We start from the raw sequence: 54,385 nt of genomic DNA on the forward strand, positions 1-54,385 counted from the left end.
TGTGGACGAAGTCAGCCGATGACATCCTCGCCAGCATCAGGCGATTTTGTCTACGAATTTCTGACTCAGGACACTAGCGGGCATCGATATGGCTGGGGGCCGCTTCCCAGCCTGGATGCGTTTTCGTGGCCAGGGCGGCTGCGAAGCCGTGAAGATCGTCTACCGGCGCATCGGCGGCAAGACCCAGTGGCATGCGGATCGCGACTTCTGGATGCACGAACTTGCGCAATCGGAAGCCGGCACCTGTTCTGGTGCACCGCCGACATCGGCTGGATCACCGGGCACAGCTACATTGCCTGTGGCCCGCTCGCGATGGGCGGTACTGGCGTTCTACCTGTCGGCGGCCGGCGTCATCAATGAGGTGTATCAGCGGGCCGTGCTCCCGATCGGGGCAGCGCGCAGCATCCTGCAGGAACGCGTCCCGGAAGCGGTGCCGCACGCAGTGTAGCGCCTCAACCGAAGGAGGCAAGCGGCCTCAGAGCGGCGTCTCCCGCTGGTACCGGTCCTGCTCCCAGTACGGCGGCTGGCCATAGTACTCATGGATGCTGGTGGCCCATTGCGGGTCCGCCATGCTTGGCCAATGGCCCTTGTCGAAGCCGGGCGCGGCCTCCAGTACTTCCTTCTCGATGCCCAGCACAAAGCTCTTGCGCTGGATGTCGAGCGTGAGCGCGGACCAGGGCACGGCGAAGAGCTTTCCGCCCATGCCGAGGAATCCGCCGAAGGACAGCACCGCATAGGCGATGCGCCCGCCGGGTACATCCAGCATGATGTGATCGACCTTGCCAAGTTTGTCGCCGCCGGGGCCGATCACCGGGTTGCCTTCCAGCGTATCGGCAGCCATCAGGAACGGCCCGGGTCCCGGGCTGTTCTCTTCGAATTTGCCGACGATGGTGGCGCGCGGGCCACCGCTGTTGTGGTCGAGTTCATAGGGGTTCATGGGTTGACTCCAGGAAAGTGGAATGCAATAGGCGACAGCCCAAGCAGCAGCCCGCGGCCGGTGGCTCGCGGCGCTGCGTGCGCGGGCTGTTCGTTACAGTTGGTGGACGGACAGATGATTCTCGACCGACTTCACGCCGCGGACACCGTGGGTCACCTCGGCCGCCGTCTGCTTTTGCGTTGCCGACGGGACGCTGCCGGTCAGGCGCACCACGCCCTCGCGGGTGCGCACGTGGACGTGCATCGAGCTCAGTTTCTTTTGCTCGAGCAGGCTGGCCTTCACCTTGGTCGTGATCTCGGTGTCGCTGATGCCCTGGCCAACCGTCTCATGGGTGGGGTTGAGCGACATCGGCGACGGTGCCGTATCGTTCGTCGCGCCATGGCTTAGCGGCGCGTACAGGCTGGCAGCCAGCGTGATGCACGCGGCGCCGGTGGCAAACTTCATGGGATGGATGGATTTCACTTGAGCTACCTCGATTCAGGATCCAATCAGTAGTTGCACGCATGGCACGCGGCTCGCCGGGCGAGCCGGTCCCAGGCAGATGCAACCGCCCGGCATGGCGTCGCGAGGGATTTTTCCCTGTGACGCGGCATTCCGACAAATCGAGATTGACAGCGATTCGCCATGGCGTCGGTACGATGGCGGACACGGAGATGTCTTTATTGGCACTTCGCTTTGCGAGAGCACCTGCCGAACACCTGCCAAACACCTGCCAAACAGGCGCCGCTCAAGCGCGCATGGTCACCAGCATCGCGCAGACAGCCAACGCCATCACCAGCGTGGCGATCCAGCCCAGCACCTTCAGCCTTGTGCTGATGACGAACTCGCCCATGACGTCGGTCCGTGCCGCCATCAGCATTGTCACCACCATGATCGGCACGGAGATCACGCCGTTGATGACGGCGCTCCAGTACAGCGCCTTGATCGGGTCGATCGCGGTAAAGCCCAGCGTGATGCCGATCAGGGTGGAGACGGCGATGATGCCGTAGAAGGCTTTTGCGGTCATCGGCGTGCGCTCCAGGCTGTTCTTCCATTTGAAGGCGCCCGCCATGGCATAGGCTGAGGATCCGCCCAGCACGGGAATCGCCAGCAAGCCGGTGCCGATGATGCCGGCGCTGAACAGCATGAAGGCGAAATCGCCGGCAATGGGGCGCAGCGCGGTGGCTGCCTGTGCCGAGGTCTGGATATCGGTGACGCCATGCAGGTTGAGCGTCACCGCCGTCGTCAGGATGATGAAAAACGCCACCAGGTTCGAGAAGCCCATGCCGATGTAGGTATCGATCTTGATGCGCCGCAAATTGGCTTGCGCCTGCCAGGGCGCATTGATCAGGGGATGGGCCTGGGGGCTGGCGAGCTGATCCTCGACTTCCTGCGATGCCTGCCAGAAGAACAGGTAGGGGCTGATGGTCGTGCCGAACACCGCCACCACGGTCGTGACGTACTCGGGCCTCCAGGACATGTGTGGCATCAGCGCCTTCAACAGCACCTGCGACCACGGGATATGCACGACAAACGCCGTGGCCACGTAGGCCAGCAAGGCAAGCGTGAGCCATTTCAGGAAGCGGACATAGCGCCGGTAGGGAACGAACACCTGCAGCAGCAACGAGGTCACGCCGAATACCACGGCATAAAGCTGGGCGGGACCGCCCACGATCAATCGCAGCGCCTCGCCCATGGCCGAGACATCAGCCGCAATATTGATCGTATTGGCAACCAGCAAGAGGCTGACCACGGCATACAGGAGCCACGCGGGGTAATGCCTGCGGATGTTGGTGGCCAGCCCATGGCCGCTCACCCGCCCGATCCTGGCGCTCACCACCTGGATGCCCACCATCAGCGGGTAGGTGAGCAGCACCGTCCACAACATGTTGAAGCCAAACTGCGCGCCGGCCTGCGAATAGGTGGCGATGCCGCTGGGATCGTCGTCCGCCGCGCCGGTGATCAGGCCCGGCCCGAGCTTGCCGAGCCATGTTTGTTCAGCGTCTTGCGGTGCGGATGCCTCATATTTCACCATGCCTCCAGTTGCTGGCTTGCCGCTAACATAGCAGGTTCCGCAGGTGCGCACGCCACGTTTTGGATACGCGCGCTGACAGCGCGCGCAGGGCGAACCGCACGCCCGTGCCTTTGCCTATACTTAGAGCCGCAGGTCAAGCGCGTCATTCGCCAAGCGTCGTGCGCGTTTCGCACGCCAGTTGCCCGGGGGCATTCATGGAGTACAAGGACTACTACGCGATGCTCGGGGTGGAGCCAACGGCCACGCAGGATGAAATCAAGCGGGCCTACCGCAAGCTGGCGCGCAGGTATCACCCGGACGTGAGCAAGGAGCCGGATGCGGAAGCCCGCTTCAAGGACGTGGCCGAGGCGTACGTGGCGCTGAAAGACGAGGAGAAACGTGCCGCCTACGACGACGTGGGGGCACGGTACAAGAGAGGCCAAGAGTTCACGCCGCCGCCGGGATGGGATAGCGGCTTCGAGTACAGCGGCGGCGAAGCGGATTTCGAGCAAGACCTGGACCGCAGCGATTTTTTCGAGTCGCTCTTCGGCGCCCGGCATGCGCAGTCTCGCGGCGCGCGCGGCGCTGCCCGCATGGCAGGCGGGGATCACCATGCCAAGGTGCAGATCGATCTGCTGGACGTCTACCGGGGCGGGCGCCGCACCATCACGCTGCGAACGCCCCAGGCGGACGCCAGCGGCCACGTGCGATTGCAGGAGCGGCAACTGGACGTCAATATTCCCAAGGGCATCCGCAGTGGACAGCATCTTAGGCTCGCAGGCCAGGGCGGCCCCGGATTTGGAGACGCTCCGGCTGGCGACCTCTATCTCGAAATCGAGATCGCACCGCACCCGTTGTTCCGCGTAGTCGATCGCGACGTCTACCTCGACCTGCCTGTCGCCCCATGGGAAGCCGCCTTGGGCGCCAGCGTCGCCTTACCCACGCCGGATGGCCGCGTGCAACTCAGCGTGCCACCGGGCTCGTCGGCAGGCCGCAAGCTGCGGCTCAAGGGCAAGGGCCTTCCCAGCACGCCGCCCGGCGACCTGTATGCGGTGCTGTCGATCGTTGTGCCGCCCGCGGATTCGGATAAGGCCAAGGACGCGTACCGGGAAATGGCCAAGACCTTTAGCGGCTTTGCCCCGCGCCGTTCACTGGAGGCTTGATGCGATGAGCGATCAAGGCATATCGATGCTGCATGGCGTTCTTGTCGAAGAAGAGATGCAGTTCACGCTGGTGGAGCTGAGCGTGGCCTGTCATGCCGACATTGAACAGGTGGTGGCGCTGGTGGAAGAAGGCGTGCTGACGCCGCGCGGCGAGGATGCGCCGGGCTGGCGTTTTGACGGCGCCACGCTCAAGCGCGCCCGCGCGGCCCTGCGGCTCGAGCGCGACCTGGAGCTTGGGGTGGCGGGCGTCGCCATGGTGCTCGACCTGCTGGACGAGATCGAGACGTTAAGGGCGAAGCTGCGGCGGGCGAACCTGGCTTGATGGATCGCGCCAGCGCTCCACCTCATGCCGGCATCTCCGGCATCTCCGGCGGCCAACGGTGCGTCTCTGCCTGGCAACGTTGGCACCACGCATACAAGGCGTCGTACATCACCATGCCGTGGCGGAGCATTTCGTGGTCGTCCGGGAACACCTGCGACAGACCCAGGGAGATGGCGTATAGCCCTGCCGATTGCGGTGTGAGATCGAGCCGCGATGTGTCGGCGCCCCGCACGATGCTGGCCAGATGCTGCAAGGCGGGATCCGTCAGGCCGTACTTGTCCAGGAAGGCGTCAAAGCTGCAGAGCTCCCCAACATGCGATAGCTCGACGTCGGGGATGTCATAGGGAATGGCACCGGTCTGGCGAGCGGTCTTCAGGACCTCACCGGCAGGCACATAGAGAAATTCCGGCGCATCGTCAATGAACCTGGCGATCAGCCAGGGGCAGGCGATCCGGTCAATCTTCGGTCTTTCGCGGGTAATCCATTGCATGGCTGACTCCTTTGAGGATTGCCGATGTTCGCTGGACCATCGACCACTTAATGCCCGATGTGCAGCAGGGGGTAGGCCATCAGGCCGACCAGTGCGGCACCGGCCACAATGACGGGCTCGGGCAGCTTCTTGAAGCGCCACAACAGCGCTACCGTGGCCAGCGCCAGCAACGCGGTGGGCACGTCCACGATCGAGCGTTTGGCCAGGACGATCACGGCGGCCGTGATGGCGCCCACGGAAAAACGACGGCAGCACAAAGGCGATCCCGACCAGCGTGGCGCCCACGATGCGATAGTGAACATAGCCAAGATAAATGGCGAGCTGCGCCGCCATGGGTCCCGGCGCCAGCTGCGCAAGCGCGATGCCTTGCCAGTAGTCAGCCTCCGTGGTCCACGCGCGCCGTTCGACCAGATCGCGGTGCATGTAGCCCGCCAGCGCAACGGGGCCGCCAAAGCCCAGCGTGCCGAGTCGCAGCATGTAGAGAACCAGCTGCCAGAGCGTATAGCCGGGATGCCGGGATGGAGGAGTGTCCTGCGCATGCATGGATGTTCCTTATCTGTCTCTTCGACTCTGTCTGCAGCCAGGCTTGCCTCAGCCTCGGCGCTTGGTGGTGAAGTGGGCGTAGAGCGAGTCCAGCGCCAGCCCTGTTTCCGCCAGCAGCGCATCATCGTCGGGCAGCCGCTCGCGTGCGCCGGCGAGGATGGCCTCGAAGCCGCTTGCCTCGGGCTGCTGGTCTCCGCCCACGTCCAGCGTGTGCACCATCTTGCCCAGGCGGCGCAGCGCCCGGTCCTCATCCAGGCCGAAACTTGCCATCAGGACCTCGAACGACACGCGTTCGCCAACGTGGGTGAAGGTTGCCCCGTCGAAATCGAATCCCAGCGCATCCGGTGGGCAGTCGGCGGTCTTCTCCAGCCACTGGAAGCGAGCGTGCGGGTCGATGAAGCGCAGGATCAGCCAGGCACTGGCGACCCGGTCCACCCACAGGTGCCGGCGCGTGGCCCACAGGCGCCCTTGGTACTGGGCGCGGTCGCGGCGGGCGATCACGCCGGCAGCGGAATGTGGTTCCCCTGGGGACAGGATCGCGCCGATCGTGCCGGCGAAATCCTTCCATTGCGCCTGAGCACGCAGTGAGGCCTCGTTCGGAAAGAAGTCGATTGCGCGAATGGCCTCCAGGGATCGTTCGTGCCGGCGCAGCAGCCTGGCCAGCTCTGCTTCGCTCAAGGCGGACAGCGTCTTGCGCGCTTCCGATAGCGCGCTCTCCAGCTCGCCGTATTCGCGCGAACGGTCGAACAGGTGCCGATATGCCGCCGGATCATCGGACGCATTGGGCTGGACATCCAGCAACCATGCTTGTCCATCCTGCTGCAATGCCTCGTCAGCCAGCTCGCGCAGTTGCGCCGCCTGTGCAGCGCCGGCGGGAAGCAGGTAGGCGCCATCGCGCAAGGCCGCGCACCCAAGCGATTTCACGGCTCGCCAGATGCGCATGCGGGTGGTGGCGCCGGACGTCGGGATACTCACGATGAGCAAGAGCCACGAGTCGGAAGAAGTGGTCATGTAGGGCATGGTAGGAAGACGTAGCGGCCATTTCAACTATGTAGAGATATCTACAATATGAACATTCTCGGTGCCGGGGCCATACCCCGCCAAGCCGATCAGCCTCGTCGTCGGTAGCGCGCCAGGCGGCTCCGTCGATCTCTTCGCGCGCCATCGGCAAGCATCTGCAGGACGCGTCCAGTCGCAGGAAATGAAGGCGCTCTTCCTCAAGGAAGGAAGGCGCGGAGCCGGCGGTGATGAAGCCGGCTGAGTTCGCCACCTTCATCGCGTCCGAGGTGGACCGCTGGAGGAAGGTCGCCAAGGCTGCGGGCATCCGGCCCGAGTAGGTGCCGGTGCGCATCGCGCCGTCACGCCGTCACGCCGTCACGGTGTCACGGTGTCACGGTGTCACGCCATATCCCGCACCCTGATTCTCACCGCCGGATCCCCCAGCACCACATAGTTGCGCGTATCGTCCCGTGCCACCCAGCGCAGCGCGATGTCGGTGTCCGGGACATCGGCGCCCGCGCTGCGGTCCCGCAGCAGGTCAGCCAGTTCGGTACTCAGCGCGGCCCAGCGGATGTTGAAGCGGTCTGTCGCCTGGCCGACGCGCTCGCCGCGCAGCAGGCTGCCGATCACGTCGCGGAACCCCTGGGTTTGCGCATCGGCGCGCTCGGACTGGAAGCCGTAGGCCCAGGCCCTGTCGATATGCCCGAGCACGGCCAGCGCGCCGCCATGTGGATGCGCCAGCAGCCGCTGCGGCAAGCGCGCGGTAAAGGGCGCCGGCGCGAGCCGGGTGGGGGCGTTGCCGCTGCGGCTGAAGTTGTCGAAGTCCGGGCAGCCCGCGCCATAGCAGGCAAAGCAGAACTGGATGAGGCCATGGCACTGCGCGTCGGCGGGGACATCCTGCGCGGCGAACCAGTGCTCGGGGCTGATCGCGCCATAGCCGGGCCAGTCCTGGCAGACGATGGCGCCCTGGGTGTCGGCAAGGCGCGCGTCGTCCGCGCGAAAACCCATGCCGTGCGAGCCGGTGAAGAGCAGGGCGGGTGGCCCGCCCGGTCCTTTGCCGCGCAATACATCTGTCAGCGCGGCTTTGGTGGCGGCTTCGCCAAGCAGCGCCTTCACGGCAAAGCCCTGGCGCTCGCCCAGGGGCTTGGCCTGCGCGGTGCCCTGGCTGAGCGGGGTGGCCAGCTGCCGCGTGAGCAACTGCGTGGCGCGATCGAACTCATGGCAGGTGGCGAACAATGCGATCCTGCGCTGCGCGGCCACGCTGGCCATCGTCTCATACGCCGTCACGCTGTCCGCGTAGCTGCGAAAGTCCGCCAGCTGCGGAAAATCCAGCCGTCCCACCGCCCAGTACAGGTCCAGCGTGTACTGGAAGGCAAACGGGATCTTGTCCGGCGGCCCTACCAGCACGAGATAGTAGGGCACGCCCAGGGCCGGGTCGACGACGTTGAGCGAGACCCCGTGACGCGCCAGCCAGGTAGCCGCGCTTTCGCCGGGCAGGCAGCCATCGGCGCCCTGGAACACCGTGACCTGTCCAGCCTCGCGGTGCCGCCAGGCGATCAGCGGCGCGAGCGCGTCCAGGTATGGCGCCGGATCCACGTCGGAGGGAAACAGCAGGCCCCAGCCGGCCTCGTCGAGCTTGTCGCCGTCGACATCGCCCAGCACGGCATAGGTCTCGGCTTGCCGGGCTTTTTCCGCGGCGCGCTCCGGCGCGCGGCGCAATCCGTGCTCATGCGCGGAGAATTCGGCGATAGCCTGCGCATCGATGTCGGCTAGCGGGCATCCGGTGTCGGCCTGGATGCCGAGCGGGATGGGCATGGAGTCGTCGGTCATGGTCGGGGCTCCTTGGATTCATTCCCAGGCCAGCGCGGCCTGCCAGATCAGGTGGGCGACTTCCGGCCCGGCGATATCGTTGTGCGCGCCGGCGATGCCGCTGCCGTTGCAGATGTACTCGCTGGCTTCGATGTTCAGCACCTTGCCGGCCGTCATGGCCATCATGGGGTAAGGGCGGTCATAGGGTTGCATGGCTGCGTCCGTGGCACTGTCGATGCCCTGGATGCCGAACGCGCCGATGGCGCCGAAGGTTGGGTAAGTGGGAGATGCCTGCGTGGTGTCGAAAGCCACCTGGCCCGCCACGCCGGCGGCCCAGGGATAAAGCGTGCCGACCGCGCTGTCGTGCCGCGAGCGGGTGATCACCAGCGGCCCGCTGACCTTGCCATCCGGCAGCAGGTTGTGGCAGTAGCCCGCCGTGCCGGGGCGCACGGGAATTTCTGGCGCGTACGCCCAGAGCGACATGGCGCCCTGCACCAGCACGCAGGAGGCCACCGGGCGGCGCAGCGCGGCCGTGCCGCCGGGGCCGCCCAGCGCGGCGGACATGACGACGGCGCCGAAGCTGTGGCCCATCAGGTGGATGCGCGCCGCCGGCAGCGCGTCGCCAATGCGGTTGAGCAGCGGGAAGACGCCGCACTCGCCCACGGTCTGGCCGCGCTTTTTCATGGTCCAGAACGAGAGTTGCCGCAGCGGTGCCAGCAGCCCGCCCAGCACCGAGCCGCCAAACGCGGCGCCCAGCTGGTTGGCTTCGGCGAAGGACGCTGCGGGATCGAAGGGCAGCCGGTCGGCCCCGGCGTCGCCGCCCACGCCCTCGCTGCCCAGCGCGAGTGCCTGGTCGAGTTGCAGGTAGGCCTGGCGCACCGGTTCAGGCAGGCTCACCGCATCCGCCTGGGTGCGCGCGGCTTCGAAGATGGCGGCCAGCGCGGCGCGCACCTGTGGCGTATCGCCCAGGCGCTGCGCATAGGCGTCGATCATGGCTGGCGCGCCCGGCCCGGCCAGCGGGGCAAAGCTGGCGCCGTCGCCCAGTTCTTCGTCGCCCCATGGCTGGCTGGGCCAGTGCACGCCGATATGGGTAACAGCGAAATCCGGGTGCCGGGCGCGCATGGCCTGTTCGTCGCCGACACTGCGCGCGAACGCGCCGATCCAGCGGTCGTACTGGGTGCGCGCCGCGGGCAGGTCGCCCTGCCAGCCGTGGCTCCACAGGAAGACATCGGTGGGCGCGGTGGCTTGCCATTGCGCCAGCAGGCGGTCTGACATCCGTCCACCGATTCCGTCCGGGTCGTCGCTGCGTTCGTTGCCGGCGGCGTCCAGCGCCAGCAGGGCGTAGCTGGCGCTGGTACCTGCGATGGTCTGGAATGGCATGGCGTGTCCCCTTGCTAGGTAGGTTCAGATTCAGTCGATGCGCTCAGCGCGCTTCGCACGCGGTAGGTGACGGCGTATCGCCCTTGAAGAACTCGGCCTTCTGCCTGGGCGTAAAGCCGCCGCCGACGATGGCGCAGGCCGCTTTGCGCCATTGCGCCATGTCCAGGTCCCAGATCGCCGCGATCCCCGTGCCTGCCGCGTACAGCCAGCGCCCGTCGTCGCTCACGGATAGCGCGGCCACCGGCTGCCGCGGGTCGCGATAGAGCGTCTGCGGGATGGGCAGAGGACGATCGGCCTCGGGATCGAGCAGGAACAGGTTGCCGTGGTCGTCCCCGGCGACGACGAACGGCGCATCGGGCGCGGCCAGCGCGGTGATGACGCCTGCGGCATCCTGCTTGAGGATGGTGGCCTTGGCCTGCACCGGCTGGCCCGGCGATGCTGCCGGCGCTGCGGAGCGTTTGGGCAATGCCAGGCGATACACCTTGCCGAGGTAGTTGCCGGCCACCAGCGTGTCGCCGCGCGCGTCAAAGGCCAGGCTGGTGATCTGCCCGCGCGGCAGGCCCGCGAAGCGCAGGGCCATGACGGCCTTTGCCTGCGCGCAATCGGCGCCGGCCGCGGCAACCTGCCACAGGCTGATGCCGTCGTCGTCGGTGACCGCTAGCTCCGCGGTGCCCGGCCGGAAGGTGGCGTAGGCGGCATGGGACAGGGCTTCGGGCAGCGGGATGCGGCAGGCGGCGGCTTCGGGAGCGGCTGCCACGGCCGCCGTGGATGCGGACGGCATCGCGTGCACGTCCGCGCCCTGATCGGGCGCCAGCTGCCATAGCTCTAGCCGCCGGTTCTCCGCAGGTTCGCCTGAGCGGATTGCCAGCAAGCGTGCGTCGTCGCTGATCGTCAGGCGGGTGCTGGCACCGGCCATCACACCCGGCAGGATCGCATTGCCCGTGCCATCGGCCCGCAGCATCCAGACCTGGCCATTGTCATCCGCTGCTACCAGGCGCTGCGCGCGTCGCGCCCAGTCGAGTGCCCGCACCGGTGGCGCCGGCATGGTGATGGGGCGCCGGCTGGCCTCCTTGCCCGGCTCGGCCTGCAGCAATGCCAGCTTGCCGTCTTCGGTCGCGGCCACCAGGGGCGGCGTGATGCCCGTGAGCGCAAGCAGCAGAGGGGGCGTGCCTTCCTGCCGGCGCGAGACGATGCGGGCCATTGGGTGCCGCGGCGCATCGAAGCGCATCTGCAGCAGTTCGCCCTGCTCGGTGGACGCATAAAGCCGCTGGTCGCGGCCGGCCAGGGCCAGCCCGGTGATCTGGCTCGGCAGGTCCAGCAGCTCGGTGCGCGTTGCGCGCGTGTGTTCCGGGTCGAGCCCCCAGTGGATCACGCGGCCATCCCAGCCGCCGGAGAGCAGTTGCCGGTCATCGGTGAACACCAGCCGTACCACGGCGTCGTCGTGCCCCAGCAGCGCTTGTGGCCATAGCTCGCCGTCGGCGGTGCGCCACACGCTGATGCGCCCGCCGCGCGTGCCCGCCACCACCACGCTGCCATCGGGGCTGACGGCGATGCTGTGGTAGCCCGCGAACCAGTCGGTATTGTCCGCGGGCGCCGACAGTTCGTGCGCGGGCGTCTTCAGCACGGATGGCTCCGCCGGGTCCGTCTGCGGGTCCGCCGGCAGGTGCCACAGCCGTGCCTTGCCGTCCCGCCCGGCGGTGGCGAGCTGCCGCCCCTGGTCGAACAGCGCCACGTCGGTCACCCGCAGCGCATGCGCGCGCGCGCTGGCAATCGGGTACCGCCGGGCGTCTGCGCCCGTGGCAAGGTCCCACACGGCAATGCGGCCGCGGTCGTAGCCCGCGACCAGGCGCTGCCCGTCGCTGGATAGCGCGGAGACCGGGCCCCAACCGCCTTCGCTTCTGGCGCCCGCCGGCAGCAGCAGCACCGTGGCGCGCGCCGGCTGGGCGATATTCCAAAGCGCCACGCTGCCGTCCTGCCCGCCCGTGGCCAGCGTGCCGGCGCCAGCCAGTGCAAACACGCGCACGCCTTCGGGATGCTGGTTCCTGAGCGCGGTCTCGTCCAGGCGCACCGTTGGGGAACCGGGCGCAAGCCCGGTGATCTCCATGAGCCAGCGATTGCCGCCGAGCCGGGCGCTCACCCGATAGCCGGCGTTGCCCTGCACCTCCAGCGTTTGCTCATCCGCGCGCGACAGGTAGGCCTCGATATCCCGGGCACGGTTCATGGCGCTGACCAGCGCGCGCCGGAAATCAAAGCCCTCCGGTGGCGCATGGTTGTGCTGGCCGCGCGTGCCCTCCACCGCCGCCAGCAGCGCGGCGTCTGGTGCCGGCCGCGAGCCAAGCAGCGAGAACAAGGCGTTTTGCCGCGCGATGTCCTGCTTGGTGGTGCGCAGTTGCCAGGCCAGGATCGCCACGCCGATCAACACCAGCAGCGCGATGACCCCGAGCGCATAGCCAAAAATGCGCCAGCGCCGCGCGCGCTCCTGTTCCGCGCGATGGCGCTGGTAGGCCGCCAGGAACCGGTTCTCCGCTTCGCTGTGCCGGTCTTCCGCTTCGAGCAAGGTGTCGTCGAGTTCCGCGCTGGAGGTGAGCTTGCCAAATACGCCGGGATTCTCGCCGGACAGCGCCCAGGCGCGCGCCAGTTGCTTCCAGTGCGGCAGGTACTGCGTGCGCCATTGCGCGTTGCTGGCGCGCAGCGGCTCGATCAGCCGGTCATGCGCCAGCTCCAGCCACTGCGCGTCCTGGCGGCTTTGCGCGCGCACCAGGTGGTACTGCTGCAGGATGTCGAGCTCGGCCGCGGTGGGGGAACTGCGCGAGCCGGCATCCAGCGTCGCCTGCGCGCGCATATTGGTGGCGGTGATCAGGCGGCTCTCGATCCAGTCGCGCACCACGCGTTGCCGGATCAGCGTGCCGGTGGCCGCGTCCAGGGCCATGTTGCAATAAGAAGCCAGCGCCGCGCTGGTGTCCAGGCGCTGCACCTGTTCAAGCGTGATGGCGCCGCCGCTCGCCGGCGGCCCGGCCGGGCCGAAACACGCCTGCCACAGGCTCAGGCCCACCACCTGCAACTGCACCGGCTCGATATATCGCCCCTCGCGCAGGCTCACCTTGCCCGTGGCGTCCCGCGTGCGGACCTGGGCCAGATCCTTCACGAGCTGCCGTGCCGCGTCTTCCCGAAAATCCACGCCAGCTTCCAGTGCGGGCCCGCGCAGCGCTTCCAGCGCCTGCTCGCGGGACAGCAGGTCGATCCGCATGGTGTTGGTCAGCCGCGTGGGCACCAGGTCGCGATAGGCATCGAGCCAGGAGAAGTACTCCTCACGCATCGCTACCAGGGCCCAGACGGGGCTCCCGCTACGGCCGAGCAAGTCGCCCAGCTGCGCAAAGAACACCTGCTTGGCGCCGGTGTCGGTGGTGTCGAGCGTGAAGATCTCCTCGAACTGGTCGAGCACGATCAGCAGCCGCCGTGCGCGGCCGCCGTGGCCGGGGTCTTCCAGGCGGGCCAGGCAGGACAAGAGCGTATCGTCCGCGCGCGGCTTGAGCTCGGTGCGCGCGGCCCAGCAGTGCAGCACGCTGGTGACGTAGCGGTTGGCGCCTTCGTACGGCACGCTCACGCGGGCGGTCGGCAACATGTCGAAACGATCCGACAGGCGCGGCCGCAGCCCTGCCTCGATCAGCGAGCTCTTGCCCGCGCCGGATGGCGAGTACAGCAACACGATGCGGTCGGCGATCAGGCGGTCGCGCAACTCCTCGATCTCGGCATCCCGCCCGAAGATCGGGTCGGTCTCGTCCAGCGGCATGGGGCCGATGTACGGGCCATGGGCGCGCTGCGCCGCGCTGTCGTAGGCAGGATTGGCCGCCATCTCAGGCCTCCAGGCGCCGCAGCAGTTCGGCGGTGAACATGCCCACGTCGCCCCAGTACAGCTTGAGCCGCGCCTTGTCCTGGAAGTAGCGCTCCAGGTAGCGCCGCGCGCTCACCGGGTCGACGATGCTGTTGGGGTCCAGCTGCGCCGAGAGGTGCTGGTACTCCTGGCGCAGGTCCGCGCCCTCCAGGTTGAGGATGCTGCGAAACAGGATGCGGAATTCCCACGACTGCACGTCGAAGCCGACAAACAGCAGCGCGCTGTCGTTCAGGCGCGCCCGCACGGCCAGCGGGATGGCGTTGCTGGTCGTCGATACGCTGGTGAGGTAGTCAAAGTACTGGTCCTCGGTCAGCACCAGCGAGCCGGGCTCGCGCAGGTCGCCAAACAGCTTGAGCACCATCGGCGCCTGCGCGGTGGGGGAGGCGCGCTTGCGGCCTTCGGCCAGCGCGTCGTCGCAGGCCTGCGCCTGGCGGTTCCAGCGGCACAGGCGGATGCCGGGATCGGCACCGCCCTCGCGCAGCGCATCGGCAAGCAGGTCGCTCGGATCCGTCGTCAGGTAGACCGGCAGCTTGAGCCGCGCCATGGCGCGGTAGGGGTTGCCGGGATCCCGCTGGCGTTGCGCGCGCCCCACGGCGCAAACCACTTCGCCAAGCTGCGCGATGATGTCTTCGTTGCGCAGCGCCGACAGCGCGGCCGGCAGGATGTCGCGGTACTGCTGGCTCAGGTGCTGGTAGGCGAACTTGAAGAAGAGCCGCCGCGGAAACACGCCTTGCTGGGACACGGCCAGGTACTGCGCCACCTGCGGCAGCTCGTCGCGCTCGTGCGCCGCCATCGGGAAGTGATAGGCCTCGGCCCACATCTGCGCCAGTTGCAGGCGCGAGCCGAAGACCGTCTCGCTCATGGCGGGCCCGAGGATCGGCGTGGTCTCGCCGTGCTGGATGTTTTCGATGACGGCGCGCCAGGCGTCTGCGCCATCGCCTTCGTCGGGGCCGAAGCCAGGTGGGTAGAAGATCCGGCCGCTGTCCAGCCGCGTGAACACCGCAGGCATCCACCAGTCCGGATACTGGCTCACGGCTGCGCGCGCAACGCCCGCGGCGCGGTCCACCTCGCCGTGGTCGCGCAGCTCGGCAAAGAACACCGGCATGAAGGCGGACATGGTGGCCACGCTCACATTGCCCTGCATGGCCAGCACGGCAGGCACGCCGGCCTGCGCCAGCAACGGGCCCAGTGCCATCAGCGTGCTGGCGCAGCGTGCCGCCCCCGTGCCCGCGCTCTGGCAGGAGCACAGCACCACCAGGCTGGGCGGGCGTTCCAGCGCGCCGATGCGGTTCACCAGCACGCTGCCGGACACCAGGTCGCGGGTGCCGTCCATGCGTTCCAGCCACAGCATCGGCTCATCGTCCACCAGCGCCCCGTGGCAGACGAGGTAGAGCACGTCCACGCCGTCGCGCAAGCCGGCAAGGATGCGCTCAACCGTGGCGCACCCCGGCTCGGCCAGCACGGTCACGGGGATCGGGGCCAGCGCGGCGCTGGCACGCGCGGCTTCGCCCGCGGCATCGATCGGCGCCAGCTCCGGGCCGAGGCCGCCCGGGTTTGACACGACCACCAGCGCCGTCACGTCGCTCTTGGCGCGCAGCTTGGGCAGGCGCATCTCACGCGCAAACAGGTAGCGTGAGAAAAAGCAACGTTGCCCGATGAAGAGTGGATGCTCGCCGGCCGGGTCGAACAAGGTCTCCCAGGGCAGCGCGTGCAGCTCGCGCGCCAGCACGCTGATGCGCAGGCGCACGCGCAGGTCCAGGCGCCGCTCGTCCGCGGCGTTCTGCGCGGTGACAAAGGCATCGCGCACGACCGGCGCGGCAAACAGGCTGGCGGCCAGCGCGCGACCGCATACCTGGGGATCCGCGTCGCGCAGCGCCGGCGCATCCGGCGACAATGCCAGCGGCACGCGCGGCGTGATGGCGTCGCCCTCCGGCACCCGATGGCGTGCCTCCACCGCGTACGTGCCATCGCCATCGCTGTCGATGACGATCTCTAGCTCGGAGTAGTTGCGTGGCATAGAGCGTCCCGGATGGTAAGGCGACCGTCCAGGAACTACTGAATATGAAAACTGCAAAAAATGCAATTTGCGTCTTGGGCGCACCATGCGACTGCCGTCGCGCGGGGTGCTGCAAGCGGCATCCGATAACGCGCAACGCCCCTGGGCGCTCTGGCTATCGCAGGCCTCGGCGCGAAGGCAAGCGCCCGGGCAGCCCTAGGCCGCCGCGGGCGCTGGCAGGCTGGTATCCAGCAGCGCCGCCAGCGCCGCCGCCAGCGGCGAGCGCACCGACCCGCGCAGCCACACCATGCCCACCGTGCGCTGCGGGCAGGGCGCCGGCAGCGCCCAGCGCCGCACCCTGGCGTCCTGCTGCCCGCCTGGCGCCCAGTCCGGCAGCACCGATACGCCCAGGCCTTCGGCCACCAGCTTGGCAATATGCTCGATGCCGTCCAGCTCGAACTGGACCTGCGGCCGCAGGTTGTGGCGGTGCAGGTAGTCGTCGGCCTGCTTGCCAGCCACCACGTTGCGGTCGTAGCGGATAAACGGCTCGCGGGCGATGGTCTGCAGCGGGTCGGTCACCTTCATGCGCGCCGGTGTCAGCAGGATCAGGGACTCGTTGCGCAGCGGCACCCACTCGCAGGTCTTGGGCATGGCAAAGGCGGGGTGCACCAGCACCGCGGCATCCAGCTCGCCGCTGACGACCTTGGCCATCAGCGCCACCGACGTGCCCGGCTCGATAAAGATCTCGATGCCCGGGTAGCGCCGCTTCCATTCGCGCAGCGCGCTCGGCAGCAGGCCCATCAGCGCGGTCGGGGCGCAGCCCAGGCGCAGCGGGCCGGCGGGCAGCGCAGTGTCCGATGCCTCGGAGCGCAGGTTGCCGACTTCCCGCACCACCAGCCGGGCGCGTTCCAGTATCCGGCTGCCGGCGATGGTGGGGCGCACCGTGCGCCCCGAGCGCGCCAGCAGCTTGCTGCCGATGTCGGCTTCGAGCGCCTTGATCTGCTGCGCCACGGTGGTGGGCGCCAGGTCGAGGCGCCGGGCGGCTTCCGCGATGGAGCCGGCATCCACCACGACGATAAAGGTTTGCAGGAAGTTGATGTCCATAAACACGCATTTTACGTGTTCAGAAACATCATGGCGGCGCTTTTCTGGTGGATTTGGGTGAGCAACACTACGTGCACTTACCCAAGACCATTCGCCACCTACCCGAGAGAGACCTGTATGCCGATCATCCAATCCATCGAAGTTTGCGTCGCCCGCGTGCCGCTTGACCACGTGACCTCGTTCTCCAACCGCACCGTGACCGAGCGCCACTATGGCCTGGTGAAGGTGCGGTCCGCCGATGGCGTGGAAGGCATCGGCTTTTGCTACGTGGGCAGCGCGGGCGGAGAGCTGTTCCGGGTGGCGGTGGAGCAGTTGCTCGCGTCCGTGCTGATCGGCAAGGAGTCGCTCGGCGTGGAAGGGCTGTGGCAGCAGATGTACCAGGAGGCGCTCCTGCAAGGCCGCATGGGTACCGTCACGCGGGCCATCAGCGCGCTGGATATCGCGCTGTGGGACTTGAACGCCAAGGCGGTCGGCCTGCCGCTGCACAAGTACCTGGGCGCGGTCGAGCTGGATACGGTGCCCGCATATGCAAGCGGCGGCTACTACGTCGAAGGCAAGACCGCCGCGATGGTCGGCGAGGAAATGGCCAGCTATGTCGCGCTTGGCTTCAAGGCGGTCAAGATGAAGACCGGGCGCTGGGACCCCAAGGGGGAGGAATCCCGCGTGAAGGCCGCGCGCGAAGCCATCGGGCCGGACGTGGAGCTGATGCTGGACTGCAACAACGGCTGGGTCGACACGGTGCAGGCGATGCAGTACCTCAGCCGCATCGAGCAGTACCACCCGTACTTTATCGAAGAGCCGTTCGGCCCGGACGATATCGAAAGCCACGCGCGCCTGGCCAAGCTGACCTCCATCCCCGTGGCCACCGCGGAGATCGGCTACGGCCGCTGGTATCACAAGCAACTGCTCGATATGGGCGGCGCCGCCATCCTGCAAACGGACGCGGCGGTGTGCGGCGGCATCACCGAGTGGAAGCGCATCGCGGCCATCGCGGCCGGCTACGGCGTGCAGGTGTGCCCGCACTGGTTCCACGATGTGCACGCGCCGCTGGTGGCGGCCACCCCGAACGCGCGCTATGTGGAATTCTTCTGGGACGACCAGGTGCTGAACTTCCGCCGCCTGATCGATCGGCAGCTCGGGCACAAGGACGGCCGCGTGGTGCTGCACCAGACACCGGGGCTGGGCTTTGGCTTCGAAGAGAAGCAGATGGCGAAGTATGGCAAGTGGACGACCACGTCCTGAGCGGCATGCATACTCCCGCAGCACGGCACTAAGAACATAAAAATACGGAGACAACCATCATGGACCGACGCGCCTTTACCCGCGCCCTTGCCACCCTGGCTGCCGCGGGCGCTTTGCCCGCGCTTGCCGCCGATCCCGTGTTGCCCAAAGGCCCGATACGCGTCGTGGTCGGGTTTCCCCCGGGCGGCGGCACGGATGTAATCGCCCGGATCATCACCAACAAGCTTGGCGCGCTGTGGGGCGTGCCGGTCGTGGTGGATAACAAGGCCGGCGCAGCCGGCCTGATCGCCGCGGCGGAGGTGGCCAAGGCGGCCCCGGATGGCAACACGCTGATGCTGGGCCATATCAATGCGCTCGGCATCGCGCCTGGCTTGCATGCCCGTCTCAACTATTCGGCCGAGCGGGATTTCACGGCAATTGCGCTGGTCGGCAAGACGCCGCAGGTGCTGATCGCCAGCCGCGCGCAGCCGGTCAGGACGGTGCAGGCGCTGATCGACCTGGCCAGGAAGACGCCGAACCAGGTCACCTTCGGGTCGGCCGGTTCCGGCTCCGCGCAGCATCTCGCCCTGGCGCTGTTCGAGCAGCGTTCCGGCGTTTCGGTGCTGCACGTGCCCTACAAGGGCTCGGCGCCGCTGGCTACCGATCTGCTAGGTGGGCATGTGCAGTTTGCTTTCGAAGGCATGACGACCGCGACGCCGTTTATCAAGGAGGGCAAGCTGATCGCCATTGCGCAGACGGGCAACAAGCGCGTGAAGGGCTTTTCCAATGTGCCGACCGTGGCGGAATCCGGCTTCCCCGGTTTCGACGCGAGTATCTGGTTCGGCTTGGTCGGGCCAGCCGGGCTGCCACCGGCGATGGTCGCGCGCATCAATGCCGACGTGAACAAGGTGCTCGCCATGCCGGACGTGGCCGCCAAGCTGGAAGAGTTCGGCGCGGAAGACGGCGGCGGCTCGCCGGAGCGGTTCGCGGAGTTCATGCGCATCGAACAGGCCAAGTGGGCGAAGCTGATCAAGGACAAGAAGATCACGGCGGAGGGATAAGCACCCGACCTGGCCGCCGCCGGGCGCACGGCGCATCCGATCACCGATGCGGGCGGGCAGGCCTTTGCGCTGCAGTGGGACCTGGCCCAGGGCAGGCAACTCCGCTGCCTGCCTGCCCCCTGTCTGTGGATGGCCCTGTCGCAAGCAGTCCCACTGACCTAGAATCGCAATTGCGGCACGGGCGAGCGATTCCCTTAATTGGCGGGAGACTGAAAGTGACTCTTGACGGCGTAACTCCAGGCGAATCGATCCAATTGGGTCAATTGCACATCCAGTACCTGATCGATGGATCCGCTACGGGTGGGATGGGTGTATTCGAATTGACGGTGCCGCCCGGCTCGCAAGTTCCGCCACCGCATAGCCACACGCATAACGAAGAGTGCGTCTATGTGCTGGAGGGCAGGCTCCGGTACGCTGTCGATGGAGTAGCCCGAGACCTCGCGCCAGGCGAATGGATGCATACCCCGCGCGGATCGGTTCATCAATTCAGCAACCCGCACGGCGATGTGGCTCGCGCATTGATCGTTCTCACGCCGGACATCGGGGCCCAGTACTTCCGCGACGTCGCCGATGTCATCCATGCCGGCGGGCCGCCCGACCGCGCCGCGCTGGTTGCGGTCATGTCCAGCTACGGGCTCGTACCGGCGTCACCACCGGCGTCACCACCGGCGGCACCGCCAGCGGCACCGAAATAAGCGCGATCCATTGCCTAGGGCTGCGTCCAGCCCAGCTCCACAAACACCCTGCACAGCGCTTCCATGCCTGCCGCGTCTTCGCCATCGAAGCGGGCCATCACCGGGCTGTCCACGTCCCATACGCCGATGAGGGTGCCGTCGCCGGCGATCAGCGGGACGACGATCTCCGATTGGGAGGCTGAATCGCAGGCGATATGCCCGGCAAACGCATGCACGTCCCGCACGACCTGCGTCCTGCGGGTTTGCGCCGCGGTGCCGCAGACGCCCTTGCCCAGGCCAATCCGCACGCAGGCGGGCTTGCCCTGGAACGGCCCGACCACCAGCTCGGTGCCGTCGTAGAAGTAGAAGCCGGCCCAGTTGAGATCCTGCAGCGAGTGATAAACCAGCGCCGAGAAGTTGGCGGCGTTGGCGATGCGGTCGGTCTCGTCCGCCAGCAGGGCGCGAGCCTGGGCGACCAGCTCTTCATATTGCGCGGCCTTGGAGAGCGCGGAGGTGTCGCCAGATAGCTGAAACATGATGCGGATCCGGTGGGGTTGCGGGTTCGAAGCCGAAATCGAAATCCTAATCCCAAATGGAATCGTGCGCGGGTGGCATGGGCATGGATAAGCAAGCCGCGGCCCTACATCCCGGGTTCATACTCCGCCAGCTTGTCCCGCAGCCAGCCGATAATCACCTCGGCGTCCTCGGGCGAGACCGAGGACGTGAGCATCGCGGACCTGGCGGTAGCGACCCGATGCGGCCAGATCAAGACGGGGTCCATCTCCCGCTCGGATCGCACCGCGAAGTACAACCAGCTCATTCGTATCGAGCGCAGGCTGTGGGCGGATGCGCGCTACGGCGGCACCGCGATCCTCAAGGGGCGGCGGCGCTGAGCGGCGCGGCGCCGCGCCGTGCCATCACGAACCCGCCACCTTCAGCAGCACCGGGTCATTGCGGTACAGCTCCGGGAACATCTGCTTCAGGTAGCCGATCTTGGGCAGGTCGTTGATGACGATGTACGGGTGCGAAGGATGGCGGGTCAGGAAGTTCTGGTGATAGCTCTCCGCCGGGTAGAAGGCCTTGTAGTCCTCGATGCGGGTGACGATGGGGGCCTTGAACGCATTGGCCTTGCCCAGCTGCGCGATATACGCCTGCGCCACGCTGCGCTGCTCGGCGTTAAGCGGGAACACCGCCGAGCGATATTGCGTGCCGTGGTCCGGGCCCTGGAAGTTGAGCTGGGTGGGGTTGTGCGCGACCGAGAAGAAGACCTGCAGCAGGCGGCCGTAGCTGACCTGCGCCGGGTCGAACGTGACCTCCACCGATTCGGCATGGCCAGTGCCGCCGCCGCTGACGGTCTCGTACTGGGCGGTGCTGGCAGCGCCACCGGCATAGCCGGATGTGACCTGCTTCACGCCGCGCACGTGCTGGAACACGCCTTGCACGCCCCAGAAGCAGCCACCGGCGAACACGGCCGTTTCCGTCGGCGCCGTGCCGGCTTTTTCATCCAGCGCGGGCGGCGGGATCTTGACGGCGTCTTCGGCCGAGTTGGCCACGCGCTGCCATGCCAGCAGGCCCGCCGCCAGCATAACGAGGCCTGCTACTTTTGCGGCGGACGAACGCGTCCACCAGGAGAAACCGGTTGAAGAGTGCGTGGTCATGATTGCCTATCCTTGAACGTTGCCTGCCGTGTCGTGATCAGTGAGTTCGATGCTGTTTCTTGCGTGCTTTTGCCGAGCGTCTTCCGTGCGCGTCAGCCGAAGGTAAAGGCGTAAGCCTCCACGCCGGGGTCCAGGAATTCGATGGCGAACGTGTGCTCGGCCACTTTGCCCGTCTGCCGCACCAACTGGTATAGCCGCTGCTCGGTGACCGTGCCGCTGCCATCCGCTGCCACATCCGTGCCGCGCGCGTCGCCCGGCGCGGCGCCGTCGATGCTCACGCGGAACCGCACCGGCTTGCCGTCCTTGCCCGGCCCCAGCACCAGGTGCAGGTCGCGGGCGTGAAAGCGGTAGACGATGCGCCCGGAGGCGCCGGCCAGCGCGGCGTGTTCGGCACCGACCCGCCAGGTGCCGGCCAGGCCCCAGTCGTTGAGCGCGGGATTGACGGGCGCGGTGTAAGTGTGCGCCCTGTCTTGCGCTTCGCCGCCGGGCGAGGCGAAGTTCTGCGCACGCTCGTAGCCGAGGTAGGTTTCGCCGGACTGTATCTCTGCCTTGTCGGCGGCCATCTGCACGCCTTGCGCATCGGCATTGCCGATGCCCATGGCCACCTTTGCGGCATCGGCGTGGCCCGCTTCCGCCAGCAGCTGCTGGATCACCTGCTCGGACCTGGCATACTCGCCCTCGCCAAAATGATGAAAGCGGATCTGCCCCTGCGCGTCGATGAAGTAGTGCGCCGGCCAGTACTGGTTGTTAAAGGCGCGCCAGATCGCGTAGTTGTTGTCGACGGCCACCGGGTAGTCGATGCCGAGGTCGCGCGTGGCCTTCTTCACGTTGTCCAGGTTGCGCTCGAAGGCAAACTCCGGCGCGTGCACGCCGATCACCACCAGCCCCTGGTCGCGGTACTTCTGCGCCCAGGCCTTCACGTAGGGCAGGGTGCGCAGGCAGTTGATGCACGAGTACGTCCAGAAATCGACCAGCACCACCTTGCCGCGCAGCGCTTCGGCCGTGAGCGGCGGCGAGTTCAGCCACTCCACGGCGCCGCCCAGCCCGGGTAACTGGCCCTCCACGGGCAGGGCCGCGGCGGCGCTCTGGCCGGTCTTGAGGCTCGTTGCGCGCATCATCGCGCCGGACGATGCCGTCACGGCAGGGCCGTTGCCGGCTTCAGCCTGCTTCGCCGACAGCTTGTCGACCAGCTGCTGCTCGATGCCGCCCGTGGCCACGGTCGAGACGCGGGCCAGCACGCCGGTGTCCAGCCCCAGCCCGATGGCAACCACGCCGAGCAGCATGGCCGCGCCGATGCCGCGCCGGACCCATTCCCCCGCGCCCAGTGAGCGCTTCATCGCGGTAAAGACGCGGCCGCCGATCAGCAAGGCCACCGCCAGCGACGTGGCCGCGCCGGCCGCGTAAGCGACCAGCAGCAGCGTGGTGCCGACGCTGGCGCCGCGCAGCGCCGCCCCCGTCAGCACGAGGCCGAGGATGGGGCCGGCGCATGGCGCCCACAACAGGCCGGTGGCAATGCCGAGCAGGAACGACGAGCCTGGCCGCACCTGATCGCCATCGGCCTGCGCAAACGCGGAGAGCCGGCTGCCCGCGCTGACCAGCGGGTGCATCAACCGCTCTGCGAAGCGCGGTAGCAGCAGCGTCAGGCCAAAAACGGCCAGCAAGGCAATGGCCAGCCAGCGTCCATATTGGTTGGCCTGGGTTACCCAGCCGCCGCCAACCGCCGCCAGCGTTGCCACCGCCGCGAACGTCAGCGCCATGCCGGCCAGCAGCGGCAGGCCGCTGCGCACAAAGGGCTGGTCGGCCCGTGAAAACACGAAGGGCAGCACGGGCAGGATGCACGGGCTGAGGATGGTGAGCGCGCCGCCAAGATAGGCGAGGATAAGGAGGAACATGGAATCTTCTGTATGGTTGTGGTCGGCGTTGGAGGCCCGCGCGGGCTCAGGCGGCTTGCGGCTTGAACGTCATCGCCACGCCGTTCATGCAGTAGCGCAGCCCGGTCGGCTTGGGGCCGTCGTTGAATACATGGCCCAGGTGGCCGCCGCAGCGCCGGCAGTGCACTTCCGTGCGCGATATGCCGAATGAGCGGTCCTCGTGCGTGTGCACGGCGTTCTCCAGCGGCGCCCAGAAGCTGGGCCAGCCGGTGCGGCTGTCGAACTTGGTGCGCGATGAGAAGAGGTCGAGCTGGCATCCGGCACAGGCGAACAGGCCGGCGCGATGCTCGTCGTTCAGCGGACTGCTGTAAGGCCGCTCCGTGCCTTCCTGGCGCAGCACGTTGTACTGGGCCGAGGTCAGCATCTGGCGCCACTGCGCGTCGGAGCGCACCACCTCGAAGGTTTCGGCGGGTTTGCCCGCGTTAGCCGGACCCGCGGCCAGCGCGCGCCAGCCGCTACTGACGGCCGCAATGGCCGCCAAGGCGGCACTGCCCGATACCAAAAAGCGCCTTCTGCTTCCCATGATGTGCTCCTTGCCTCAATGTATCGATCGCAGCGACCGACTTGCCATCGATCGCTGCCATGGATCGTTGGCCGCATCGTATGGCTGGCACCATCCCGGAGTCCTCACCAAAGGTTAAATTAAATGTGATAACTCGCCGCCTCAAAATTTTGCACAATAGCCAGGCCGGCGCCTTTCCTGTGCATCCCCTGTCACGCGCGAGCCGGCTCGCGCCCCTAGGCTGAACATGGATCACCCAAAGCGCATCCTGATCGTCGAAGACGACGTCGACATCGCCAACGTACTGAGCCTGCACCTGCGCGACGAACGCTATGAAGTCGTGCACAGCGCCGACGGCAACGAAGGCCTGCGCCTGCTGGCGCAGGGCAACTGGGACGCGCTGATCCTCGACCTGATGCTGCCCGGCGTGGACGGGCTGGAGATCTGCCGGCGCGCCCGCGCCATGACGCGCTACACGCCGATCATCATCACCAGCGCGCGCTCCAGCGAAGTCCACCGCATCCTCGGCCTCGAGCTAGGCGCCGACGACTACCTTGCCAAGCCGTTCTCGGTGCTCGAACTGGTGGCCCGCGTGAAGGCGCTGCTGCGGCGCGTGGATGCAATGGCCAAGGACTTGCGGATCGACGCGGGCAGCCTGGAGCTCGGCGGCCTGTCGATCGATCCGCTCACGCGCGAGGCCAGCGTGGACGGCCGGCGCATCGAGCTCACCCCGCGCGAGTTCGACCTGCTGTATTTCTTCGCCCGGCATCCGGGCAAGGTGTTCTCGCGCATGGACCTGCTCAACGCCGTCTGGGGCTACCAGCACGAGGGCTACGAACATACCGTCAACACCCATATCAACCGGCTGCGCACCAAGATCGAGGCCGACCCGGCGCAGCCCAGCCGCATCCTGACCGTGTGGGGCCATGGGTACAAACTCGCGTCGGGCCCGGCGGGAACGCAAGGAGGCACGCCGTGAGCCTTGATCTCGGACTGAACCTGGGCCGGCGCCTGACCCTGACGCAGCGGCTGTCGCTCGTCTTCTCCGTGCTGCTGCTGGCCTGCTGCGGCGCCTCCGCGTGGCTGCAGGTGCGCTCCAACGACATGCGCGAGAAAGAGGTCATCCAGGACCTGTCGCGCGGGCTGGCCAGCCACATCGCGCGCAACGCGTCGCTGATGGACGCCAATGGGCTGAAGCCGGACGCGCTGCGCCGCCTGTTTGGCCAGCTGATGGTGGTGAACCCGAGCGTGGAGGTGTACCTGCTGGACAGCCAGGGCCGGATCCAGGGGCACGACGCGCCGGCCGGGCACCTGCAGCGCCAGCAGGTGGACCTGAAGCCGGTGCAGCGCCTGCTGGCCGGCGAGCCCCTGCCCATCCTCGGCGACGATCCGCGCAGCGCGGGCGGGCGCAAGGTGTTCAGCGCCGCGCCGTTGCGCGCGGGCGGCGCCGAGCCCTCGGGCTATATCTACGTGGTGCTGCTGGGCGAGGCGCATGATGAACTGGCGGCGCGCGCCTCCGCCAACTCGGTGCTGCGCACCACGCTGTGGTCAATGGGGCTGGTGGCGCTGCTGGGCTTGCTCGCGGGCCTGATGGCGTTCGGGCTCATCACCCGGCCGCTGCGCCGCCTGACCGAGGCGATGCGGCGCTTTGACGCCGACGGCGCGCCGCAGACGCAGCCGCGCGTGCCGCGCTCGCCATCCGGTAACGCGCGCGATGAAATCGTCGCGCTGGAAGCGGCTTTCGCGCAAATGGCGGACCGCATCGCCGAGCAATGGCGCGCGCTGACCAAACAGGACCAGGAGCGGCGCGAGCTGGTCGCCAACATCTCCCATGACCTGCGCACGCCGCTGACTTCGCTGCACGGCTACCTGGAAACGCTGTCGCTCAAGGCCGACACGCTCAGCGAGGCCGAGCGCCAGCGCTACCTGGCCATCGCGCTGGCGCAAAGCGTCAAGGTGGGGCGGCTGGCGCAATCGCTCTTCGAGCTGGCGCGGCTGGAGCACGGCATCGTCCAGCCGGCGCTGGAGGATTTTTCCCTGGTGGACCTGGTGCAGGACGTGTTCCAGAAGTTCGAGCTGCCGGCCGAGGCGCGCCATGTGCGGCTGCGCGCCGGCATTCCGCAGCGCCTGCCCGCTGTCACGGCCGATCTCGGCATGATCGAGCGCGTGCTGACCAACCTGCTGGACAACGCGATCCGCCATACGCCGGCCGAAGGCGCCATCGATGTCGATCTCGCCCTGCGCGACGGCAAGGTGGCGGTCACCGTCAGCGATACCGGCCCGGGCATTCCGGCGGAGCTGCGCGAGAGCCTGTTCCAGCGGCCATTCAGCGCCGCTGGCGCGCATCGCGGCGGCGGGCTGGGCCTGCTGATCGTGCAGCGCATGCTGCAGCTGCATCACAGCCAGATCCGGCTGGTGGAGCGCGCCGGCAGCGGCACGGTGTTCAGCTTCGAGCTGCCGGTGTCCGGCGTCGCTGCCGGCAATGCCCGCTAGCCGCGGGAAGATCAGTCCGCGGCCTGGCCGGAGAAGCGCTCGATCAGCCACGAGGCGGCCGGGCCGGGCGGCGTGTCGGTCCGGTAGATCGCATCGAAGGAGTAGAGGTTGCTGTGACAGTCGGGCAGGTCGAGCAGCACCAAGCGGCCCGAGTCGAGATCCTCCTGCACCATGGGCACCGGCATATTGCCCCAGCCGATGCCTTCGCGCAGCAGCATGTGCTTGGCGCCAAGATCGGCCAGCCGCCAGGTGTGCGCGCTGATCACCGCGAAATCAATGCCGCGCGTCAGCGCCGAGCGGTCAGACAGCACCAGTTGCACATGATGCCGCCCGGCACCCGGCGGATTTGGCTTGCCACGGGCCAGCGGATGGCCCGGCGCCGCCACAGGCCGCAGCATCACGTCGCCGATCCGGATGCGCTCGATCCCCGCCACGCCCGCGCTGATCGGCCCGCTGACGCCAATGGTGGCCGCGTGGTCCAGCACCAGTTGCGTCACCGCGCCAAGCGCCTCCATGTGCAGGTGCAGCGCTACCGTAGGAAATGCCTCGCGGAAGCCCTTCAAGGCGTCCACCACCCGCGCAGCCGGCAACATCACATCCAGCACCAGATGCACCTCGGCCTCCAGGCCTTGCAGCAGGCCCTTGACCTTCGCGCGCAGCCCGTCGATGCCCATGGTGACCGTGCGCGCCTCGGCCAGCACGGTGCGGCCCGCCTCGGTCAGTTGCGGCTTCCTGGTGGTCTTGCGGTCGAACAGCGCCACGCCGAGCTGGTTCTCCAGGTTGGCGATCGTATAGCTGATGACCGAGGTTGCCCGGCTGAGCTTGCGGGCCGCGCCGGCAAAGCTGCCGACATCCACCACGGTCAGGAACACCTTGAGTTGATCCAGTGTGGGCGTACCGGGATTTGGCATCTTATCGATTTTATCGAACGTATCGATCCATATTATCCCAGTTTCGCGCACGTAAAAAGCCGCCTACATTGATCTCCATCGGTTGCAGCACCTGAATCCGAGCCTGAACCCGAGCCTGAACCCGAACCCTGATCCCTGACTAAACCGGCCTGCCATGACCGCTGGCCGCATCGAATGGAGAACCACCATGTCCCAAGCCGCTCAACTTAACGCCCAGGTCCGTCCCCTGTCCGATTCCCCCGCCGCAGCCGGCGTGGCCTTGCTAGGCCGTGTGCTGGTGAGCGCCATCTTCCTGCTCTCCGGCGCGTCCAAGCTGGCCGCGCCCGCCGCCATGATCGGCTACATCCAGTCGGTAGGCCTGCCGCTGCCGCAGGTGGCGTTGGCCATTGCCATCGTCGTGGAAGTGGCGGGCGGCCTCGCGCTGGTCCTGGGATACCGTACTCGCCTGGTGGCGGCCGTGCTCGCCGTCTTCAGCGTGGCGACCGCGCTGGCTTTCCACGCTAACCTGGCGGACCAGAACCAGTTCATCCACTTCTTCAAGAACATCGCCATGGCCGGCGGCCTGCTGCAGATCGCCGTCTACGGTGCAGGCCGCTTCAGCCTGGATGCGCGCCGCCGTAGCGCCTGAAGCACCCGACGCGGCCGAAGCGCCTGACGTACCTAGCGTGCCCCGTGCGCAGCCATGCGCATGGGAAACGCCATCACGAAAAGCAGCGCGGCCAGCACTAGCGCCGCGCTGAGGATGTACAAGCTATAGGTGAAGCCGCCGGTGGCCGCCTTGATGGCGCCCACCATGACCGGCGCCACCACGCCCGCGCTGCTGCCGATCGTGCTGATCATGGCGATGCCGGCAGCCGCGCCGCGGTCCGCCAGGATGCTGCCGGGCACGGACCAGAGAATCGTGAAGGCGCTGGAGATGCCCGCCGCCGACACCGCCAGGCACAGCACCGCGGCCAGCGGGTTGTGCATGAACAGCGTGGTGAGCGACAAGCCCAGCGCGCCAACCAGCGCCGCCCCCGCAAAATGCCAGCGCCGCTCTCCCGTGCGGTCCGAGTGGCGCCCCACGACGATGGACGCCGCGATGCCGGTAACCGCCGGCACCACCGCATAGAAGCCCACCTGCAATACGCTCAGTCCCATCATCTTCAACAGCGTGGGCTGCCAGAACGACAAGGCATAGATGCCCAGGATGGCAAGGAACGAGATCAGGCCGAGCATCCACACGCGCCGGTCGCGCATCGCGGCGCCGAAGCCATGGGTCGCGCGCATGCCGTTGGCGGCCTGGTCCTCTTCCAGCAGCCGGGCGACGCGCTGCCGCTCAGGGGCGCTGAGCCACCGTGCCTGCGCCGGGCCGTCCGACAAGATGAAGAAGGCCAGGATGCCCAGCAGCGCGCTCGGGATCCCCTCCAGCAGGAACAGCCATTGCCATCCCTGCAAGGACCACGCGCCATTGAGGAACGTCATCACCAGGCCCGCCAGCGGCCCGGCCACGATCGGCGCGGCGCCGTAGGCCATGAAGAACAGCGCTGTCACCTGTGCCCTGCGGCGCGACGGGTACCAGAGCGTGAAGTAGAACAGCACCCCCGGCGCAAAGCCGGCCTCCAGCACCCCGATCAGGAACCGCAGCGCATAGAACTGCGCAGGCGTGCTCACAAAGATCATGGCCGCGCACGCCAGCCCCCACAGGCCCATGATGCGCAGCAGCGTGGCCCGCACGCCGATCTTCGCGAGCATCAGGTTGCTGGGCACCTCGAACAGCGCATAGCCGAGAAAGAAGATGCTCGCGCCCAGGCCGAAGACGGCATCGCCAAAGCCAAGGTCCTCCCGCATCTGCAACTGCGCATAGCCAACGTTGGTGCGGTCCAGGTAGTTGAAGACATAGCAGACGCACAGCAGCGGCAGCAGCCGCCAGGTGATCTTGCGGTAGAGGTCAGCGTCGCTTGCGAGATCGGCGGCAGCCGCGCCGGCGGGCTTGGCGAGGGTGGCGGTGTTCATTGCGCGGGCCCCCATTCTGGCTGGGTGCTGGCCAATTGGCCGAACGCGGTCTCGCCCCACAGGTGGCTTGACGGCGCGCCGGGAAAGAGCCAGTACGGCGTGCACTCGGACGACGGCACAACGTTGCTGAACGGATGCGCCTGCGACGCGCCCGCGATGGTTTTCTCCAGCACCATGGACAGGTACTGGTCGTTGCTGCCCTCCTGCGTATTGCCGTTCAGGACCACTTCCGCCCCGGTGGCGCGCGCAAAGCGCCGGATGCCGTTGTGGCGCGAATGCTCGGGCGACCAGCTATCCGCGGATACGCCGTTCTCGCTGCTCACGCGGATGCCGTCCGGCGTGCGATAGACCAGCGAGTGATTGCCTTCGGTGTGTCCCGGCGTGTGTACCAGCGCCAGGCCCTGGCCCAGGTGCACGCTGCCGTCGAAGGCGACGATGCGCTCCTGCGGCACGTCAGCGAGGCCATTGGGGCAGTACCAGTCGGCCTGCACCGGCAGCAGGCCGTGCACGCTGGCCAGTTCCTGCCGGTGGACCAGAAGCTTCGCATTGGGCAGCAACCCGCGGCTCGCGCCGCAGCCGAGCCAGCGGCGCACGTCCTGCGTGTGCAGGTGATCGTAGGTGATGTAGTCGATCTGCTCCGGCGCCACGCCGCAGCGCGCCAGCGCTTGCAGCACGGTGCCGTAGACGGGCGCGATGGTGCTGTGCAGGAACTGCGGCGTCTGCGTGCTCATGCGCTTGAAGTAGGGCGTCTCGGCGCCGGCCTCGAAGTCCGCTGGCGTGAAGAGCAGCGTGCGCAGGCATCCAGCGAAGTCCTCGTACTGGATCAGCACCATGCGCGACAGCAGGTGGATCAGGTGGGGCTTGAGCATCTGCTGCGAGTACACGCCGTTGAAGGCGTACCAGGCCGGGTACGGAACCCGCAGCAGGTTGAAACTGCGCGCGAACCGTACCGGCGGCGCTTCCAGGAACTGTTCGCGGAAGCGTTCGCCAACGCGCCGCAGCGCGCGCAGGCGGTCTTGCGGCGCGCTGGCGCTGCGGGCGCCGTCAAAGTCGGAGATCGGCAACAGGCCGGTCGGATCGGGTTCGCGTTTCATGCTTTGTCTCCTGTGGTCTTTCTTCTTTTTTATCTATGCGGCTTCGGCCTGGCGCGCTTCGGGCTGGCCCAGCAGGCCGCCGATCAGTTGGGGCAGCATGTCCGGCGGCGTGCCGGCCAGCAACTGGCGCAGCATCGTCAGCGTGTCGAAATACACGCGCTCGCAGACCAGGCGCTCCCCCTCGAAGATGAACAGCGCGATCATGCGGCAGCGAAACGCATTGCCCGTCGGCGGCAAGCCGCGCAACGGGCCGCGGTGCGTGCCCAGCAGCCAGAACTCGACGATCACGGCATCCTCCGTGTGGCGCAGCTGGATGATCTCGTGGCGCTGGTCGGGGAAGGCCAGGCGGCTGTCGATGTAGTACTGGCGCACGGTGTCGATGCCGTCATGCACTTCGCCGCTGGGGATCAGCTCGTAGTGCGGGTGCGGGAAGGTGGCGAGCACGGCGTCGAAATCCTGGCGGGTCTCGTCGGCGAAGTGGTCAAGCACCAGGCGCTCGCGGCGCGCCTTGAGATCGGGGGAGAGGGTTGCGGTCATGCTGAAAGCTCCGTGGCGGGCAATCTGCGGAACACTGCGGCCGATGCCGCAATCCGTTGCCTGGAACGATTATCTGCAGCGCACCGGCGCAAGACTGTCGCCGCTTGGCAGTTGCCGATCCGGATAAACCCCGGGTCTGGCGTGCGTGTGAGGCATCGATTTTTCCGCCTGGTGGGCGGCGCTGCCGGTGGGAGCGTTACGTAACGCGTAACGGAACAGGCTGGCGAACGGCGCGATTCAAACGCGCGGTCTTGCGCTTGTGGATTCCCCGCAAAGCCATTGCGCACGCGGGTTTCCGGGCTACGCATGTGGTCACGCAGTGCACGGGGAAAAGCGCGTTTAACGTCGGGCATAAGTATTGCGTCTTCGCCACGACTTGACGATTAAACGCAATAACCAGAGAGGTCTGACCGTGCGGAATCAGCAATATTTCCTTGGTATCACATTGGGTGCGTTGGTGCTGCTTGGCGGCTGTGCCAACGGATCCGACGGCGCGATTGGCAAGTCAGGCGCCATAGGGCCGACGGGCGATTCGGGAGGCGCGGGCAACACCGGTGCCACGGGCGCGGCAGGTAGCGCGGGCGCCAAGGGCGACGCGGGGGCTACGAGCGCCACGGGGACGAACGGCGCGGGTGGCGCTACGGGCGCCACCGGTCCCGTGGGCGGTACGGGACCCACCGGCGCAACCGGTGCCACCGGCGGCACGGGACTCACCGGCGCGACCGGTCCCTCGGCGCTCAATCAACTCGGCACGGCCATCAGCGGCGTGGGCGGCGCAGTCGGCGCCGTGGGCACCGGCCCGCTGGCCGCCGTCACCACGCCCGTGGGATCCATCGTCAGCCAGGTTGGCCAGGTCGCGGGTGGCGCGGGGCCGCAACTCATCACCGATCCGGTGACCCAGGTCACGGGCACCCTCGGCCAGGCGATCGTTCCGCTGACCTCCACGCTGACCGGCGCCACGCAGTCCCTCGGCGCAGCTACCGGCCTGGGTTCCGTCGTCGATAATTTGCTGCGCACTGTTGGCGGCACGGTGAGCACCGTCGGCACTACCGTCACGCAGACCAATGCGCCGGTGGTGCCCAGCCTGGGTGGCATCGTGGCGTCCACCGGCAACACGGTTTCCGCGCTGGGCGGGCTGGCCAACGCTCCCGCGGGCGGCACTGGCAACAACCCGCTGGCGCCGGTCACGAACCTGCTTGGCGGACTGCCCGGTGGCCTCGCACCAGGCAATGCGCCGACGTCGGGCCTGCTCGCACCGGTCACCAGCCTTCTCAACAACACCCTCGGCACGGTGACGCACGCCACGGGCAGCGGCGGCGGCGCGCTGCCTGGCGCCCTGCCTGGCTCGCTGACCAATGCACTGGCGCCGGTCACCAACGTGGTGGCAGGGGTGACCGGCACGGCGGGCTCCGGCAACGCGGGCACGGGTGGCGTGCTCGGCGGACTGCTTGGCGGGCTGGGCGGCACCAAGCCCTGATACGCCAGCGTCATGCAAAAAGCCGGCGCCATGGCACCGGCTGAGACTGCTGACAAAGCCGGATCTGCGTTGTCGTGCTCCCCTCTCCCGCGTGCGGGAGAGGGGCTGGGGGAGAGGGCGGGCGCTCGCATAGCGTGAGGACGTCCACTGCGTAGGGACTCCCACCCTCTCCCCCAGCCCCCGCTCGGCACTGCCTCCAGCTATCGCTCGCGACGGTGCACGGCGGACGTGGCTAGCCGCCAGCGGCTACAGCGACAGCCCCTGCTTCTTCCCGCGCCGACACGCTGACGCGCGTCGTCAGTTCGACAAAGCTGGCCACGCTCGCGGTGCGCAACGGATAGTAGGCCACCTGGTGGCGCTCACAGACGCGCTTGAGCATGCTCATGGAGTCATGGTCGATGCAGTCGACGGGAAACACCACCATGTCCGCGCGGGCCACGGTTGCCGCCAGCAGGCCCTTCCTGTCCTCGATGCCGCCATCGTGCAGCACGAGCTGGCCGCCGGTGGACTCCACCAGCGATTTGAGCGTGTGGTTGGAGCCGGGGCGTCCGCAGACATAGACAATGCGCTTTCCCCGTAGCTGGCGCAGCCCTGCGTGGCGCTCCTCTCCCGGTGCCGCGGCGGGAAGCATGGCGCGTTCCATGGCTTCCGATTCGGCACGGCTGAATTGCAGCTGGGCGAGTGCGTCGTCGAGCTGCGCGCGTACGGCCTGCAGCTGTTCGTGCTCGCGCATGGCGCGCTGTTCCGCGGCTTGGCGGCGGCTTGCCTGCAGGGCGAGGTTTTCATCACGGGCTGCCAAGGCTTCTCGCAGCGCTTGTAATTCCAGCTCCGTATCGCGCGGCCCCGTTTGCCGGTCCGCGCGCGTGCTCAGCTGGATGAGTTGGTGGGTCATCTGGCCGATCGTCGTCTCGTGCCGTGTGCTCATTTCCTGCAAGCGTTCCTGCTGGCGCTCGAGCTTGTCCCGCAGCGTGGCGTTGTCTTCTTCCAGCGCGACCAGCCGGCGGATGTCCGCGCGGTTGGCCGCCCCTACCAGGTGCGACAGCATGTGCACCTCGCCAAACGCCGCCTGGCGTACCGCGGTGCTGGCGTCCGGGTGCGTCATCACGGCCCAGTAGGCCGGCGGGATGTCACCGCTGCTGACGGCTTCGTCCCAGAGCTTGCGCACGGCATCCGCATCCTTGGCCGCGCCAAAGCGCCGCAACGCATGTGCGTAGCGCTCATCCAATGCCTTCTGGAACGCCTTGCAACCTTCGCCGCCGGCGCTGGAGAGCTTGACCGCTTCGTGGTGGATTTCGAGGTCGGTGGCGCGCTGCCGGTCCAGCGTGGTGAAGCGCGGCACCAGCTTGCGCAGCTCGCTGGTGGTCATGCAGGTGCCGATCACCGAGCAGTGCAGGTGCGAATCCAGCTCCGCAAGGCGCGTGCGCCGCCGGCCGCCAAGGCTCTGCGGCTCGGCGGGCGGGCAGCACGGTGGCTGCTTGTGGCCAAGCGCCGCCTCAATGCCATTGGGGCGGGCAAGGCGAAACGGCGGCGTATGCATGCGTACCTTCCGTGGAATCCTCGTTCAGTCAGCGAAATATATCATTGAATATAACGGGTGTGGAGCGGCAACATAGCGCCTTGCGCGCTCATCGGACATGGATGCCATCGACAACCGGCCATGGCCTAGAATTGCACCGCCAGACTGACTGATCAAAAGGAGTGGACATGATGGGCGATGGAAAAGATACGGCAGTACTGCTTTTTTCCTATGGGACGCTGCAGGACAAGGCGGTGCAGATCGCCAACTTTGGACGTGAGCTTGTCGGGCGCCATGACGCCATCCCCGGTTACTCGCAGTCGCTTGTTGCCATTGCCGACCCCGGCGTGGTCGCAACAAGCGGAAAGACGCATCACCCAATCGTCCAGCCCAGCTCGGACCCCAACGATGAAGTACCCGGCATGGTCTTCGAGATCACTGCGCAGGAACTGGCAGCCGCCGATGCGTACGAGGTATCGGACTACAAACGCATCTCGGTGACGCTGAAGTCAGGCGTTCAGGCTTGGGTCTATGTCCGCGCCTGATCCTGATTGGCTCGGGGCCTGATGCGCGCGAGCGCGTCGCGCCGAATGCGGCCAGCGCCCGCGCGCATCGCCCGCTCAAGGCGGCAGCGCCGACATTTCCTGCAGCAGCGGCGCCTTGTCGCTGACCGCGGAGCCGACCAGCGCGAAGCCGATGGTGCGTCCCGTGGCCGGATCGGCGCAGATGGCCCGCACGCTGTTGCGCACGTCCTGCGGGTGGATCACAACGGCCCAGGCGCCGCTCGGGTCAGTGGGCCGCGCGATCACCGCCGGGCTTGCCGGCGTCTTCAGGCTGACCGGCATCACCGGGAAGACCACGCGCTGCGGATCGCCCGCCAGGGTCCGCGCCAGCGCGCGCGCGGCGTGCATGATCGGCAGCACATAGGGCTGGATCTGCCCGTCCATTTCCGCGCAGGCGCCGCAGTGCAACACTGATCGACGGCTGTGACTGGCCCAGCAGGATCGCCGTGCGGGAGACGCTGCATTCGGTCGGCAGCGTGTGCAGGACGCGGAGCAGCTGGAGGTCGAGCGAGGCTTTGGACATCACGGTCTGGAAAGAAGGGTTATCAGGAAGGACGGCATGGCGAGGGGATCTGAACGCGCTATGATCTGCCGATCAGGCACCCGGGCGCGACAGGCCGGGACCCATGCGGCCGGGCGATGGCCGCCGACATGACGAGGCGTGAACAAAAATGAAAACCAGCGCAAGAAACCAATTGAGCGGCAAGGTCAGCGCAGTCCACAAAGGCGCGGTGAACGACGAGATCGAGCTTGAGATCGCGAGTAGCGTGCGGATCGTTGCCACCATCACCGCCGAGAGCACCAAGCGGCTCGGGCTGGCCGTGGGCAAGGAAGCCGTGGCGCTGATCAAGGCCTCGTCCGTGATCGTGGGCGTGCCCGACCCGGACATCCTGCTGTCCGCGCGCAACCAGCTTGCCGGCACGGTAGCGGGCATCAAGATCGGCGCGGTGAATGCGGAGGTCGCCATCGGCCTGCCGCAGGGCGGCGAGATCGTGGCCATCATCACCAACGACAGCGTGACCAGCCTCGGGCTGGTGCAAGGCGGCCCGGCCGTCGCCATCTTCAAGGCCTCCAGCGTCTTGCTGGCCGCGCGCGCATAAGCGTGGATAGGCGCGCAAGTGCGCCTATTGGGCAGCCGGCGCCGCGAACACTTCCAGGCTGATCAGCTTGGAGACGTAGCGGCCCGCCTTGCCATCGTTGGGGATCACCAGCCTGGCAAAGCCGTTGGCGCCCAGCGGCGCACCATCCATTGCATAGGCGATGAGGTCCGGCTGGTTGCCAAAGCCGGGCTCGACCTCGCCCAGGGCGATCAGGGTCTTGTAGCCGTCGCTGCCGGTTGCCACCACATACATCGCCAGCACGTCGTTCTTCACCGCCGGGTTGGTGGCGAGGCCGACCGTGGTGTTCAGGAAATCCCGCAGGCTCACGCCCGTGTAGGTGTTGGCGCCCACCGTGCGCGTAACCACCGGCAGGGCTTTCAGGGCAGCCAGGTCGAACGTGCCAGGCTGCTTGACCGCGCCCGTCACGGTGAGGAGGGTGGACGGCGCGCCGCCCGTGCCCATGGCTGTGGAGCCGGACGCGCGCGCATCCAGCCGCAGCAGGCCGGAGACATAGCGGCCGCCCTTGCCATCGCCCGGCGCGGTCACGCGCAGCAGGCCATCGGCCGTGAGTGGCGTCGCGACGCCATCCACCATTTCGCTATGGACGACCTGGCTGGCCCGGTTGCCGAAATCCGGCTTGATCTCGCCCAGCGAGAACACCGCCTTGCAGCCATCGGCGCCAGTCGCCAGCACGTACTTGCCGAGCACGTCGTTCTTGACGGCGGCATCCACCTGGATGCCCATGCCATTGAGCAGATCCCACAATGCCGTGCCCACATAGGTGTGGGTTTGCGCACCGGATCCGCTTGAGAAGCTGACGGCCTGGATGGCGGCCGGACGCGCCTGGAGTTGCGTCAGCGTCAGCGTGGCGGGCCGGTCCAGCGCGCCGCCAACCTGGAGCTGGCGCTCTGCCTGGACGAGCGGCGTGACGGTTGCCGCGGTGGCCGGTGTCTCGGCATCGGAGCCGCCGCAGGCCACCAGGAGCAGTGGCACAAAGGCGGACCCGAGCCATACGGACACCGGACGTTTCAACGTGACCATGTGGATCTCCCCAAAAGCTTATTTCTTTTCGTTATATTCGCTCTAACATAACGCTTTTCGGATCGTATGCGAATGCCCTCATGCGCACTATCGGCTTGCGCGCATATTCCGCTGGATAGTCGGCCGGGGTACCATCCCGCCATGGTTAAACTTGCTCGCTCCCGAACCTCGGTCAGCCCGGATACGCCGCAGGCGCTGTTGCGCATGCGCGTGATGCTGGGCGATACGATTGCCATTGGCCCCGGCAAAATCGCGCTGCTTGAAGCGATCCGCGCATGCGGTTCCATATCGGCCGCGGCGAAACACCTCGACATGTCCTACAAGCGGGCCTGGGATCTGCTCAACGAGATCAACCGCTCGTTGGCCCAGCCGGCAGTGGATTCGGAGCATGGCGGCGCGCAGGGCGGTGGCACCGTGCTGACGCCGGTCGGCGAGGAAATGATCCGGCTCTACCGCGCCGCGGAGCAGCGCGCGGCCAAGGCGTGCGAGGCTGAGGTCAACGGCCTGATCAAGCTGCTGGCCAAGGCTTGAACATCCGCCTCAAGCCTGCCACTGCCGAACCTCGATACTGCTGACCGCCAGCGCCTGGCGCGGGCCAAGCTTCAGGTCTCGCAGTGAAACCATGTGGAGCCCGCCAAGGTCGGGGTCAAACGCAACACCGTCCTCCTCGACCACCAGGATCACGCCGCTGCCCACCGCCGTGTTGTACAGCTCGTGCCAGGTGAACAGGCACCGGTAGCCGTCTTGTGCGACCACGGCGATCACGCTCTGCTTGCGGCGCCCGATAGGCAGTGCCTGCATGCCGGCGAGGTCAAGCAACTGCGTCACGCGCACGCCACGCCAATGCCGCACTTCACGGACATGGCGCCCCGAGTAGCATTGGATGGTTGCCGGCCCGCCCACCACGTCGGCGCAGCCCGTCAGGGCCGCCGCATCCAGGCTGAGCGTTTGCTCCAGCCCCGAGATCGTCAGTGCATCGGACTGGTATTGCCGCACCTTGCTCTCGCCGGTGCTGGCGGACAGCGCTTCATTCACGGAACTCTCTCCTTCGGTGGCCAGGGCGCCTGCTTTGCCCAGCGTTATATACATCGCTATATTTCGGTAGCAAGGGCATGGTACGGGGTTCGAATACGCGGATCAAGTGGCGGCCTGCGTTGTTGGATGGCCGGTGACTCGGGTGACTCCGGCGACATTTGGGCTATGCTTGGTGCAACGCGCGCCGCACATTTCACATGGAAGAGCCATACCGCATGCAAGAGCCCAAAGCCACGATCTCCCCTCCCCAACTTTCTGAAGCCGGCCGAACGCTATGGTCAAGGGTGGGATGGATGCGGCGGCGTGAAGCGGTGAATGCCGCTGGCGCGGGCACAGCCTGGTGCAACTATGGATTCAGCGCATTGATGCTCGCATTGCATTCGGCAGGCAGTTTTGCCACTGCACCGTGCCCGCCCGACGCGCCATGCGGCCCGTTGCCGCCGGATTTCAAGGTGGCGATGTACGCATCCCTCGTTGCCTTCCCGATGGCTTGCGCAAAGCTGGATCCCGCGAACGCGCAGCGCTACAACGCAGCCCTGGCGACGGAACTTGGCAAGCTGGATGCTGAAGATCAGGAGGCCATGAACGCGGCAAAGGGCGACCCCGCCTTGCCCGCGATGCTGAGCGCAGCGTCGAAGGCACTCGAGGCGGAGCAATCGCCGGAGCGGCTTGTGCGCAAATGCAGCCGCGCGCTGCAGCGCACCGAGGCAGCGGCACCTGGCAGTCCGAAGTGAGCGCAGGCAAGAACATGGGCCATGCTTTGTTACTTCAGACGCCTTGAGTCCCCCACCGCGATGAACAATACTGGCCCGTAGGCCGCTCCGGCCGGAGCCGGCCGGTTGTGTTTTCCGCATGCACGGAAGTCATTTCAAGGAGCAAGCCATGTTGCGCGACAGTCATGCATTCAGCGGATTCTCGGTTGACGACATCGCCAAGGCCACGAACTTCTATGGCGGTACGCTGGGGCTGGAAGTGTCCGCGAGCGGGGGCATGCTGACCCTGTACATCGCCGGCGGCAACAACGTGCTGCTGTATCCCAAGCCCAACCATGTGCCCGCGACGTTCACCGTGCTGAATTTCCCGGTTAAGAGCGTGGACAAGGCCGTGGAGCAACTCGGCAAGCTCGGCGTGCGCTTCGAGACCTACGATCTGCCCGGGCTGAAGACCGACGAACGGGGGATCTGCCGCAGCGAGGGCGGCCCCGTCATTGCGTGGTTCAAGGACCCGGCCGGCAACATTCTTTCTGTGCTCGAGGCGACATAATCTGTTTTGACCTGGCGTCAAGTGGTCCATGTATCACGTGTTATCGCTTTGCATTAAACTTCAATGATTATTGAAATATAAAAATGATGGCGCTATGATGCGGCCATGAACTCGAACCTGGTTGCCCGCGCCCTTGGCGCCCTGGCCCACGAATCCCGCCTTGCCATCTTCCGCGCGCTGGTGGTTGCCGGCCCGAACGGCATCGCCGCCGGCGAAATCGCCCGACAGCTCGGCATTTCGCCATCCAGCCTGTCGTTTCACCTGAAGGACCTGTCCCACGCGGAGCTGGTGGCTTCCCGCCAGGACGGCCGCTTCGTGATCTATTCGGCCAACTTCGCGGCCATGGGCGGCCTTGTTGCCTTCCTGACCGAGAACTGCTGTGGCGGGGCGGCATGCGAGGTCCCCGCCGCGCCGGCCTGCTGTGACGCCAAGCCGGAGGTCTCCGATGCGGCACGCTGAATCCGTGATCCGGCAGCATCCGTCAAGGTAGTCAAGGCAATCAAGGTAATCAAGCATGCACGTCCAGATCTATCACAACCCCGACTGCGGCACGTCGCGCGCCAAGGAAGATGGCGAGCGCGTGATCGACGCCGACGGCCGGAGAATCGGCCGATGACGGACGAACTGCGCAACGTCGCGCTGCCGCTGCTGGACATCCCCACCGATCAAAAGCTGGAGCCGCGCAGCGTCTCGACGCATGCGCCGCGCATTCTCCTGCTCTACGGCTCGCTACGCCCGAACTCCTACAGCCGCCTGCTCACGCTCGAGGCCGAGCGGATTCTCAGGCACCTTGGCGCGCAAACCAAGGTGTTCGATCCGCACGGCCTTCCCGTCACGGACAGCGTGCCGGCGGATCATCCGAAGGTGGCCGAGCTGCGCGCGCTGTCCGAATGGTCGGAGGGCCAGGTCTGGTGCAGCCCCGAGCGGCACGGCACGCTGACCGCGGTGTTCAAGAACCAGATCGACTGGTTGCCGCTGGAGATCGGCGGCATCCGCCCCACGCAGGGCCGCACGCTTGCCGTCATGCAGGTCTGCGGTGGCTCGCAGTCGTTCAATGCCGTCAATGCGTTGCGTGTGCTCGGGCGCTGGATGCGCATGGTGACGATCCCGAACCAGTCATCCGTGCCGAAGGCCTACCAGGAATTCGACGCCGATGGCCGCATGAAGCCCTCCGCGTTTTATGACCGGGTGGTCGACGTGATGGAGGAACTGGTCAAGTTCACCTTGCTCGTGCGTGACCGTTCCGCCTACCTGACGGACCGGTACAGCGAGCGCAAGGAGAGTGCGCAGCCGGTTGCAGCGGCGCTTGCCCAGGCCGCGATGGATCATGAGCGCGCTGCGCCAGCGCCGGATAGCGACGAGGGCGAAGTCGAGTAGCGTGGTCGACGTGGCTGCGGCGCGGGAAACCGGGCGAAAATCCTGCCAGCACGATGGTTGAGAGCCGCTCGGCGCTACAGATGGCCGGCTGGGCGCGGGCTTACCATAGGCTGCGCAGTCTGCAATGTGCAGATCGACGAATCCCCCGCGCTGAAGTCCGGCGGCAACGCAATGGCGCCTGCTTGCGCACGCGCGTGGGTGGCCGCCCCTGCGCGCACCCGGCGGCGCAGGCGGCCTGAGGCGACATCCGCTACGCAGCGACCAGCCCGAGCGAGCGCAGCTTTGCCCCCTGGTCGAAGTACGGCCGCTCGCAGACGATCTTGTCGCTGTCAGGCGCGAACTCGAACGACGCGGCCATGCGCACGCGAAACGCGCGGCCAGTGGGCGGGTACACGGTGCCGTTCGCTTTCAAGGGACCAAGGTGCGTGCCGGTGAGCCAGAACTCCACCAGTACCGTGTCGCCGGCCGCGGCGATGCTGATGATCTCGTTGGCCTGGTCGGGGAAGGGCGTGCGCGACGACGCAAAGTAGCCGCGCACAGCCTCCTCGCCGTCAAAGACTGCGCCGCCCCCGTGCATCTCGTAGCGCGGATGGGCAAAGGTGGCGATGACGGCGTCCCATTCCCGGGTGCACTCCAGGGCCATGTGGTCGCGCACGGTCTGGATGCGGGCGAGAGACAAACTATCCATGTTCAGGGCTCCGTGATTTGGCATTGTTGGTTGGTTGATTGATTGAGTCATTGACGCGCGCAGAAGGCGCTTAGTCCTGCGTGACGCCGGCGGTCTTTGCCACTTCCTTCCATGCCGGGATATCGCGCGCGTTCAGCTTGCCGAGTTCCCCGCCGCTCATCGGCGTGGCCGCGATGCCCATCTCCAGCAGGCGAGCCTTGATCTCCGGCGTGGCCAGCACCTGGTTCAACGCATCCGACAATTTCTGCACGATCGGCTTCGGCGTGCCGGCAGGCACATACAGGCCCCAACGGAACACGCGATCGAAATCGATGCCCTCGTCGACATAGCTCTTCACGCCGGGCAGGCTCGGCGAACGCGAGGTGCAGGTGCCGAGCGCCTTGACCTTGCCGGACTTGACGAAGGGAGTGCCCGAAGTCATGTCCACGTAGCCCAGCTTGATATGCCCGGCAACGATGTCGTTGAGCACCTGCGGCACGGTCTTGTAGGGGATATGCGTCATCGAGGCGCCGGCCAGTTGCTTGAGCACCTCGCCGCAGAATTGCCCCGTGGAGCCTGTGCCCCAGCTGGCGTACTGCACCTCGTTGGGATGGCTCTTGGTGTACGCCACCAGTTCCTTGATGTCGTTCGCGGGAAAGTCATTGCTGGCCACCAGCAGGATGGCGGCCGTGCCGACCTGGCCGATGGCGGTGAAGTCCTTCACTGGGTCGTAGGGCAGCTTGGCGTAGACGGCGGCGTTCAGCATATGCGTGGTCGCGCCGCCGAGCGTGAAGGTGTAGCCATCGGGCGCCGCGCGGGCGACGGCCTGCGTGCCGATGATGCCGGAAGCGCCACCCTTGTTCTCTACCACGATGGGCTGCTTCAGGATGGCCGACATGCGTTCCGCCAGCACCCGGCCAAGGATGTCGCCGCCGGAGCCGGCCGAGATCGGCAGCAACAAGCGGATCGGGTGGGAGGGGTAGTCGGCGGGGGATTCACTGGCTTGCGCTGCGATCGCGGGCGCAGCGAGCGCGGCAAGGAGCGAGGCGGTGGCGAGGTAATGCGGCATGGGGCATCTCCTGTTTCTTTGTTGTGTGCTGCGGCCTGGCTTTTGATTCGTTTTCGGCTTCCGTCAAAGACCCAGCCCGCCATCCACCACCATCTCCAGTCCCGTCACATAACGCGACTCGTCGCAGGCAAGGAACAGCGCCGCGTAGGCAATATCCCATGGCGTGCCTTGCCGGCCCATCGGGCAGCGGCTATTGCGAAACGCGCGCGCGGCCTGCACGGCGGCTTCATCGCCATCGGTCAGGTGGGCCGCATGCGGCGTATCGATCAGGCCGGGCAGGATCACATTGCAGCGCACCTGGTCCGCGGCGTAGCGGCGCGCGAGGATCCGCGTCATATGGTTGAGCGCGGCCTTCGATGCGTTGTAGGAGAGAAAGGGCATCGGGCCCCATTTGCGGCTGGCGATCGACGAGATGTTGATGATCGAGCCGCCGCCCTGCGCGATCATGTGCGGCATCGCCTTCTGGCAGGCGAGCATGGCGCCTTTCAGGTTGATGTCGAACACGCGGTCCCAGGATGCCTCCGTGATGTCCTCGAGCTCGCCGATCTCCTCGATGCCCACGTTGTTGTGCAGTACGTCGATGCGCCGGTAGCGCTCGCGGCAGGCATCCACCATGGCCGCCAGCCGCGCGCCGTCGCGCACGTCAGCCTCGAAGGCGCTGGCGCTTCCGCCCGCCTCCTCGATCTGGCTCGCGGTCCTGCGAGCCAGCGCCAGGTCGCGGTCCACGCACAGCACCCGCGCCCCTTCGCGGGCGTAGACGATGGCAGCGGCTGCGCCGTTGCTGGTGTCGGCGCCGATCGATCCCGCGCCTACGACGATGGCTGCCTTGCCGGCAAGCCGGTTCATCCCTTTGCGATTGCTGTCCGGCATGCTGTGGCTGTCTCCGTGGTGATCTTATGGTGATCTTTGGGTGATCGTTCGCATGGTCCCCGCTACGACGGGTGAGAAAAATATAGCATGGAATTGAAACGTTTCATATAAAGGGTAAACGACCGGCTGCGAGGGGCGGGAGCTAGGGGAGGGAATGCCGGAAAGGCGGCATTGCGCCGCCCGGCAGGGGGCAGGTGAGGAAGCGCAAGCCTTAGCTGGCGCTGGTCTTAGCGCGGCCCCGCGCCGCCTTCCTGCGCCCTTGCGCGTCCACGGCGGCGCATGAATCACGCAGGATCAGCTCGCAGGTCAGCATCAGGTGCCCGGTCGCGTCGGGGCTGCTTTGCGGCTCGAGGCCGGGCTCCATCTCGGCAAGCAGCAGGCGGGCGGCATGGCGCCCCAGGTCCTGCAGGCTCCAGGTGAGCGTGGTCAGCTCGGGCGTATGCACCTGGGCCAGTTCGGTATCGCCCACGCACACCACCGACAGGTCGCCCGGAATGTCCCTGCCGGTCTGGCGTGCCGCCTTGAGCGCGCCTGCGAGCAGCGTCGTGCCCAGCCCAAAGATGGCGGTAGGCGGCGCGGCCTGCTGGAACAGCGCCAGGCATTGCGAAAAAGCGATGTCCATCGAGCTGGTGTCGATGCGCACAAGCTCCAGCGCATCGCCGATGCCGCGCGCGGCGGCAGCCGTCTCGAAGGCATGCCAGCGCTCTCGCGCGGGGCGCAGGTGAGAGCTGGGGAAGAGCAGGGCAATGCGGCGGTGGCCGAGATCGAGCAGATAGTTGGCGGTCTTCAGCGCGCCGCTGAAGTGGTCCACCTTGACGCTGGGCCGATCCGGGGCGATATCGCGGTCCAGGATCACCAGCGGCACGTCCACCTGCGCGATCTGCTGCTGCAGCTTGGCCGAGCTCTCGGAACCGGGCGCGAACAGCACGCCGTCAACGCCGACGCGGGTCACGTCCAGCAGCAGCTCGCATTCGCGTTCGGTGTCGTTATGGGTGTCGACCAGCAGCAAGGTGTAGCCGGCTTCGCGCAGCACATGTTCGGCCGCGCGCACGATCACGCCATAGAAGCGGTTGGCGATGTCCGGCACCAGGCAGGCCACCAGGCGCGAGCGCCGCGAGCGCAGGCTGCGCGCCGCGGCATTGGCGACATAGCCGATCTTGCGCGCCACTTCGAACACGTGGGTGACGGTCACTGCAGACGGGCCGCCGCGCCCCGCCATCACGTTGGAGGCGGTGCCAACCGAAACGCCCGCTTGCTCGGCCAGGTCCTTCAGGGTCGGCTTGCGCTGCGCTGCGGCTGCTTTCTTCATGTCACTTCGCGGATATCGTCGTTTCCTGTGGCTCGCAGTGTAGCACGCTATGAAACGTTTCAATCACGTGGGGTGCGTTGGTGCGCAAGCCTTCACGCCGCCTTCTTCAGCGACGCCAATGCCAGCCGCCCAGCGGCCAGTTGCTGCGCAACTTGCGCAACCCGCGTACCCAGATGCTCGGCCGTGCGCAGGTCTGCCAGCGGCGGCACCACGTCAGCGCTTTCGTCTGCATTCGACTGCGCCGCCGCACCCAGGAAGAAGCCATGGCGATTGAGCGAATCCTCAGTCGACTTCGAGTTGTTGTGGCCAGGGGGCAGGCCAAGGTTGACCCAGTGCATGCCGTGTTGCGCGGAGAAGATCGCGATCTGCTGTAGTGTGGCCAGCTTGTCGCCCGAACGGGAGGCCGAGTTGGTGAACCCGGCCGCCACCTTGTTGGCCCACTTGCCGCCCTTGGCGAAGACGTTGCGCGAGGTGGCGTCCATGAAACCTTTGAACTGCGCCGATGCGCTGCCCATATAGGTGGGCGCGCCGAAGATGATGCCGTCCACGTTTTCCAGGGTGTCCCAGTATTGGTCGATGTCGTCGACGCTGATCAGCAGGCTTTCGACGCCGTCGACACTGGCGGCGCCGCGTGCAACGGCCTGTGCCTGCTTGGCGGTGTGGCCATAGCCGCTGTGGTAGACGATGGCGATTTGGGTAGCGTTGGGGTTCATGATGCGGTGCCTCGACAAAGTTGGAAATATTTGAATTTGGCTCGCATCGCGTGGATCGCTGGATCTGCTTGATTGCTGGGCCGGTGAAGCAAGTCTAGGCGCCGGCCGATTGCGTTGGCGACTGAAATCTCAATTAATCATTGAAATATTTTGAATTATCGGGCGAGTCGGGAAGTTCCGTGCGCCTGGCATTTCGTGCCCACCGTGCCAAGCGCCGGTGACGGTGGCGAAACAGGCATTTCACTACGGCTGCCATCGCCCTGCCACCGCCGGGCAGCCAGGCTGCGGGTCCTCGCAATGCAAAAGTGAGCCGGTCATGCACCTCGCAACCGCCTGGGGTGTCGCGAATCGTCCGTTCGTGCACCCAGCTGCGCATGCTCAGCATCCGCGACGTTTCCTTGAAACGGTAGCCCGGCCCCACCTCCGCCAGCACGATGTCGTCCGCATCCACGGGAAACATGCCAAACGCCAGTAGCCAGCTGCGGCCAAGCCGCTCGCCAAGCGGCAGCTCGCCGATCGCCTTGCTGCGCATGGCGGGCGGCGCCGTCATGCGCAGCCAGGGAAACAACTCGTCGTTGATGCCTTCGGACGTGGTCGCTCGCTGCCATGCCTGGCTGGCACTGATCGGCAGGGGGGAGGCAAGCTCGAACATCAGAGACATGGCGGTTTTCGGCTGGATGGTGAATGGTGAATGTGTTCGCCATGATAGCGAGCCGAGCCATGCGGTCGGATGTCCGCCCGGCCTTGCCTGTCAGGTTGTCGCCGCGCCCGCCTCGGATGGCACATGCCGAATCACGTTGAAACCTTCGTCGGCTGACGGCGCCACAAAGTAGCGCGTGATGGCATCGAACTGCACATCGCTCGTCTCGAACGGGTGCGTGCCGCTGGGGTTGCGCGCGCGCAGGCGGGCCTTGCACAAGGCGTGCGGCGCATCGAGGTAGTGGAGTTGATGCGCTGCGGCCGCCTGCTCGAAGATGGCCCTGGCCCAGCTTCGCGTGGCCGGCGTGTTGGCGGGAAAATCAAGTACGACCGACATGCCAGCCAGTAGCAGCGCGTCGATGTGGCTGGCCATGGCGTCGCGCAGTCTTCCGGCACAGCGGGCATAGTCGGCGACCTCCTGGATCTCGCCGGGATACAGGTGTGATAGCCAGTCGTCCTCGCTGATCAGCACCGTGGCCGGCCGCGCAGCGAGCTGCCGGGCCAGCGTCGATTTGCCGGAGCCGATCTTACCGCAGACCATGTAGAGGACGGCGGGTGTTGCTGCGGCGGGGCGGGTTGGCTGCATCTTCAGGCTCCTTGGCGTTGAAGGCTCCAAGGAGGCGGGCACAAAAAACCCGCCTCGTTGGGCGGGTTGCTTTGTGTGCTCAGGCCACGTGCGCTAACCCACCATCGCAGGGATGGTGCGAATAATCGACGGGGTTTGTGCGTGGGCCATGGTGTGGAGGTTAGCGGATTGCAGGCTTGCCCGCAATCGTCTTTGCGCAGCGGCGTGGAAGCTGGCGTTAATTTCACCCGGGCACTATGGATGAACCCAACTGGGCCCGATGCCTCGTGAACGGCGCTGCCCTTGTCCTATCGTGCCGGCCATTGCAGAATACGGCCACAGCAGAATAGATAACAAGATAACGGGCACAGGGATGAGATTCACAGGCGTGTTGATTGCCGGGGTTGCGGCGTCCATTTTGGCCACGGGTTGCGCAACGGGGCCGTCCTACGAGGAAGTCAAGCAAACCATGCCGCCACTGCGTGCCGGGGAGGGGCGGATCTTCTTCCTTCGCTCCTCATCGCTTGTGGGCGCTGCCATCCAGCCGGAACTGCGGATCGACGAAGAAGTGGTAGGACGTAGCCGGCCAGGCGGGTTTTTCTACGCGGATCGCAAACCGGGCAGCTATGTCGCCTCCGGCACGACAGAGGTCGAGACGCGTTTCCTGTTCGACCTGGCCGCCGGCGAGACCAAGTACCTGCGCAGCGCCATTACCATTGGCTTTCTGGCCGGGCGCTTGCAGCTGACCGAGGATAGCGCCGCCAACGCCAAGGGCGAACTGCCCTCGCTGGCTTACACCGGCGAGGTGCCGGTGTCGGGTCCGGACGCCCAGCCCGGGGCGGGGGAGCGCAAGCCGGCCACGCTTGCCGCCGCCGCGCCTGCAGTGCCGCTGGCGCGGCAAGTGGCACCGGCTCCGGCTGTCCCCTCGCGCGCCGCGCAGCCGGCCGAAGCCGGCCCGGTGCGCATGGACGATCTGCGCTACCTGATGCAGCCGCGCTGAACGATCGCAGCGTCGCTACGTTGCCGTGAGCGCGGCATTTACTCTCACAGTCTTCCAGCACATGACAACGTCACCGCAACCTATGCGCCGCCCCGCCCTGATCGCCGTTCCCGTCTTCCTGGCGCTCGCCGCCGCCAATGCCAGCGCGCTCGATGCCCCGCACCTGCTGGCCAAGCTCACACCAAGCATCTATGCCGTGCGGGCAACGGGCCCCAACAACGCGCCGCTGGCATCGGGGTCCGCCGTGGTAATTGGCCCGGGGCAATTGGTCACCGCTTGCCACGTGCTGGCCGGCGCGCGCGCGATTGCCGTGCGGCGCGACAATGTGAGCTACGATGCCACGCTGGAAGCGCCGGACGTGGATCGCGACCTGTGTTTGCTGCGGGTTGCGAACTTCAATGCGCCGGCCGTCAGCGTGTCGGCGGCGGCGGCGCCGTCGTTTGGGCAGAGGGTGCTTGCGGCAGCCAGTCCGGAGGCCACGGGCGTGGTCGTGCTGGACGGCAGCGTATCCGGATTGCGCGCGGGCTCGGACGGCAAGCTGGACCGCATCGAGGTCACGCTCGATTTCCCGGCGACGGCCAGCGGCGGCGGCTTGTTCGATGAGACGGGCCGGCTCGTGGGCATCCTGTCGGCACGGCGCGCGCCCGGCGAAAAGCTCAAGGCATTGCCGGCCAGCTGGATCGCATCGATCAAGGAGCGCGGCGTGGCGGCGATGGCCAGCTATCGCTCGTCTGGGCCAGCGCCGGTGGCTGCGGCGCCTGTGGTGGATGACGCCGGCGCTGCGCCGGCGGGCAGCGAGTCGCCCCGCGTCGGCGAGATCTGGCGCTACGAACTGCTAGACAAGCTGACACGCAAACGGCGCGATGTTTTATACCGCGTCGACCGTGTCGAAGGGGAGCGGGTTACGTTCAACCAGGGCGCCCGATTGGAGACCCTCGACGGCCGTCTTGAGCGGATCATCACGCCCAGCGGTGGCGAGTTCGATGGCGCATCGCCGCCGCGCGGCTGGGTGCCGGAAGACGTGAAGCCGGGCGCGCGATGGAAATACAGCTACAGGCAGGTTGGCACCGAGATGCGCACGGAACTGAGCGGCGAGGTGACCGGGGAGTCCACCATCACGGTGCCTGCCGGCAGCTTCCGCGTCTTGCGCCTGGCCTACAAGGGCTATGTGATGCGACCGTTCTATGGCTTTTCGAATGGCGCGGAATCCTCGGTGCCTTACACGGCGGTGGCGTGGTACGCCCCGGAACTCAAGCGCGTGGTGCGCTTCGACGCCAGCTACGCGTCCAAGTACGAACGCGTGGACGAAAGCCTGGTGCTTGCGGAGCACCGCGTCGACTGAACCGGCCCCCGATGCGGCCCTGATTCCCTGGCGTTGGACAAGATCCAGGGCGCAGCAAGCGATTTTGGTAGGATGCAGGCCTTTCTCCGCGCCGGAATGTGACTCCGACCAATGTTGCTTGCTTCATGAATCTGGCCCAGATCAAAACCCTCGCCGCCGAGCGGCTTGCCCGCCTGCGGCGCCCCACGCGCCGCGGCGTGGCCAAGGCAGTGGCCGCCGTGCCGGTGCTGTTCCTGCTCTATGTGCTGATGCTGATTCCCTTCACCCCGGGCATCAGCGATATCCGCAAGGCCAAATCCGACCAGCCCGCGCAGATCCTATCGGCCGATGGCAAGCCGCTGGCCGTGTTCAAGTGGGCCAACCGCGAATGGGTCCGCCTGGCCGATATCTCGCCCAATGTGACGACGGCGCTGATCGCCACCGAGGATCACCGCTTCTACCAGCACTTCGGCCTGGACTGGCGCCGCATGGGCTCGGCCGCGCTGCATACCTTCTCCGGCGACCGGCAAGGTGGCTCCACCATCACGCAGCAGCTGGCCCGCAATCTCTATCCCGACGAGATCGGCCGCGCGCCCACGCTCACGCGCAAGCTCAAGGAAGCCATCACGGCGCTGAAGATCGAGGCGCTCTATACCAAGGACGAGATCCTCGAGACCTATCTCAACACCGTACCGTTCCTGTACAACGCTTACGGCATCGAGATGGCGGCGCGCACCTACTTCGATAAATCCGCAGGCCGGCTGGATGTGCTGGAAAGCGCCACGCTGATCGGCATGCTCAAGGGCAACAGCTACTACAACCCGGTCATCAACCCCGAGCGCGCCGTGCAGCGGCGCAATACCGTGCTGGCGCAAATGGTCAAGTACCAGAAGCTGGAGCCGGCGAAGTACGAGTTGCTGAAAAAGCGCCCGCTGCGCATCGACTTCGAGCGGCAGACCGAGCCGCCCGGCCCGGCGCCGCACTTCGCCCAGCAGCTGCGCAAATGGCTGATCACCTGGGCGGACCGCAACGACTACAACATCTACACCGACGGGCTGGTGGTGCGCACCACCATCGATTCGCGCCTGCAGGCGCTGGCCAACCAGGCGGTGGCGCGCCAGGGCAGCCAGTTGCAAGGCATCGCCGACGCCGCGTGGGCGCCGCGCTCCGGCTGGGCGGCCAACAAGGACCTGGTGCAGGCCTTTGTGCGCGAGACGCCGGCGTACCGCGCGGCCAGGGAGTCCGGGCAGACGCCCGAGGCGGCCATGACGCAACTGCTGGCGGACCACGCCTTCATGCAGGCGTTGCGCCAGTCCAAGACCCGCATCCAGGCCGGCTTCCTCGCGCTCGACCCGCGCACCGGCGAGATCAAGGCCTGGGTAGGCAGCCGCGACTTCACCCTGGACGCCTTCGACCACGTCCAGCAGGCGCAGCGCCAGCCGGGCTCCACGTTCAAGCCGTTCGTGTATGGCGCCGCGTTCGAGCAAGGCGCCAAGCCGGACGACACCTTCGTCGACCAGGCCGTGGAAATCCCGCTCGCCGGCGGCGAGGTCTGGCGGCCCTCCGACGATGGCCCCCCGAGCGGGCGTGCCATGAGCCTGCGCGACGGCCTGGTGTATTCCAAGAACACCATCACCGCGCAACTGATGCAAAGCGTCGGCCCGGCCAAGGTGGCCAAGCTGGCGCGCGCCATGGGCGTGCGGCAAAGCCGGCTCGATACGGTGCCCTCGCTGGCGCTTGGCACCAGCCCGGTCACCTTGAAGGAGATGGTCAGCGCCTACGGCACCATCGCCAACCAGGGCGCCTACCTGGAGCCGGTGATGGTCACCCGCATCGAAGACCGCAAGGGCGAGGTGCTGGAGACGTTCCACCCCGCGTCACCCGAGCAGGCGCTGCCTGTTGCCACCGTGCAGACGCTGCTCGACGTGATGCGCGGCGTGATCGACCGCGGCACCGGCACGAGCATTCGCACGCGCTTCGGCATTCGCGCGGATGTTGCCGGCAAGACCGGCACCACGCAAGACAATGCCGATGGCTGGTTCATCCTGATGCATCCGCAACTGGTTGCCGGCGCGTGGGTCGGGTTCAACGACAGCCGGGTGACGCTGCGCAGCGACTACTGGGGCCAGGGCGCGCACAGCGCGCTGCCCATGGTGGGCGACTTCTTCCAGCGCTCGCTGCGGTCCCGCATGATCGATGCGAACGTCCGCTTCGTGGAGCACAAGGAGACCGGCCTCTTTGAAGCGTTGGGCTGGACGATACGCGGCTGGTACCAGCGATGGTTCGGGCCGGCGGCCAAGCCGGAAGCCCCACCCGCGCCCAAGCGCGTTGCGCGCCCTGCGCCGGAGGCGGCGGCTGCGGAGCAGGAAACCAGCGTGGCAGCATCGGCGGTGCCGCCCGCGTTGCAGGGCGTGAGCGGCCCGGCCGCTGAGCAAGGCGCCGTCGATGCGGGGTCGGCGCCGGCACCGGCCAGCTCGCCGGCGGAGGTCTCGGCTAGCGTGCCGCCGGCCATTGCTGCGCCATCCTTCACGCAGGACGATGCCAGGGTGCGGACCGGCGAAAGCAGCCAGCCCTGAAGCGGGGCCGGGCCCGGGGCGACGCTGATCGCGGCACCGCCTGCTGGAGCATCGCTGCTTGGCTGGCAGGCATCAGGCAGCCCCTTTGCAGGGCCGGGGACCTTCTGGACGGCTTGATCCCGGCAGGCCAAATATTGCGCCCGGGTGGTGTCCGCGCTTACCGTTGCCGGTGACATCGCTTAACATAGCGGTTTGACTGGCGTATGCCCCTACAGCGGCCCGGCCGGCCTTGCGGCGTTGAGTCTACGCAATGCAAGGTGCGCGAACGGGCGCTAGTATGCGAGCCGTGCGGCAGCTTTCCTGCCGGTGGACCTTTTCCAGATGAACAAAAATCCAAAGAATTCTCTTGGCGAGCCTCCCGCTCCGCGTACCTGGGACGCCCGTCTGGCGCGCGCGCTTGTCCGCCCGCTCAAGGACTCCTGGATCACCCCGAACCACCTGACCACCCTGCGGCTCGTGATCGGCCTTGCCGGGGTAGCCTGCCTGATGCAGGGCGGTTTCGCGTGGACCAATTGCGGTGCTTTGCTGATCGTGCTGTCCAACTTCCTGGACCACACTGACGGCGAATTGGCGAGAATTAGCGGTAAATCGAGCAAAATAGGCCATTTTTACGATCTGGCGAGCGATGCGCTGATAACCGTCCTGCTCTTCGTGGGCATGGGCGTAGCCATTTCGGGGCAGGCCGCGGCAGACACGATGTCGCCCGTCTTGCAAGGCACGCTCGCGGGCGTGGCGGTGGCGCTGATCTTCTTCCTGCGCATGCGGATCGAGTCGCGTGTCGGGAAAAGCGGGACGAAGCAAGCTTCTGCGGGCGGCTTCGAGACAGAAGACGTACTTTACCTGCTTCCGCTCGTTACTTTGAGCAGCGGCGTCGCCCCGTTCCTGATGGCAGCGTCGATCGGTGCTCCCCTGTTCGCGGCCTGGGTCATCATCGACTACTGGCGTGTGATGCGGCGTCCCCTGCCTGCCACGGCTTCGACGGAGATCAGGGGAACACGATGAGCGAGCAAGCCAACGACATCACGCTGGACGGCCCGTCCCCCGCTTCCGTTACTCCCCGCCAGCAGGCGGTCCCGAGCGCCGGCGCCAGGCTGCCCAACCCCGACGCCTCGGTGGCCGAGCGCACCACCCGGCTCGACAGCAAGCAACTGCGCGCCGATTTCGTGCGCCAGGGCGCCTTCCTGCACCTGGAGCAATTCCTGGCGCCGGAAGTCACCGCGCAACTGGCGGCCAGCGCCCGCGCGCTGGTGCCGCAGATCAACCGCAATTACCTGCCCGGCCACAAGCAAGGCGGCAGCGTCAGCCGGCACACCATTGACGAGCTCGCGCCGTTTATCGCCGAGCTGTACCGGTCGAAGGCGCTGATCGGCTGGCTCGAGCAGATGTGCGGCGAGAAGCTGCTGGTCTCCCCCGACTCCGATCCCCACGCCTATGCGCTGTATTACTACACGCGCCAGGGTGACCACATCGGCTGGCACTACGACACCTCCTATTACGACGGCCGCCGCTACACGCTGCTGCTGGGCGTGATCGAGGAATCCTCCTGCCGCCTTGACTACGAACTGCACACGCGCGATGCGGATGTGCCCGATGAGCCCGGCTCGGTGCAGACCACGCCCGGCGGGCTGGTGTTCTTCGACGGCGACAAGCTGCGCCACCGCATCACGCCGGCCGGCGCCAACGAGATGCGCGTGTCGCTGACGTTCGAGTACGTGACCGATCCGGGCATGCGCCCGTGGCTGCGCTTCATCTCCAATATGAAGGACGCGGTCGCCTATTTTGGCTTCAGGCAGGTGTTCAAGAGACTGGTGCCGGGCCGGAAGCCCCGCCCATGACCCGTGCTGCCATGCTTTTCCTGTCGATCGGCGCGGCGCTCTTTGTCGCGCTGCTCGCCTGGCAGGGATTCGGCTCCGTCGCGTCGACGCTGATGTCGGCAGGCTGGGGCCTGGTGCTGGTCGCCGCGTTCCACCTGCTGCCGCTGGTGCTGGACGCCGGCGCCATCTTCGTCCTGTTCGACCGCCGGGCCGGCCACGGCACCATGCGCGACGCGCTGCTGGCACGCTGGGCCGGCGAATCCGTCAACAGCCTGCTGCCGGCGGGGCAGATCGGCGGCCCGGTCCTGATGGTGCGCCACCTGGCGCACCGCGGCACGCGCATGCGCGACGCCGCCGCGGCCATCACCGTCAGTACCACCATGCAGGCGCTGGCGCAGATGGTCTTTGCCTTTACCGGCCTGGCGCTGTTTGGCTTGTATGGCGGGCATGATGCGCTCTCCGACCTGCGCACGCCAACGCTGGTCGTCACCGCCGTGCTTGCGCTGTGCATCGCGGGTTTCTACGTGGTGCAGAAGCGCGGCCTGTTCGGCCGGGTGCTGCGCCTGTTGTCGAAGGTGTTCGGCAAGCGCGACTGGTCGGGGCTGACCATGCGCGCCGATGCCGTGGACGCGGCCGTGCAAGGCATGTACCGCGACCGCCGCAAGGTGGCGTCCACTTTCGCGCTGAGCCTGGTTGGCTGGCTGGTTGGCACCGGCGAAGTCTGGTTGGCCCTGCATTTCCTCGGGCATCCCGTCAGCTGGCTCGACGCCTTGCTGCTGGAGAGCGTGGGGCAGGCGATCCGCGGCGCGGCCTTTGCCATTCCCGGCTCGCTGGGGGCGCAGGAAGGCGGCTACCTGTTGCTGGCGCCCATCGTCGGCCTTCCGCCCGATGCGGCGCTGGCGCTGTCCCTGGCCAAGCGTGCCCGCGAGATCGGGCTCGGCGCGCCGGGGCTGCTGTATTTACATTTGAGTGAACGAAAATTCCAACGGCGGCGTGCGGCAGGTGTGCAGCAGTCCGCCGATTGATCGATGGCAATTTGCATGGGTGCGGAGAACGAATGCGAGCAATCATCCTTGCCGCGGGCCTAGGCCTGCGACTTCAGCAACAACCCGGGGAGCAATTCCCCAAGTGCCTGCTGCGTTTTGAGGGCATCACCCTGCTGGAGCGGCATCTGCGCATGCTCGACGCGGCTGGGGTGGACGAGATCGTGCTGGCGCTAGGCTTCCAGCCGGAACACGTCGAAGCCGAGCTGGTCAGGCTGGGGCGCGACCCCTATCCGGAGATCGTGCTGAACCCGCGTTACGACCTGGGCAGCGTCCTGACCGTGCATACGGTGGCCGATGCGCTCACGCGCGGCGGCGACGTGCTGCTGATGGATGCCGACGTGCTCTACGACGAGCGCATTCTCAGCGCGCTGGTGGCGGGCGGCACCACCAACCGCCTCTTGATCGACCGCGATTTCGAAGCCGGTGACGAGCCGGTCAAGCTGTGCCTGAAAGACGGCGTGCCGGTGGAGCTGCGCAAGCAGCTCGCGGTTGGCCTGGAATACGACACCATTGGCGAGTCGGTTGGTTTCTTCCGCTTCCAGGAACAAACCGCGCGCCGCCTGGCGCAGATCGTCCAGGGCTATGTCGACAGCGGCCGCTCGAACATGCCGCACGAGGAAGCGGTGCGCGACCTCTTGCTCGAAGGCGGCCACGTGTTC

General features: G+C 66.9%; 53 protein-coding genes and 4 pseudogenes (1 of these 57 cut by a window edge). 25 read left to right on the forward strand and 32 right to left on the reverse strand.

The features are described 5' to 3' along the window. Positions 1 to 133 precede the first annotated feature (133 nt). Positions 134 to 333 (forward strand): annotated as a pseudogene (locus ACGLHR_RS23210) (acetyl-coenzyme A synthetase); the annotation flags it as partial. A 142-nt stretch (positions 334 to 475) separates the two neighbouring features. On the opposite strand, the gene ACGLHR_RS23215 reads toward ACGLHR_RS23210, so the two are convergent. The 3 genes from ACGLHR_RS23215 to ACGLHR_RS23225 form a co-directional block, all read right to left on the reverse strand. Continuing rightward, a complete protein-coding gene (locus tag ACGLHR_RS23215; protein ID WP_400096541.1) occupies positions 476 to 937 on the reverse strand; it encodes a PRC-barrel domain-containing protein in 462 nt (153 codons plus the stop codon). Positions 938 to 1,030: 93 nt separating this feature from the next. Beyond that, positions 1,031 to 1,399, reverse strand: a complete 369-nt coding sequence (locus ACGLHR_RS23220) for a BON domain-containing protein (protein ID WP_400096542.1) — start codon at positions 1,397 to 1,399, stop codon at positions 1,031 to 1,033. Between the two features lie 265 nt (positions 1,400 to 1,664). Continuing rightward, a complete protein-coding gene (locus ACGLHR_RS23225) occupies positions 1,665 to 2,951 on the reverse strand; it encodes an NRAMP family divalent metal transporter (protein WP_400096543.1) in 1,287 nt (428 codons plus the stop codon). Positions 2,952 to 3,145: 194 nt separating this feature from the next. On the opposite strand from ACGLHR_RS23225, the gene ACGLHR_RS23230 reads away from it, so the two are divergent. Beyond that, on the forward strand, positions 3,146 to 4,093 hold the full coding sequence (locus ACGLHR_RS23230) for a DnaJ C-terminal domain-containing protein (protein WP_400096544.1): 948 nt from the start codon (positions 3,146 to 3,148) through the stop codon (positions 4,091 to 4,093). A gap of 4 nt (positions 4,094 to 4,097) precedes the next feature. Beyond that, positions 4,098 to 4,415 carry a chaperone modulator CbpM gene (locus ACGLHR_RS23235; RefSeq protein ID WP_400096545.1) on the forward strand — a complete coding sequence of 106 codons (318 nt, stop codon included), beginning with the start codon at positions 4,098 to 4,100 and terminating at the stop codon, positions 4,413 to 4,415. A gap of 22 nt (positions 4,416 to 4,437) precedes the next feature. On the opposite strand, the gene ACGLHR_RS23240 is transcribed toward ACGLHR_RS23235, so the two are convergent. The 9 genes and pseudogenes from ACGLHR_RS23240 to ACGLHR_RS23280 form a co-directional block, all read right to left on the reverse strand. Next, on the reverse strand, positions 4,438 to 4,905 hold the full coding sequence (locus ACGLHR_RS23240) for a chromate resistance protein ChrB domain-containing protein (protein WP_318236749.1): 468 nt from the start codon (positions 4,903 to 4,905) through the stop codon (positions 4,438 to 4,440). Between the two features lie 47 nt (positions 4,906 to 4,952). Further along, positions 4,953 to 5,141 carry a hypothetical protein gene (locus ACGLHR_RS23245; RefSeq protein WP_400096588.1) on the reverse strand — a complete coding sequence of 63 codons (189 nt, stop codon included), beginning with the start codon at positions 5,139 to 5,141 and terminating at the stop codon, positions 4,953 to 4,955. Positions 5,142 to 5,145: 4 nt separating this feature from the next. Beyond that, positions 5,146 to 5,448, reverse strand: a pseudogene (locus ACGLHR_RS23250) (chromate transporter); the annotation flags it as partial. 48 nt (positions 5,449 to 5,496) lie between these two features. Further along, positions 5,497 to 6,459 (reverse strand): chromate resistance protein ChrB domain-containing protein, encoded by a 963-nt coding sequence (locus ACGLHR_RS23255; RefSeq protein ID WP_400096546.1) that lies wholly within the window; start codon positions 6,457 to 6,459, stop codon positions 5,497 to 5,499. 387 nt (positions 6,460 to 6,846) lie between these two features. After that, positions 6,847 to 8,277, reverse strand: coding sequence for a hypothetical protein (locus ACGLHR_RS23260; protein WP_400096547.1), 1,431 nt, complete (start codon positions 8,275 to 8,277; stop codon positions 6,847 to 6,849). An 18-nt stretch (positions 8,278 to 8,295) separates the two neighbouring features. Next, positions 8,296 to 9,636, reverse strand: coding sequence for a hypothetical protein (locus ACGLHR_RS23265; protein WP_400096548.1), 1,341 nt, complete (start codon positions 9,634 to 9,636; stop codon positions 8,296 to 8,298). Between the two features lie 43 nt (positions 9,637 to 9,679). Further along, the gene (locus tag ACGLHR_RS23270) at positions 9,680 to 13,489 is read right to left on the reverse strand and encodes a hypothetical protein (protein ID WP_400096549.1); all 3,810 of its coding nucleotides are present in this window, start codon (positions 13,487 to 13,489) and stop codon (positions 9,680 to 9,682) included. Between the two features lies 1 nt (position 13,490). Further along, on the reverse strand, positions 13,491 to 15,545 hold the full coding sequence (locus ACGLHR_RS23275; protein ID WP_400096550.1) for a CHAT domain-containing protein: 2,055 nt from the start codon (positions 15,543 to 15,545) through the stop codon (positions 13,491 to 13,493). Positions 15,546 to 15,740: 195 nt separating this feature from the next. Continuing rightward, positions 15,741 to 16,628, reverse strand: a complete 888-nt coding sequence (locus ACGLHR_RS23280; protein WP_400096551.1) for a LysR family transcriptional regulator — start codon at positions 16,626 to 16,628, stop codon at positions 15,741 to 15,743. Positions 16,629 to 16,745: 117 nt separating this feature from the next. Between ACGLHR_RS23280 and ACGLHR_RS23285 the strand changes: the two genes are divergently transcribed. The 3 genes from ACGLHR_RS23285 to ACGLHR_RS23295 all read left to right on the forward strand — a co-directional run bounded on the left by ACGLHR_RS23285 (position 16,746) and on the right by ACGLHR_RS23295 (position 19,605). Then, positions 16,746 to 17,870 carry a mandelate racemase/muconate lactonizing enzyme family protein gene (locus ACGLHR_RS23285; protein ID WP_400096552.1) on the forward strand — a complete coding sequence of 375 codons (1,125 nt, stop codon included), beginning with the start codon at positions 16,746 to 16,748 and terminating at the stop codon, positions 17,868 to 17,870. 59 nt (positions 17,871 to 17,929) lie between these two features. Beyond that, a complete protein-coding gene (locus ACGLHR_RS23290) occupies positions 17,930 to 18,910 on the forward strand; it encodes a Bug family tripartite tricarboxylate transporter substrate binding protein (RefSeq protein WP_400096553.1) in 981 nt (326 codons plus the stop codon). A gap of 305 nt (positions 18,911 to 19,215) precedes the next feature. Then, positions 19,216 to 19,605 (forward strand): cupin domain-containing protein, encoded by a 390-nt coding sequence (locus ACGLHR_RS23295; protein ID WP_400096586.1) that lies wholly within the window; start codon positions 19,216 to 19,218, stop codon positions 19,603 to 19,605. 14 nt (positions 19,606 to 19,619) lie between these two features. Here the strand turns inward: ACGLHR_RS23295 and ACGLHR_RS23300 are convergent, their stop codons facing one another. Further along, entirely contained in the window at positions 19,620 to 20,120 is a 501-nt protein-coding gene (locus ACGLHR_RS23300; protein WP_400096554.1) for a GAF domain-containing protein, read from the reverse strand. A gap of 153 nt (positions 20,121 to 20,273) precedes the next feature. Between ACGLHR_RS23300 and eno the strand changes: the two are divergent. Continuing rightward, a pseudogene (gene eno, locus ACGLHR_RS23305) lies at positions 20,274 to 20,477 on the forward strand (phosphopyruvate hydratase); the annotation flags it as partial. A 24-nt stretch (positions 20,478 to 20,501) separates the two neighbouring features. Here the strand turns inward: eno and msrA are convergent. The 3 genes from msrA to msrB form a co-directional block, all read right to left on the reverse strand. Then, positions 20,502 to 21,242 (reverse strand): peptide-methionine (S)-S-oxide reductase MsrA, encoded by a 741-nt coding sequence (gene msrA / locus ACGLHR_RS23310; RefSeq protein ID WP_318235228.1) that lies wholly within the window; start codon positions 21,240 to 21,242, stop codon positions 20,502 to 20,504. A gap of 92 nt (positions 21,243 to 21,334) precedes the next feature. Further along, positions 21,335 to 23,134 carry a cytochrome c biogenesis protein DipZ gene (locus tag ACGLHR_RS23315; protein WP_400096555.1) on the reverse strand — a complete coding sequence of 600 codons (1,800 nt, stop codon included), beginning with the start codon at positions 23,132 to 23,134 and terminating at the stop codon, positions 21,335 to 21,337. A gap of 46 nt (positions 23,135 to 23,180) precedes the next feature. Further along, a complete protein-coding gene (msrB, locus tag ACGLHR_RS23320; protein WP_400096556.1) occupies positions 23,181 to 23,696 on the reverse strand; it encodes a peptide-methionine (R)-S-oxide reductase MsrB in 516 nt (171 codons plus the stop codon). Positions 23,697 to 23,922: 226 nt separating this feature from the next. On the opposite strand from msrB, the gene ACGLHR_RS23325 reads away from it, so the two are divergent. Together ACGLHR_RS23325 and ACGLHR_RS23330 are read left to right on the forward strand one after the other, a co-directional pair. Next, positions 23,923 to 24,654 carry a response regulator transcription factor gene (locus tag ACGLHR_RS23325; RefSeq protein ID WP_318235225.1) on the forward strand — a complete coding sequence of 244 codons (732 nt, stop codon included), beginning with the start codon at positions 23,923 to 23,925 and terminating at the stop codon, positions 24,652 to 24,654. Beyond that, on the forward strand, positions 24,651 to 26,168 hold the full coding sequence (locus tag ACGLHR_RS23330) for an ATP-binding protein (RefSeq protein WP_400096557.1): 1,518 nt from the start codon (positions 24,651 to 24,653) through the stop codon (positions 26,166 to 26,168). The genes ACGLHR_RS23325 and ACGLHR_RS23330 overlap by 4 nt, the downstream gene beginning before the upstream one ends. An 11-nt stretch (positions 26,169 to 26,179) precedes the next feature. Here the strand turns inward: ACGLHR_RS23330 and ACGLHR_RS23335 are convergent, their stop codons facing one another. Further along, on the reverse strand, positions 26,180 to 27,079 hold the full coding sequence (locus tag ACGLHR_RS23335) for a LysR family transcriptional regulator (protein WP_400096558.1): 900 nt from the start codon (positions 27,077 to 27,079) through the stop codon (positions 26,180 to 26,182). 187 nt (positions 27,080 to 27,266) lie between these two features. Between ACGLHR_RS23335 and ACGLHR_RS23340 the strand changes: the two genes are divergently transcribed. Beyond that, positions 27,267 to 27,707 (forward strand): DoxX family protein, encoded by a 441-nt coding sequence (locus tag ACGLHR_RS23340; protein ID WP_400096559.1) that lies wholly within the window; start codon positions 27,267 to 27,269, stop codon positions 27,705 to 27,707. A gap of 32 nt (positions 27,708 to 27,739) precedes the next feature. On the opposite strand, the gene ACGLHR_RS23345 is transcribed toward ACGLHR_RS23340, so the two are convergent. From ACGLHR_RS23345 to ACGLHR_RS23355, 3 genes are read right to left on the reverse strand one after another with little or no spacing between them, the layout of a single operon-like run. After that, a complete protein-coding gene (locus ACGLHR_RS23345; RefSeq protein ID WP_400096560.1) occupies positions 27,740 to 29,074 on the reverse strand; it encodes an MFS transporter in 1,335 nt (444 codons plus the stop codon). After that, positions 29,071 to 30,168, reverse strand: coding sequence for a hypothetical protein (locus ACGLHR_RS23350; protein ID WP_400096561.1), 1,098 nt, complete (start codon positions 30,166 to 30,168; stop codon positions 29,071 to 29,073). Before ACGLHR_RS23350 ends, ACGLHR_RS23345 begins: the two co-directional genes overlap by 4 nt. Before the next feature lie 33 nt (positions 30,169 to 30,201). Beyond that, positions 30,202 to 30,705, reverse strand: a complete 504-nt coding sequence (locus tag ACGLHR_RS23355) for an ester cyclase (RefSeq protein WP_400096562.1) — start codon at positions 30,703 to 30,705, stop codon at positions 30,202 to 30,204. Between the two features lie 412 nt (positions 30,706 to 31,117). Here ACGLHR_RS23355 and ACGLHR_RS23360 point away from each other — a divergent pair, with 412 nt between their 5' ends. Then, entirely contained in the window at positions 31,118 to 32,182 is a 1,065-nt protein-coding gene (locus ACGLHR_RS23360; protein WP_400096563.1) for a collagen-like triple helix repeat-containing protein, read from the forward strand. Positions 32,183 to 32,414: 232 nt separating this feature from the next. On the opposite strand, the gene ACGLHR_RS23365 is transcribed toward ACGLHR_RS23360, so the two are convergent. Next, the gene (locus ACGLHR_RS23365) at positions 32,415 to 33,719 is read right to left on the reverse strand and encodes a DUF2325 domain-containing protein (RefSeq protein ID WP_400096564.1); all 1,305 of its coding nucleotides are present in this window, start codon (positions 33,717 to 33,719) and stop codon (positions 32,415 to 32,417) included. 167 nt (positions 33,720 to 33,886) lie between these two features. Here ACGLHR_RS23365 and ACGLHR_RS23370 point away from each other — a divergent pair, with 167 nt between their 5' ends. After that, positions 33,887 to 34,243 (forward strand): gamma-glutamylcyclotransferase family protein, encoded by a 357-nt coding sequence (locus ACGLHR_RS23370; RefSeq protein ID WP_400096565.1) that lies wholly within the window; start codon positions 33,887 to 33,889, stop codon positions 34,241 to 34,243. 75 nt (positions 34,244 to 34,318) lie between these two features. On the opposite strand, the gene ACGLHR_RS23375 is transcribed toward ACGLHR_RS23370, so the two are convergent. Both ACGLHR_RS23375 and ACGLHR_RS23380 read right to left on the reverse strand, forming a co-directional pair. Then, complete coding sequence (locus ACGLHR_RS23375) at positions 34,319 to 34,645, reverse strand: hypothetical protein (RefSeq protein ID WP_400096566.1); 327 nt, start codon at positions 34,643 to 34,645, stop codon at positions 34,319 to 34,321. A 4-nt stretch (positions 34,646 to 34,649) separates the two neighbouring features. Then, positions 34,650 to 34,784, reverse strand: a pseudogene (locus ACGLHR_RS23380) (LysR family transcriptional regulator); the annotation flags it as partial. A gap of 148 nt (positions 34,785 to 34,932) precedes the next feature. On the opposite strand from ACGLHR_RS23380, the gene ACGLHR_RS23385 reads away from it, so the two are divergent. Continuing rightward, on the forward strand, positions 34,933 to 35,361 hold the full coding sequence (locus tag ACGLHR_RS23385; protein ID WP_400096567.1) for a molybdopterin-binding protein: 429 nt from the start codon (positions 34,933 to 34,935) through the stop codon (positions 35,359 to 35,361). Positions 35,362 to 35,385: 24 nt separating this feature from the next. On the opposite strand, the gene ACGLHR_RS23390 is transcribed toward ACGLHR_RS23385, so the two are convergent. After that, positions 35,386 to 36,402 carry a molybdopterin-binding oxidoreductase gene (locus ACGLHR_RS23390; RefSeq protein ID WP_400096568.1) on the reverse strand — a complete coding sequence of 339 codons (1,017 nt, stop codon included), beginning with the start codon at positions 36,400 to 36,402 and terminating at the stop codon, positions 35,386 to 35,388. 204 nt (positions 36,403 to 36,606) lie between these two features. Between ACGLHR_RS23390 and ACGLHR_RS23395 the strand changes: the two genes are divergently transcribed. After that, on the forward strand, positions 36,607 to 36,933 hold the full coding sequence (locus tag ACGLHR_RS23395; protein ID WP_400096569.1) for a winged helix-turn-helix domain-containing protein: 327 nt from the start codon (positions 36,607 to 36,609) through the stop codon (positions 36,931 to 36,933). A 9-nt stretch (positions 36,934 to 36,942) separates the two neighbouring features. On the opposite strand, the gene ACGLHR_RS23400 is transcribed toward ACGLHR_RS23395, so the two are convergent. After that, entirely contained in the window at positions 36,943 to 37,437 is a 495-nt protein-coding gene (locus tag ACGLHR_RS23400) for a hypothetical protein (RefSeq protein WP_400096570.1), read from the reverse strand. A 365-nt stretch (positions 37,438 to 37,802) separates the two neighbouring features. Here ACGLHR_RS23400 and ACGLHR_RS23405 point away from each other — a divergent pair, with 365 nt between their 5' ends. The 4 genes from ACGLHR_RS23405 (at position 37,803) to arsH (ending at position 40,077) form a co-directional block, all read left to right on the forward strand. Further along, on the forward strand, positions 37,803 to 38,171 hold the full coding sequence (locus tag ACGLHR_RS23405) for a hypothetical protein (protein WP_400096571.1): 369 nt from the start codon (positions 37,803 to 37,805) through the stop codon (positions 38,169 to 38,171). Positions 38,172 to 38,319: 148 nt separating this feature from the next. Then, positions 38,320 to 38,700 (forward strand): VOC family protein, encoded by a 381-nt coding sequence (locus tag ACGLHR_RS23410; RefSeq protein ID WP_318235209.1) that lies wholly within the window; start codon positions 38,320 to 38,322, stop codon positions 38,698 to 38,700. 105 nt (positions 38,701 to 38,805) lie between these two features. After that, the gene (locus tag ACGLHR_RS23415; RefSeq protein ID WP_400096572.1) at positions 38,806 to 39,159 is read left to right on the forward strand and encodes an ArsR/SmtB family transcription factor; all 354 of its coding nucleotides are present in this window, start codon (positions 38,806 to 38,808) and stop codon (positions 39,157 to 39,159) included. A gap of 153 nt (positions 39,160 to 39,312) precedes the next feature. Continuing rightward, positions 39,313 to 40,077 (forward strand): arsenical resistance protein ArsH, encoded by a 765-nt coding sequence (arsH, locus tag ACGLHR_RS23420; RefSeq protein WP_400096573.1) that lies wholly within the window; start codon positions 39,313 to 39,315, stop codon positions 40,075 to 40,077. Between the two features lie 250 nt (positions 40,078 to 40,327). On the opposite strand, the gene ACGLHR_RS23425 is transcribed toward arsH, so the two are convergent. The 7 genes from ACGLHR_RS23425 to ACGLHR_RS23455 all read right to left on the reverse strand — a co-directional run bounded on the left by ACGLHR_RS23425 (position 40,328) and on the right by ACGLHR_RS23455 (position 45,990). After that, positions 40,328 to 40,765 carry an ester cyclase gene (locus ACGLHR_RS23425; RefSeq protein ID WP_400096574.1) on the reverse strand — a complete coding sequence of 146 codons (438 nt, stop codon included), beginning with the start codon at positions 40,763 to 40,765 and terminating at the stop codon, positions 40,328 to 40,330. Between the two features lie 70 nt (positions 40,766 to 40,835). After that, positions 40,836 to 41,813 (reverse strand): tripartite tricarboxylate transporter substrate binding protein, encoded by a 978-nt coding sequence (locus tag ACGLHR_RS23430; RefSeq protein WP_318235205.1) that lies wholly within the window; start codon positions 41,811 to 41,813, stop codon positions 40,836 to 40,838. 63 nt (positions 41,814 to 41,876) lie between these two features. Next, positions 41,877 to 42,683, reverse strand: coding sequence for an SDR family NAD(P)-dependent oxidoreductase (locus ACGLHR_RS23435; RefSeq protein ID WP_400096575.1), 807 nt, complete (start codon positions 42,681 to 42,683; stop codon positions 41,877 to 41,879). 211 nt (positions 42,684 to 42,894) lie between these two features. Further along, positions 42,895 to 43,992 (reverse strand): substrate-binding domain-containing protein, encoded by a 1,098-nt coding sequence (locus tag ACGLHR_RS23440; RefSeq protein WP_400096576.1) that lies wholly within the window; start codon positions 43,990 to 43,992, stop codon positions 42,895 to 42,897. A gap of 92 nt (positions 43,993 to 44,084) precedes the next feature. Further along, on the reverse strand, positions 44,085 to 44,705 hold the full coding sequence (locus ACGLHR_RS23445) for a flavodoxin family protein (RefSeq protein WP_318235202.1): 621 nt from the start codon (positions 44,703 to 44,705) through the stop codon (positions 44,085 to 44,087). Between the two features lie 133 nt (positions 44,706 to 44,838). Beyond that, positions 44,839 to 45,357 (reverse strand): hypothetical protein, encoded by a 519-nt coding sequence (locus ACGLHR_RS23450; RefSeq protein ID WP_400096577.1) that lies wholly within the window; start codon positions 45,355 to 45,357, stop codon positions 44,839 to 44,841. 99 nt (positions 45,358 to 45,456) lie between these two features. Beyond that, positions 45,457 to 45,990, reverse strand: a complete 534-nt coding sequence (locus tag ACGLHR_RS23455) for an AAA family ATPase (protein ID WP_400096578.1) — start codon at positions 45,988 to 45,990, stop codon at positions 45,457 to 45,459. A 448-nt stretch (positions 45,991 to 46,438) separates the two neighbouring features. Between ACGLHR_RS23455 and ACGLHR_RS23460 the strand changes: the two genes are divergently transcribed. The 7 genes from ACGLHR_RS23460 to ACGLHR_RS23490 form a co-directional block, all read left to right on the forward strand. Continuing rightward, positions 46,439 to 46,969: a DUF2846 domain-containing protein gene (locus ACGLHR_RS23460; protein WP_400096579.1), complete on the forward strand. Its 531-nt coding sequence runs from the start codon at positions 46,439 to 46,441 to the stop codon at positions 46,967 to 46,969. Between the two features lie 82 nt (positions 46,970 to 47,051). Beyond that, entirely contained in the window at positions 47,052 to 48,311 is a 1,260-nt protein-coding gene (locus ACGLHR_RS23465) for a serine protease (protein ID WP_400096580.1), read from the forward strand. Between the two features lie 125 nt (positions 48,312 to 48,436). Beyond that, a complete protein-coding gene (locus ACGLHR_RS23470) occupies positions 48,437 to 50,866 on the forward strand; it encodes a penicillin-binding protein 1A (protein ID WP_400096581.1) in 2,430 nt (809 codons plus the stop codon). Positions 50,867 to 51,187: 321 nt separating this feature from the next. Continuing rightward, a complete protein-coding gene (locus ACGLHR_RS23475; RefSeq protein WP_400096582.1) occupies positions 51,188 to 51,868 on the forward strand; it encodes a CDP-alcohol phosphatidyltransferase family protein in 681 nt (226 codons plus the stop codon). Continuing rightward, a complete protein-coding gene (locus ACGLHR_RS23480) occupies positions 51,865 to 52,701 on the forward strand; it encodes a 2OG-Fe(II) oxygenase (protein WP_400096583.1) in 837 nt (278 codons plus the stop codon). Before ACGLHR_RS23475 ends, ACGLHR_RS23480 begins: the two co-directional genes overlap by 4 nt. Next, positions 52,698 to 53,705 carry a flippase-like domain-containing protein gene (locus tag ACGLHR_RS23485; protein ID WP_318235195.1) on the forward strand — a complete coding sequence of 336 codons (1,008 nt, stop codon included), beginning with the start codon at positions 52,698 to 52,700 and terminating at the stop codon, positions 53,703 to 53,705. The genes ACGLHR_RS23480 and ACGLHR_RS23485 overlap by 4 nt, the downstream gene beginning before the upstream one ends. 32 nt (positions 53,706 to 53,737) lie before the next feature. Continuing rightward, positions 53,738 to 54,385, forward strand: partial view of an NTP transferase domain-containing protein gene (locus tag ACGLHR_RS23490; protein WP_150984325.1) — the 5' portion only. Its footprint extends 117 nt past the window's final position; the window shows 648 of its 765 coding nt (coding positions 1-648); it begins with the start codon at positions 53,738 to 53,740; the stop codon falls past the right edge of the window.

Origin of the sequence: Cupriavidus sp. CuC1, from assembly GCF_044627735.1 — a bacterium.
Lineage (GTDB): Bacteria > Pseudomonadota > Gammaproteobacteria > Burkholderiales > Burkholderiaceae > Cupriavidus > Cupriavidus ulmosensis.

Excerpts from the sequence above, each read along its gene's own strand:
- ACGLHR_RS23340 (WP_400096559.1), top strand. The coding sequence starts at position 27,267 with ATGTCCCAAGCCGCTCAACTTAACGCCCAGGTCCGTCCCCTGTCCGAT.
- ACGLHR_RS23430 (WP_318235205.1), bottom strand. The coding sequence starts at position 41,813 with ATGCCGCATTACCTCGCCACCGCCTCGCTCCTTGCCGCGCTCGCTGCG.
- ACGLHR_RS23315 (WP_400096555.1), bottom strand. The coding sequence starts at position 23,134 with ATGTTCCTCCTTATCCTCGCCTATCTTGGCGGCGCGCTCACCATCCTC.
- ACGLHR_RS23395 (WP_400096569.1), top strand. The coding sequence starts at position 36,607 with ATGCGCGTGATGCTGGGCGATACGATTGCCATTGGCCCCGGCAAAATC.
- ACGLHR_RS23285 (WP_400096552.1), top strand. The coding sequence starts at position 16,746 with ATGCCGATCATCCAATCCATCGAAGTTTGCGTCGCCCGCGTGCCGCTT.
- ACGLHR_RS23325 (WP_318235225.1), top strand. The coding sequence starts at position 23,923 with ATGGATCACCCAAAGCGCATCCTGATCGTCGAAGACGACGTCGACATC.
- ACGLHR_RS23230 (WP_400096544.1), top strand. The coding sequence starts at position 3,146 with ATGGAGTACAAGGACTACTACGCGATGCTCGGGGTGGAGCCAACGGCC.
- ACGLHR_RS23390 (WP_400096568.1), bottom strand. The coding sequence starts at position 36,402 with ATGGTCACGTTGAAACGTCCGGTGTCCGTATGGCTCGGGTCCGCCTTT.
- ACGLHR_RS23260 (WP_400096547.1), bottom strand. The coding sequence starts at position 8,277 with ATGACCGACGACTCCATGCCCATCCCGCTCGGCATCCAGGCCGACACC.
- ACGLHR_RS23270 (WP_400096549.1), bottom strand. The coding sequence starts at position 13,489 with ATGGCGGCCAATCCTGCCTACGACAGCGCGGCGCAGCGCGCCCATGGC.
- ACGLHR_RS23375 (WP_400096566.1), bottom strand. The coding sequence starts at position 34,645 with ATGGACGGGCAGATCCAGCCCTATGTGCTGCCGATCATGCACGCCGCG.
- ACGLHR_RS23225 (WP_400096543.1), bottom strand. The coding sequence starts at position 2,951 with ATGGTGAAATATGAGGCATCCGCACCGCAAGACGCTGAACAAACATGG.
- ACGLHR_RS23455 (WP_400096578.1), bottom strand. The coding sequence starts at position 45,990 with ATGCAGCCAACCCGCCCCGCCGCAGCAACACCCGCCGTCCTCTACATG.
- ACGLHR_RS23255 (WP_400096546.1), bottom strand. The coding sequence starts at position 6,459 with ATGACCACTTCTTCCGACTCGTGGCTCTTGCTCATCGTGAGTATCCCG.
- ACGLHR_RS23240 (WP_318236749.1), bottom strand. The coding sequence starts at position 4,905 with ATGCAATGGATTACCCGCGAAAGACCGAAGATTGACCGGATCGCCTGC.
- ACGLHR_RS23470 (WP_400096581.1), top strand. The coding sequence starts at position 48,437 with ATGAATCTGGCCCAGATCAAAACCCTCGCCGCCGAGCGGCTTGCCCGC.
- ACGLHR_RS23445 (WP_318235202.1), bottom strand. The coding sequence starts at position 44,705 with ATGAACCCCAACGCTACCCAAATCGCCATCGTCTACCACAGCGGCTAT.
- ACGLHR_RS23480 (WP_400096583.1), top strand. The coding sequence starts at position 51,865 with ATGAGCGAGCAAGCCAACGACATCACGCTGGACGGCCCGTCCCCCGCT.
- msrB (WP_400096556.1), bottom strand. The coding sequence starts at position 23,696 with ATGGGAAGCAGAAGGCGCTTTTTGGTATCGGGCAGTGCCGCCTTGGCG.
- ACGLHR_RS23280 (WP_400096551.1), bottom strand. The coding sequence starts at position 16,628 with ATGGACATCAACTTCCTGCAAACCTTTATCGTCGTGGTGGATGCCGGC.
- ACGLHR_RS23425 (WP_400096574.1), bottom strand. The coding sequence starts at position 40,765 with ATGGATAGTTTGTCTCTCGCCCGCATCCAGACCGTGCGCGACCACATG.
- ACGLHR_RS23275 (WP_400096550.1), bottom strand. The coding sequence starts at position 15,545 with ATGCCACGCAACTACTCCGAGCTAGAGATCGTCATCGACAGCGATGGC.
- ACGLHR_RS23460 (WP_400096579.1), top strand. The coding sequence starts at position 46,439 with ATGCCGCCACTGCGTGCCGGGGAGGGGCGGATCTTCTTCCTTCGCTCC.
- ACGLHR_RS23335 (WP_400096558.1), bottom strand. The coding sequence starts at position 27,079 with ATGCCAAATCCCGGTACGCCCACACTGGATCAACTCAAGGTGTTCCTG.
- ACGLHR_RS23410 (WP_318235209.1), top strand. The coding sequence starts at position 38,320 with ATGTTGCGCGACAGTCATGCATTCAGCGGATTCTCGGTTGACGACATC.
- ACGLHR_RS23235 (WP_400096545.1), top strand. The coding sequence starts at position 4,098 with ATGAGCGATCAAGGCATATCGATGCTGCATGGCGTTCTTGTCGAAGAA.
- ACGLHR_RS23385 (WP_400096567.1), top strand. The coding sequence starts at position 34,933 with ATGAAAACCAGCGCAAGAAACCAATTGAGCGGCAAGGTCAGCGCAGTC.
- ACGLHR_RS23405 (WP_400096571.1), top strand. The coding sequence starts at position 37,803 with ATGCTCGCATTGCATTCGGCAGGCAGTTTTGCCACTGCACCGTGCCCG.
- ACGLHR_RS23450 (WP_400096577.1), bottom strand. The coding sequence starts at position 45,357 with ATGTTCGAGCTTGCCTCCCCCCTGCCGATCAGTGCCAGCCAGGCATGG.
- ACGLHR_RS23365 (WP_400096564.1), bottom strand. The coding sequence starts at position 33,719 with ATGCATACGCCGCCGTTTCGCCTTGCCCGCCCCAATGGCATTGAGGCG.
- ACGLHR_RS23215 (WP_400096541.1), bottom strand. The coding sequence starts at position 937 with ATGAACCCCTATGAACTCGACCACAACAGCGGTGGCCCGCGCGCCACC.
- ACGLHR_RS23295 (WP_400096586.1), top strand. The coding sequence starts at position 19,216 with ATGGGTGTATTCGAATTGACGGTGCCGCCCGGCTCGCAAGTTCCGCCA.
- ACGLHR_RS23345 (WP_400096560.1), bottom strand. The coding sequence starts at position 29,074 with ATGAACACCGCCACCCTCGCCAAGCCCGCCGGCGCGGCTGCCGCCGAT.
- ACGLHR_RS23370 (WP_400096565.1), top strand. The coding sequence starts at position 33,887 with ATGATGGGCGATGGAAAAGATACGGCAGTACTGCTTTTTTCCTATGGG.
- ACGLHR_RS23350 (WP_400096561.1), bottom strand. The coding sequence starts at position 30,168 with ATGAAACGCGAACCCGATCCGACCGGCCTGTTGCCGATCTCCGACTTT.
- ACGLHR_RS23435 (WP_400096575.1), bottom strand. The coding sequence starts at position 42,683 with ATGCCGGACAGCAATCGCAAAGGGATGAACCGGCTTGCCGGCAAGGCA.
- ACGLHR_RS23465 (WP_400096580.1), top strand. The coding sequence starts at position 47,052 with ATGCGCCGCCCCGCCCTGATCGCCGTTCCCGTCTTCCTGGCGCTCGCC.
- msrA (WP_318235228.1), bottom strand. The coding sequence starts at position 21,242 with ATGACCACGCACTCTTCAACCGGTTTCTCCTGGTGGACGCGTTCGTCC.
- ACGLHR_RS23300 (WP_400096554.1), bottom strand. The coding sequence starts at position 20,120 with ATGTTTCAGCTATCTGGCGACACCTCCGCGCTCTCCAAGGCCGCGCAA.
- ACGLHR_RS23415 (WP_400096572.1), top strand. The coding sequence starts at position 38,806 with ATGAACTCGAACCTGGTTGCCCGCGCCCTTGGCGCCCTGGCCCACGAA.
- ACGLHR_RS23440 (WP_400096576.1), bottom strand. The coding sequence starts at position 43,992 with ATGAAGAAAGCAGCCGCAGCGCAGCGCAAGCCGACCCTGAAGGACCTG.
- ACGLHR_RS23485 (WP_318235195.1), top strand. The coding sequence starts at position 52,698 with ATGACCCGTGCTGCCATGCTTTTCCTGTCGATCGGCGCGGCGCTCTTT.
- arsH (WP_400096573.1), top strand. The coding sequence starts at position 39,313 with ATGACGGACGAACTGCGCAACGTCGCGCTGCCGCTGCTGGACATCCCC.
- ACGLHR_RS23290 (WP_400096553.1), top strand. The coding sequence starts at position 17,930 with ATGGACCGACGCGCCTTTACCCGCGCCCTTGCCACCCTGGCTGCCGCG.
- ACGLHR_RS23265 (WP_400096548.1), bottom strand. The coding sequence starts at position 9,636 with ATGCCATTCCAGACCATCGCAGGTACCAGCGCCAGCTACGCCCTGCTG.
- ACGLHR_RS23475 (WP_400096582.1), top strand. The coding sequence starts at position 51,188 with ATGAACAAAAATCCAAAGAATTCTCTTGGCGAGCCTCCCGCTCCGCGT.
- ACGLHR_RS23355 (WP_400096562.1), bottom strand. The coding sequence starts at position 30,705 with ATGACCGCAACCCTCTCCCCCGATCTCAAGGCGCGCCGCGAGCGCCTG.